The organism is Actinotalea caeni (assembly GCF_009733795.1).
Lineage (GTDB): Bacteria > Actinomycetota > Actinomycetes > Actinomycetales > Beutenbergiaceae > Pseudactinotalea > Pseudactinotalea caeni.
This window is the reverse complement of the sequence record NZ_WNXX01000003.1, coordinates 1-56,677: the sequence shown is the minus strand read 5'-3', so window position 1 is coordinate 56,677 and position 56,677 is coordinate 1. Positions and strand designations below refer to the sequence as shown.

The following is a 56,677-nucleotide window of genomic DNA, read 5'->3' as shown; positions in this document are numbered from 1 at the left end:
GCCTGCGGGCGGTGGCCTACAGCCTCGACGGCCAGCGCCGCCACGGCAGCCGGGTGGACGACAAGCTCGACGACCCCGCGGAGATCGGCGTGCGCGCGGCCCGCGCGCTCCTCGACGCCGGGATCCGGGACTGGTTGGCGTGACCGTCCTGCTCGTCCCGCGCGGCGGCACCTGGGGTGCCGCGGCCGCTGCCGCGGCGGCCGACCTGGGGCTGACGCCGTGGGTGCTGCCCCTCATCGAGACCGTGCCCGCGCCCTCGGCGGAGCTGGACGCCGCCCTCGCGCGGCTGACGGCGGGCGACTACCGCTGGCTCGCGGTGACGAGCGCGGCCGCGGTGCCGACCCTGCGCGACGTCGCGCTGCCGGCGTCGCTGCGGGTCGCCGCCGTGGGTGAGGGCACGGCCGCGGCGCTCACGCGGGCCGGGATCGAGGTGCACCTCGTGGGCGACGGCGGTGCGCTGGCGATGCTCCAGCGGTGGCCGCAGCAGGTCGACGGGCCGGTGCTCGCCGTCCGGTCCGACCTCGCCCGCCCGACCCTGGTCGACGGGTTGCGGCGCGCGGGCTGGGAGGTCGACGCCGTCGTCGCCTACCGCACCCTGCGGACCGAGCTGAGCACGACCGAGAAGCACGCGCTGCGGACCGGGCGGGCCGACGTCGCGCTGGTGACGAGCGGCAGCGTCGCCCGCCACCTCGCCGAGGTCGAGGTCGCGCCGAGCACCCGGCTGGTTGCGATGGGGGCCCAGACGGCCGAGGACGTGCGGGCCGCGGGGCTCGAGGTCGCCGCGGTCGCCTCCTCGCCGACGATCGCCGAGCTGCTGCGCGCCGCCCAGGAGCTTGGCGCGGAGCCGTCGTGACCGGACCGGCGCGGCGGGCGGCGGCAGCGCCCCCGTACCGTGCGTGCGTGGACGTCGTCGTGGCACGAGACCGAGGGACGTGGGAGGTCCGATGAGCGGAGCAGGCAGCGTGGCAGGTCGGGTCGGGCGGGTGCGCCCGCGGCGGCTGCGGCAGTCGACCGCGATGCGCCGCGTGGTCCGTGAGACCCGGGTGCACGCCGCGCAGCTGGTGCTGCCGATGTTCGTCCACGCCGGCCCGGAGCCGCGACCGATCGGGTCGATGCCCGGCGTGCAGCAGCACAGCATCGGCACGCTGCGGCGCGCCGCCGTCGAGGCCGCCGAGGCCGGCGTCGGCGGCGTCATGCTGTTCGGTGTACCCGCGCGCCGAGACGCCACCGGTACCGAGGCGACCGACCCGGACGGCATCCTCAACCGGGCGACGGCGGCCGTCGTCGCCGAGGTCGGGGACGCCGTCGTCGTCTCGACCGACCTGTGCCTGGACGAGTTCACCGACCACGGCCACTGCGGCGTCCTCGACGACGCCGGCCGCGTCGACAACGACGCGACCCTGGAGCGTTACGCCGAGATGGCGCTCGCGCAGGCGGAGGCGGGCTCGGTGCTGCTGGGGCTGTCGGGGATGATGGACGGCCAGGTGGCGGCGGTGCGGGACGCGCTCGACGCCGCCGGCCGCACCGACGTGGCCACGCTCGCCTACGCCGCCAAGTACGCCTCGGCGTACTACGGGCCGTTCCGCGAGGCCGTGGACTCCCAGCTGACCGGCGACCGGCGCACCTACCAGCTCGACCCCGCCAACGCGCGGGAGGGGCTGCGCGAGGCCGCGCTCGACGTCGAGGAGGGCGCCGACGTCGTCATGGTCAAGCCGGCGCTGCCCTACCTCGACGTGCTGCGGCAGGTCGCCGACTCCAGCCCGGTGCCGGTGTGGGCGTACCAGGTGTCGGGGGAGTACGCGATGCTCGAGGCGGCGGCCGCCCACGGCTGGATCGCGCGCGAGGCCGCGATCGCCGAGGCGCTGACGTCGATCGTGCGCGCCGGCGCCGACGCCGTCCTGACCTACTGGGCCACCGAGGTGGCCGCGACGCTGGAGGACCGATGACCGAGACCACCCCGCTGGACCGCGCGCGCGAGCTGCTGCCCGGTGGCGTCAGCTCGCCGGTGCGGGCGCACGGCTCGGTCGGCGGCGACCCGCTGATGCTGGTGTCGGCCGCCGGCCCGCGCGTGCACGACGCCGACGGCCGCACCTACGTCGACCTCGTCGGGTCCTGGGGCCCGGCGATCCTCGGCCACGCCCACCCCGACGTCGTCGAGGCCGTGCAGGCGGCCGCCGCCCGCGGGCTGTCCTTCGGCGCGTCGACCCCGGCGGAGGCCGAGCTCGCCGCGCTCGTGCGGGAGCGGGTGCCGCTCGCCGAGAAGACCCGGCTGGTCTCGACCGGCACCGAGGCGACGATGACCGCGATCCGGCTGGCGCGTGCCGCCACCGGGCGAGACCTCGTCATCAAGTTCGCCGGGCACTACCACGGCCACTCCGACGGCCTGCTCGCCGCGGCCGGCTCCGGCGTCGCCACGCTGGGGCTGCCGGGCTCCGCCGGCGTGCCCGAGGGCTTCGCGGCGCTGACGGTCGTGCTGCCGTACAACGACCTCGACGCCGTCCGGACCGCGCTCGAGGCGCACCCCGGACGTGTCGCGGCCGTCATCACCGAGGCCGCGGCGGCCAACATGGGCGTCGTGCCGCCGAACGACGGCTTCAACGCCGCGCTCACCGAGCTCGCGCACGCGCACGGCGCTCTCGTCATCGCCGACGAGGTGCTGACCGGGTTCCGTGTCGGCCCGTCGGGATGGTGGGGCCTCGAGCGTGCCGCGGGGAGCACATGGACGCCCGACCTGCTCACGTTCGGCAAGGTCATCGGCGGCGGGCTGCCGGTCGCTGCCCTGGCCGGCCGCGCCGAGCTCATGGACCTGCTCGCCCCCGCCGGCCCGGTCTACCAGGCGGGCACGCTCAGCGGGAACCCGGTCGCGGTCGCGGCCGGCGTCGCGACGCTGCGGCTCGCCGACGAGGCGGTCTACGCCCGGCTGGACGCCGTCGCCCACGAGATCAGCACCGCGGTCGGGCAGGCCCTCGCGGTCGTCGGCGTGCCGCACCACGTGCAGCGCGCCGGCAACCTGTTCTCGGTCGCGTTCGGCGTCGAGAGCCCGGTGCACGACTACGCGGCCATGCAGGCGACCGAGCACTGGCGCTACCCGGCCTTCTTCCACGCGATGCTCGACGCCGGGGTGAGCCTGCCGCCGTCGGCGTTCGAGGCGTGGTTCGTCTCCGCCGCGCACGACGACGACGCGGTCGCCCAGGTGCTCGCCGCGCTCCCCGGCGCCGCACGGGCCGCCGCGGAGGCGACCCCGGCCTGAGGACCGGCCCGCACCGGCCGGAGGCGCCCCGCGCACCCGGTCGGCGCGGCAGGATGAGACGCATGGAACGCATCGTCGTGGTCGGGGCGGGGCTGGCCGCCGCGCACGCCGTCGAGACCCTCCGGGAGGAGGGCTACTGGGGTCCGCTGACGGTCGTCGGCAACGAGCCGCTGCTGCCGTACGAGCGGCCGCAGCTGAGCAAGGACGTGCTGCAGGGCAAGGAGTTCCAGGTGCTGCACGACGCGGCCTGGTACGCCGAGCACGAGGTGCGGGTGCTCACCCACACCTCGGCCGAACGGCTCGACCTCGCCTCGCGCACGGTCGTCCTCGACGACGGCCAGAGCCTCGGGTACGACGCGCTGCTGCTCGCCACCGGGGCGCGGCCGCGCGTGCCGTCGATCCCGGGCGTCGAGCGCGCGCACGTGCTGCGCACGTGGCAGGACGAGCAGCGCCTGCAGGCCGCGATCCGGCCCGGTGCCCGGCTGGTGGTCGTCGGCGGCGGGTGGATCGGGCTCGAGGTCGCGGCCTCGGCGCGGCAGCAGGGCACCGAGGTCACGGTGCTCGAGCGCAGCGACGCCCCGCTCGCGCGCGTGCTCGGCCCGCGGCTCGCCGAGCACCTGCTCGCGCTGCACCGCGGTCACGGCGTCGACGTCCGCACCGGGGTCGACGTCACCGCGATCACGCCCGACGGCGTGGTCACGAGCGACGGCGAGATCAGCGCCGACGCGGTCCTGCTCGCGGTCGGCGTGACGCCGCGCACCGAGCTCGCCGAGGCGGCGGGGCTGTCGGTCACCGCCGACGGTGTCGTCGCCGACAGCCGGCTGCGGACCAGCGACCCCGACGTCTGGGTGGCGGGCGACGTCGCGCTCGCGACCCACTCCACCCTCGGCCCGCTGCGCGTCGAGCACTGGGACGACGCGATCCGGCAGGGCCGGGCCGCGGCGCGGTCGATGCTCGGCGACGAGGTCGCCTACGACTGGCAGCCGTACGTCTTCACCGACCAGTTCGAGTTCTCGATGGAGTACGTCGGGCACTCCTCCCCGACCGACCGCGTGGAGCTGCGCGGTGACGTCGAGCAGAACGCGTTCATCGCCTACTGGCTGGGCGGCGAGGACGGCCGCACCGTCACAGCCGGCATGAACGTCGGGATCTGGGACGTCAACGACACGCTGCGGGAGATGATCGGGACGACCGTCGACCCGGACCAGCTCACCGACCTGCGCTGAGCAGCCCCCTCAGGCCTGGGTGACCGCGTGCACCGGCACGTCGGCCGGGATGCGGTCGCGACCGCCGAGCTCGGTGAGCTCCAGCGCGACCACGACGCCCGTCACCGTGCCGCCCGCACGCCGTACCAGCTCGACGGCGGCGGCCGCGGTGCCGCCGGTCGCGAGCACGTCGTCGACGACGAGCACCCGCGCGCCCGGGGGGACGTCGGCGGGCTGCACCTCCAGCGCCGCCGTGCCGTACTCCAGCGCGTAGGTCTCGCGCATGACGGTGCCCGTCCCGGTGCCGGGCAGCTTGCCGGGCTTGCGCAGCGGGAGCACGCCGGCGTCGGCCGCGACCGCGGCGGCCGCGCCCAGCAGGAAGCCGCGCGCCTCCAGCGCCGCCATCAGGTCCGCCTGCCCGCCGAGCCGGGCCACGGCCTGCGCGACCAGCAGCAGCGAGGCCGGGTGCCCGAGCACGGGCGTGAGGTCGCGGAACAGCACCCCGGGCGCGGGGAAGTCGGGCGTGAGCCGGGTGCGCTCGACGATCGCCGCTGCCGCGCGCGCGACGACGTCACCGGTCGCGTCGGGGGCGCTCATGCGCGCACCGGCTCGTGCAGGCGGCCCAGCACCGCGGCCAGCCGCTCGCCCATGAGCCGGTACCCGGTCTCGTCGGGGTGCAGGTCGTCCGGCAGCAGGTGGGCGTCGTCCGGGCCGATGACCGAGGGGCCGTCGACGAGGTGCAGGCGGTCGTCGTCGGTGCCGGCGACGACGTCGGCGAGGATGTCGCGCATCGCCTGCAGGGTGAGCCCGACCTCGTTCGGGGTCTGCTCGCGGGGCGGCGACGTGATCGGGCTGACGACGACCACGGTGGCGTCCGGGTGGCTGTCGCGCACCCGGTCGAGCAGGTCGGCCACCAGCGGCGCGAACGTGCGGCCGGACAGCGTCGCGCCGCCCTGGACGTTGATGCCGAGGCACAGGCTGATGACGTCGGCCGGCAGCGCCTCGATCGTGTGCGCGGCGAGCGGGTCGAGGTGGCACTGGCCGCCGAACCCCAGGCACGTGAGGTCCCAGCCGAGCGTGCGGGCGACGATCGCCGGCCAGGTCTGTGACGGGCCGGCCGCGGCGCTGCACTGCGTGATCGACGAGCCGTAGGCCACCCACGAGGTCGAGGCGGCCGGAGCCGGCTCCGCGGCGCCGTCGAGAGCGACCGACCTCAGCCACGTGCGCCCGACCTGCGGCAGCCACACCTGCACCCGGTGCTCGCCGGCGGGCAGCGGGAGGTCGAGGCGCGAGCGGCCGATCTCGACGTCGACGCGGTGCGCGAGCTCGTCGTCGACGAGGACGTCGACGCGCGTGGGTCGGTCGATCTCGATGCCGAGCTCGAGGTCGAGGTGGAGGGTGTCGGCCGCGGTGACGACGTCGGCGCGCACACCGGCGGCCTCGCGCGCCTTCTCGACGAGGTCCGGGGCGAACGCGCGGTCGATGCGGTCGGGCAGCAGCCGCCAGACGCGTACCGCGTCGTCGCGCTGCTCCCAGCCGACGGCGCCGCGCCAGGCGGCAGGGGCCAGGTCCGGTCGGAGCTCGGTCGAGGTCACGAGCGCCCAACCTACCGGGCGCCGGACCTCACGCGGCGCTGTGCCGGCCGCGCCGCTGGGCGCGGCCGTCGTGCAGCTCGAGCACGCGGTCGGCGCGCCCCATGAGCAGCGGGTCGTGCGTCGACACGACGGCTGCGAGCCCGCGGTCGTGCACGAGCGTCTGCAGCAGGTCCATGATCGTCGCCGCAGTCGCGGAGTCCAGCTGCCCGGTCGGCTCGTCCGCGAGCAGGATCTCCGGCTCCGACACCAGCGCGCGGGCGATGCCGACGCGCTGCTGCTGGCCGCCGGAGAGCTCGTAGGGGCGCTGGTTGGCGTGCCCGGAGAGCCCGACGACGTCCAGCGCCTCGGCGACCCGTCGCTCCCGCTCGTCGGGGTCGGTGCGCAGCAGCCGCAGCGGCACCTCGACGTTCTCGGCCGCCGACAGCACGGGGATCAGGCCGAACGACTGGAACACGTAGGACAGCCGGCGCCTCCGCACGTCGAGCAGCTCCGGCTCGTCCATCGCTGTCAGCTCCTCCGTCCCGAGCCAGACCGTGCCCGACGTCGGCCGGTCGAGACCGCCGAGGAGGTTGAGCAGCGTGGTCTTGCCCGACCCGGAGGGGCCGCGCACGACGAGCAGCTCGCCGGGCTGCACCTCCAGCGACACCTCGCTGACGGCGTGCACGTCGCCCGACGGCGTCCTGAACACCCGGGACAGGTCCCGTCCGGCGAGGGCCGGGGTCGCGCTGGTCTCGGTCATGCCTGCTCCTCCTCGTCCGGGCGCGCGGGGGGCGGGTCCTGGCGCGTGTCGCGCCAGACGCCGGCGTGGTCGTCCTCGAGCGTGAGCCGCACCCGGTGCCGCAGGTCGAGCGCGCTCACGAACTCCTCGGGCAGCTGCAGCCGGCCCACGCGGTCGAGCACGGCGAACTCCTCCGCGACGTGCCGCTCCGCGCCGTGCTCGTCGGTCTCGCGGCGGCGCAGCACCTCGGTGGAGGTGCGGCCGTCGCGGATCTGCACGGTGCGGCGCACGTGCTCCGACACCGTCGGGTCGTGCGTGACGATCAGCACGGTCACGCCGGTCTCGGCGTTGACGGCGCGCATCATCTCCAGCACCTCGGCGCTGGTGGCCTCGTCGAGTTCGCCGGTGGGCTCGTCGGCCAGCAGCACCTGCGGCGAGTTCGCGACCGCGACGGCGATCGCGACACGCTGCTGCTCGCCTCCGGACATCGCGGCCGGCCGCTTGTCCCGGCAGTGCTCGACCCCGAGCATCTCGAGCAGGCCCTCGGCCCGCTCGGTGAGCTCGCGGCCCTTGAGGCGGCCGGCGAGCGTCATCGGCAGCGCGACGTTCTCCAGCGCGGTGAGGTAGGGCAGCAGGTTGCGGGAGGTCTGCTGCCAGACGAACCCGACCGTGCTGCGCTGGTAGGCGACCCGGCGCGCACCGCGCAGCGTCAGCAGGTCGACACCGGCCACCGAGGCCCGGCCGGCGGTCGGGGTGTCGAGCCCGGACAGGATCGTCAGCAGCGTCGACTTGCCCGACCCGGACGCGCCGACGATCGCGACGAGGTCACCGGCCTCGACGTGGAGGTTGAGGCCCTGCAGCGCCTGCACCTCGATGCCCTCCGCCGCGTAGATCCGGACGAGGTCCTCGCAGACGATCTCGCCGCCCGCGACCCGCTCGCGGGCCGTCGTGGGGGTGGTGGGTGTGCTCATGTCGCGTCTCCGATGCGCAGCACGGTCAGGGACAGCCGCCGGGCGACGGCGGTCGCGGCCAGCAGGGTCGTCGCGACGACGGCGACGACCCCCGCCAGGACGAGCCCGAGCCGCGCCCAGTCGTAGACGACCGGCGGCGAGGCGCGACCGGCGAAGGTCGACAGGTCGACCGTCGCGACCACGAGGTGGGGGAGCGCCAGGCCGAGCACGGTGCCGGCGACCAGCGCCGTCGCCGCGAGCGGCACGACCTCCCACGACACGAGCCGGCGGGCGTCGCGCGCGCTCGTGCCCAGCGTCCGCAGCACGGCGATCAGCCGCCCGCGGGCCGGCGCGGCGAGCACCAGCGTGAGGACGAGCGCCAGCACGCTCTGCAGCGTGCTGAGCGCGAGCGTCACGACGAACCCGCGCTGCATGGCGACCGCGGAGGGGGAGGCGAGGAAGTCCGACTGCACGGCCGCCGTCGTCGCGATCGTGCCGACGCCGCCGACGATCTCGGCGATCGCGTCGCCCGCCGCCTCGCTGTCGGCTCCCGGCCGCAGCGCGACCAGGGTCATCCGCGGCACGAGGTTCTGGCCCGTGACCTCGCGGAGCAGGTCGAGGTCGACGACGGCCCACAGGGCGCCGTCGACGAGGCCCGCCGCCGACGGCGCGGTCGCGACCGGCTCGAGGTCGACGACCGACCCGAGCTGGACGTTCATCGGTCCGGCGCCGACGCCCAGCGCCTCCGACACGACCACCGGCACACGCCCGTCGACGAGGGTGTCCATCGCCCCGGGCAGCTCGACGGCGCCGTCGACGTCCGCCTGCACGTCGCCGAGCACCGCGGTGTCGACCGCGAGCAGGGTCACCTGGCGCGTCGTGGTGCCCTCGGTGAGCCGGGTGGCCGGCAGCGTCAGCACGCGCGCCGTCGCGGCGACGTCCGGCAGCGCGGCGATCGCGGCGACGGTCTCGTCCTCGTACGGCGGCCCGACCAGCCGGACGTCGGCGCCGGTGCTCGCGCGGGTGCTCTCGGCGACGCCGGCCTGCAGCGTCGTGAGCATCGTCGTCGAGAAGACCGCGATCGAGGTCGCGACCAGGAGCGCGAGCATCGGCACGAGGCCGGCACCGGTCTCCCGGATCGCTCGTGCCGAGCCGAGGAACCCGGCGAGGTCGCGGCGTCGGCGCATCACGGCGTGCACCGCGCGCATCGGCACCGGGAACAGCCGGGTGGCGAGCACGGCAGCGGCGAGCGAGACCAGCAGCGGGGTCGCGGTGGCCAGCGGGTCGACGGTCGTGCTCGTCGTCGCCTGCAGGCCGCGGCTGAGGAGCAGGTAGACCGCGCCGGCGGCGACGGCGACGACCAGCACCTCCACGACCCAGCGCCACCCGCCGCGCGACGGCGCGCCCAGGTCGTGCCGCTGGGTGCGCAGGCTCGGCAGCGCCGCGCCGGCGAGGAACACCCCGGGTGCGACGCCGGCGAGCAGCGGCAGCAGCAGGTCACCGAGCGCGGCTGGGCCCGGCGTGAGCAGGCTCGCGACCGCGGCGCCCAGCGCGGCCGACGGCAGCCCGATCACCAGGCCCTCCAGGCCCAGCGCGCCGCGGATCTGCACCGGCGCACCCCCGCGGGCGCTCGCGAGCGCGAGCGTGTCGCGGCGGCGCACGACCGAGAGCCGGCAGGCGAGCGCGAGGAGCGCGAACATCACCCCGACCGGCCCGGCGGCCACCAGGGCGAGCACGGCCGCCGCGCCGCGCTGGGAGGTGATCGCCGACCGCAGCACGTCGACGAGCGCCGTCTCGAGCTCGACGCGGACACCGCCGAACTCCTGGTCGCCGAGCGGCACCTGCCGCGAGGTCACCTCGATCAGCTCGTCGAGCAGCGCGGCCGGGTCGTCGTCGCCGGCGGCCAGCGGGATCCAGACGTCGGTGCGGGGCCGCAGGTTGGTGCTGACCTGCAGCAGGCCGACCGACTCGGGGTTCGTGTATGCGGCGCCGATCGCGAAGTCGCCGGCCTGCGGGTCGGTGCGGACGAGCGGCTCCAGGCCGCTCAGCTGGTGCTGCCAGTAGGAGTCGGAGGGATCGGTCGCCTCGAACACACCGCTGACGACGGCGCTCAGCGGCAGCGTCCCGCCCTCGGGCGAGACCAGCCGTGCGTCCTCGAGCACGAGCACGTCGCCGACCACGACCCCGAGCCGCTCGGCCGTGGCGACCGAGAGCATCACCGGGACCGGCGGCACCTCCCGGCCACCGCCGGTGCCGAACCACGAGGGCCCCGGCCACGGCTCCGGTGCGGCGCCCTCCACGAGCCGGACGTGCTCCTCGAGCCCCGGGATCGCCCGGAACCGCAGCTCGCGCCCGGTGAGGCCGGGCGGGTCGACCGTGTCGCCCGTGACGGTGAGGGCGTCGGCGCTCGCGAGGTCGACCGACAGCAGCAGCTCCGGCCGCCCCAGCAGCGGCCGCAGCAACGGCCCGGCCGAGTCGACGACCGCGTCGAGGTCGTCGCGCGCCTCGGCGAGGGAGCCGTCGAGCGCGTGGACGGGCCAGCCACCGACCTGGCGGCCCGTGAGCGCCCGGGCGGTGTCCGACGTCTCGCCGCTGCGGTAGCCGATCTCGTCGGCGAACACCGCGCGCGACAGCTGCGGCCAGGCCGCGAACAGCGCCGCCGCGATCGCCACGACGACCGCGATCGCGACCGAGGCGCCGGGCGAGCTCGTGGCCTGCCGGACGAGCAGCCGCGCCCTCATCGCGGCACCGCCGGTGCGGGGACGGGTGGGACCGGGCGCGTCACCGGATCTCCTCCCGCCAGGTCGTGTCACGGGCCTGGGCGCGGACGCGCGCGCCGTACCAGAGCGCGACCGCGGCGACGGCGGCCAGCACGAGCGCGAGCAGCGCCGCGCCCGGGGCGACGTCGAACGTCAGCCGGACCGGCACGGCGCGCGAGACCTGCGGTGTCGTGGCGCGTACCAGGGTGACCATGAGCAGCGCGCACAGGCCCCAGCCGGCGAGCACACCGACCCCGACCGCGCCGATCTCCAGCCCGAGCAGCTCCCGTGCGCGCGACCTGCCCTGCTGCGCGGCGCCGACCCCGACCGCGCGCAGCACGACCACCTCGCCGCGTCGCGCCGCGGCCTGCGTGAGCGCGACGGCGGCCACGGCCGGCAGCGCGAGCAGCAGCGCGCACACGGCCGCCACCCAGTACACGACCCGGGCGGGGGCCGCGACCGCGTCGGTGACGCCCTCGCCGGTCGCGACCACCTGGGCGCGCGGCCCCAGGCCCACCCGCAGCGCCTCGGCGGTCTCCGCGGGGGAGCGGTCGCCGCCGTCGACCCACACCTGGGTGGCCGACGGGATCTCGGGGGAGGTGCGCAGCAGCGCGTTCTGCAGCGTCGGAAGGTCGGCGAGCGCCGCCACCGGGTCGGGGTTGCCCGGCACCACCGGGATCGTGCCCACCTGGGTGAGCCGCAGCGTCGTCGCGCCGAGCGTGACGTCGGTACCGGTCGGACGGATCTCGCCGCGCCAGCCCGGCGTCGTCACGACCGGCACCTCGGTGCCCGCGCCCGACGCCGGCATGAAGCGCTGCACCGTCGAGCCCACGAGGGTCTGGGCGGCGCCGACCAGGTCGCCCTGGAACGTGCCGGTGAACGACAGCGGCCCGTCGCCCCCGCTGTAGGCCTCGCCGCCCGGCATCGGCAGCACCGCGGGGTCCCAGTCGAGGTCGGCGACGGGGAGCGCGGCGCCGTCGGCCTCGACCGAGGAGACGCTCACGCGCCAGTCCGTGGGCTGGAAGGTCGCCGACATCACGGTGTCGATCGCGACCAGGCGCCACTGGCCGCCCGGCAGCGCCGCCGCCAGCCGCGCCGTGACCGGCTTCCCCTTGTCCGGGTCCGGGACCACGACCATCTCCTGGCTCTCCCGGTCGAACCTCGTCCGGTCGGACGCGACGAGGACCGTGCCGCCCATGTCGACACGGATGAGGTCGGCGCCCTGCGCGAGCCATGCCCGGAAGGAGACCTCGCGGTGCGCCCAGCCGTCGTCCAGCGATCCCTCGGCGGCGGCGGTGACGTCCAGCGCCAGCTCCTCGGCACCGGGCGGCAGGGCGACCCCGGGCAGCGGGTCGGCGGCCGGTGCGAGCAGCGGCAGCACCGGGCCGAGGACGGACTCCGGGGCCGAGGAGACGCCGGCGTCGGCGATCGGGAACGCCGTCAGCTGACCGACGCGCTCGCCGAGGCGCATGGCCGACTGGAGGACACCGGTGGCCGTGACGTCCTCGACCGCGGACGTGACGTCGAGGACGCGGTGCGTGCGCCCGGTGACGATGCCGCCGTCGGCGTCGACCCGGGCGTCCGCCCCCACCGAGACCTGCTCCGAGGTCGCGCGCAGCGTCTGCCACGTGCCGGCGTAGCCGCTGGCGACGGTCGCGATGGCCGCCGCGAGCACCACGAGCACGACCGGCACCGCGTTGACCGAGATCCGGCGCGAGGACTGGCGCAGCTCGGTGACGGGCGAGAACCCCGGGCGACGGGCCGCGACGGCGGCGAGCGCGCGGTTGACCGGTCCGGCCACGGCGACGGCGGCGAGCGCGACCGCCACGAGGCCCAGGGCGGGGGCTCCGACCGCGACGACGTCGACCCGCTGCGTCCCCGGGACCAGCGGGGTGCCGTTGCGCAGGAAGCGCCACAGGCTGAAGGCGGCCAGCCCCGCGACCAGCACCAGCGCGGCGCCCGTGACGGCGCTGCCCACCCGTCCGCTCTCGTCGCGCGGGTGCAGCCCGTTGGCGGCGGCGCGTGCGACCGCGGCGACCATGATCGCCACGACGGCGACGGCCGTCCCGGCCGTGACCAGCAGCGTGCTGCCGAGCGCGAAGCCGGGGCGGCCGGCGAACGCCACGGCGACGGCTGCACCGCCGAGCAGCGCGCCGCAGGCGACCACCGCCGCCTCGACCGCGCCGATCGCGACGAGCTGGCGCGGCGCAGCCCCGCGCGAGAGCAGCACGAGGGTCTCCCGCTCGCGGGTCGCCGCGAGCAGCCGGGTGATCTGCCAGAGCGCGACCAGCGACACGAGCGCGACGACGAGCAGCGGGATCGCGGAGGAGGCGCGCACCGAGGCGAGGCTCTCCTGCGCGTCGGCGAGCGTCGTCGGCAGCGAGCCCGCGGTGGTCACGCCCCGCAGCGTCAGGTCCGCCTCCTCGAGCGCGGGCGCCAGCCGTGGGAGCGCGGCGAGCCAGTCGCCGAGCGCGTCGGGGGAGAGCGCCGAGGGGGTGACGGTCCACCGCACGAACGGCGCGACGTCGAGCGGCGCGAGGGCCTCCTCGGCGACCAGCAGCGGGCCGTGCGCGTCGACCTCGTAGGGGTCGGTGCCGGCCGCGACGAGCAGGTCGCCCGCCCAGTGCGGGTCGTCGGCGTCGGCGGGCAGCCACAGACCGGTGACCGTCAGCTCGCCGGTGCCGTCCTCGACCGTGACGCCGACGGTGTCACCGACCGCGAGCCCGAGCGTCTCGGCGGCCAGCGCGTGCACGGCCGTCTCGTCCGGCCCGTCCGGCCACGCGCCCTCGGCGAGGGAGGCGTGCTCGGCGGCGGCATCGTCGACGAGGAGGATCGCGCGGCTCTCGGTGCCGTCGAGCGGCACCGGCGGCGTGCGCAGCGTCGACCACGTGTCGGCACCGGCGGGCAGCACCCCGGTGAGCACGCGGTCGGCACCCTCGCGCTGGGCGTCGGCGTCGGGGGCGAGCCGCGTCTGCACCTCCAGCACCTGCGCGGCGGCGGGGGCGGCGGCGACGGCGTCGCGCAGCCCCGCGGCCGAGGCCACACCGAGGTAGGCCAGCGTGCCCGCCAGCGTCGCGACGACGAGCGCCGCCATCGCGAGCAGCAGCCCGACCAGCCCCACGTGCGCGCGCGCCCGGCGCCACGTGTAGCCCCCTGTGCGCACCCAGGCCCTCCTCGTCGTCGGGTGCCCACGGTAGCCAAGACACCTGTCGTCGTGCCGCACCACCTCTGGTGTGTGGTGAGGACCGCGACGGACCGCCCGGGTGCGGGCTGCTCAGCGCGGCGGCGGCGAGGGCGGGTACGCCGGTGCCGGCGGGGTCTGCCGGGGCGGCGCGGCGGGGCCGGGCTGCTGGCCCGCGCCAGGCCAGCCGGGCGGCACCGGCTGCCCCGGCTGCGCGGGGGGAGACCCGACCGGGTGCTGCTGGACGGGGTACCCCGGGGTGGGCCGGTACGGCGTGCCCGAGGGCGGCTGCGGCCCCTGGTACCCGGGCTGCGCCGGCCAGGGCTGCGCGGGCGGCCAGGTCTGCTGGGCCGGCGGTGCCGGCGGTGCCGGCGGCCGGATCATCCGGTGGATCAGGCGCTCCATCGGACCCTGGCCCAGGGTGACCTGCCAGACCGTGGCGAGCACCATCGAGCCGACGACCAGCCAGATCAGCGGCTGGTTGGACACCGGGTTCCACACCGCGTCGGTGCCCAGGACCGCGATGTAGACGATGTGCGCGGAGTACACCGTCAGCGACATCGCGCCCATCGCCGAGACCGGCGTGAGCAGCACGCGCAGCGGCGCGACCGCCGTGGTCAGCAGCAGGCACAGACCCAGCACCGCGACGGCGAACCCGACGTTGCCGACCATCTCGAACGTCGTGTCGGCGTGCGGCTCGATCGTCACCACGTCCTGCACCAGCCCGGTGGTGCTGCGCTCGAGCGCCGCACCCGACAGGTACGCGACCGCGGCGACGGCGGCACCGCCGAGCAGCAGCGCGAGCTGGGTCTGCCAGCGCTGCATCGCCATCCGGCCGACGGCGAGACCGACGAGGACGTAGAGCAACCAGGACAGCGCCGGGTAGTAGCCCGACCACAGGTCCGCGATCACCGGCAGCACGATCGCCACCTGCCCCGCCGGCTCCCAGGCGTAGGCGTGCGGCGACGTCGCGCCGAGCAGGGCGTAGCGGCTGAGGAGCACGAGGCTCGGCATCACGAGCGCCACGACGCCCGCGGAGAGCAGCAGCGCCGCCGGCCGCATCCGCAGGAACGGCATCGCGAGCACGAACAGCACCGCATAGGCGCCCAGGATGACGGCGACCGGCGTGCCGAGCGCGGTGAGCACCCAGCCGAGGACCAGCAGGATCGCTGACCGCTTGAGCAGCCGGACGCGCTGCACCGCGAGCTCGGCGGCGTCGCCGGTCGCGTACGCCTTCTTCGTCATGAACGCGAGCCCGGTGCCCGCGAGCGTGGCGAACAGCGCCGAGGGGCGGCCGTCCGCGAGCCAGAACCAGCCGGTCGGGGTGAGGAAGCCGGTGTGCCGCTCCAGCCCGAGGTGGGCGACGAACATGCCGAGGATCGCGAGGCCGCGGGCGGTGTCGACGCCGACGACGCGGGGCGTGCGGGGTCGGGGGGCCGTGCCTGGGCCCGACGACGGTGCGGACGCGGCTGCGGACGGCGCCGCGGGCGGGGTGGCCATGGCGGACAGGCTAACGAGGCGAGGGCGCCCGGCCGAGCCCGAGGGATGGGCAGGAGGACCCCGTGCGGCGTAGCGTGGCCGTGTGGCCGGCTGGGACGACGTCGAGCGGGTGGCCACAGCGCTGCCCGGTGTCGAGGAGAGCACCACCTGGGGCAACCGCTGCTGGAAGGTGCGCGGGAAGACGTTCGCATGGGCGCGCCCGCTGCGCGCCACGGAGCGCGCCGAGCTGGGCGAGGACGCGCCCGAGGGCGAGGTCCTCGCCGTCAGCGTCGAGGACCTGGGGGAGAAGGAGGCGATCCTGGCGACCCCGGGACCGTGGTTCACGGTCTCCCACTTCGACGGGTACGCCTCCGTGCTCGTGCGGCTGGACGAGGCGAGAGTGCAGCAGGTCGAGGAGCTGGTGGTCGACGCCTGGCGGGCCCGGGCGCCCGCCGCGCTCGTGGCGCAGCACGAGCAGGGCGGCTGAGGCGCGCGAGCCCACCCCCGGCCGTCACCGAGCGGGCGCGCCGGGTCGCGCAGGGTCGCGCGGGAGAGGCCCCCGGAGGCCCCACGCGAACGACGTCTCGGCGCTACCGTGAGCAGATGAGCACGGCATCGGAGTACGTGCACGGGCACCACCAGAGCGTGCTGCGCAGCCACGCGTGGCGCACCGCCGAGAACTCCGCCGCCTACCTGCTGCCGCACCTGCGCCCCGAGATGGACGTGCTCGACGTCGGATGCGGGCCGGGCACGATCACGGTCGACCTCGCGAGCCGGGTGCCGGGCGGTCGCGTCATGGGCGTCGACACCTCGGCCGAGGTGCTGTCGCGCGCGGCGGACCTCGCGGTCGCGCAGGGCGTCGACAACGTCGAGCTCGAGCAGGCGGACGCGACGGCGCTCCCGTACTCGGCGGAGTCCTTCGACGTGGTGCACGCGCACCAGCTGCTGCAGCACCTGAGCGACCCGGTCGCCGCGCTGCGCGAGATGCGACGGGTGCTGCGACCCGGCGGCATCCTCGCGGTGCGCGACGCCGACTACGGCGGCATGCGCTGGTTCCCCGACGACGAGGGCCTCGAGCGGTGGCGCGACCTCTACCTCGCGCTCACCTCCCACCACCACCCGGACGCGGGCCGCAAGCTGCTCTCGTGGGGGCTGGAGGCCGGGTTCCGGACCGTCACGCCGTCGGCGAGCGTGTGGTGCTTCGCCGACGCCGAGTCGCGGTCCTGGTGGGCGGGCACCTGGGCCGAGCGCGTCGAGCACTCGAGCTTCGCGACCCACGCGGTCGACGGCGGTCACGCCACGCCCGACGAGCTCGCCGACGTCGCCCGCGCGTGGCGGGACTGGGCCAGCCTCGACGACGCCTGGTTCGTCGTCGTGCACGGCGAGCTGCTCGCCCGCCCCTGACCGGCTCCTGAGCGATCCGTCGGCGCCGCCGCCGATACGCTCACGACATGCGCATCGCTCGCTTCACCACCGGTGACGACCCTCGCTACGCCGTCGTCGAGGAGGGCAGCGACGATCTCGTCGTGCTCTCCGGCGACCCGCTCTACAGCCCGCTGGAGCCCACCGGGCAGCGGGTGCCGCTGGACTCCGCACGCCTGCTCGCGCCGGTGATCCCGCGCAGCAAGGTGATCGGCATCGGCCGCAACTACGCCGAGCACGCCGCGGAGCTGGGCAACGAGGTGCCCGCGGAGCCGATCGTGTTCCTCAAGCCGAACACCGCCGTCGTGGGCCCGGACGACCCGGTCGTGCCGCCGCCCTACACGAGCCACCTCGAGCACGAGGCCGAGCTCGCGGTCGTGATCTCCCGGATCTGCAAGGACGTGCCGGTCGAGCGCGCGAAGGACGTCATCCTCGGCTACACGGCCGCCAACGACATGACGGCGCGCGACGTGCAGCGTTCCGACGTCACCTGGACCCGCGGCAAGGCGTGGGACTCCTCGTGCCCGCTGGGCCCCTACCTCGTCATGGACCTCGACGTCTCCGACCTGCAGGTGCGCTGCTGGGTCGACGACGAGCTGCGCCAGGACGGCTCGACCGCCCAGATGATCGTCGGCGTGCCCGAGCTCGTGGCCTACGTCTCGCGGATCTTCACGCTGCTGCCCGGTGACGTCATCCTCACCGGCACGCCCGCCGGCGTCGGGCGGGTCGAGCCCGGACAGCGGGTCACGGTCGAGATCGAGGGGATCGGCGCCTTCTCCAACCCGGTGATGCGGCGCTGACCCGAGCTGCTCGGCCGCCGGCCGGCTCGGCACCGGCGGGCAGCGCCTAGGCTGGGTCACCGTGACCGCAGCCTCCTCCGCACCGACCGGGTCCGACGTCCGGGTCCGCTTCTGCCCCTCGCCGACCGGCACGCCGCACGTCGGCCTCATCCGCACCGCGCTGTTCAACTGGGCCTACGCCCGGCACGTCGGCGGCACGTTCGTCTTCCGCATCGAGGACACCGACCCGGCGCGCGACAGCGAGGAGTCCTACCAGCAGCTGCTGGAGGCGCTGCGCTGGCTGGGCCTGGACTGGGACGAGGGCGTCGAGGTCGGCGGCCCGCACGAGCCGTACCGGCAGAGCCAGCGCATGGACCTCTACGCCGACGTCGCGCGCCGCCTGCTGGAGGCCGGCCACGCCTACGAGTCGTTCTCGACGCCCGAGGAGATCGAGGCACGGCACCGGGCGGCCGGTCGCGACCCGAAGCTCGGCTACGACGGCTTCGACCGCGACCTCACCGAGGAGCAGAAGGCCGCGTTCCGCGCCGAGGGCCGCGAGCCGGTGCTGCGGATCCGGATGCCGGAGGAGGACGTCACCTTCACCGACCTCGTGCGCGGCGAGATCACGTTCAAGGCCGGCTCGGTGCCGGACTTCGTCATCGTGCGCGCCAACGGTGCGCCGCTGTACACCCTGGTGAACCCGGTCGACGACGCCCTCATGGGCATCACCCACGTGCTGCGCGGCGAGGACCTGCTGTCCTCGACACCGCGCCAGATCGTGCTCTACCGGGCGCTGCTCGACATCGGTGTCGCCGACGTCATGCCGGTGTTCGGCCACCTCCCGTACGTCATGGGCGAGGGCAACAAGAAGCTGTCCAAGCGCGACCCCGAGTCCAACCTGTTCCTGCACCGCGAGCGCGGCTTCGTGCCCGAGGGTCTGCTCAACTACCTCGGGCTGCTCGGCTGGTCGATCTCGCCCGACAACGACATCTTCAGCAAGGACGAGATGGTCGCGGCGTTCGACGTCGCCGACGTCAACCCGAACCCCGCCCGGTTCGACCTCGCCAAGGCCGAGGCGATCAACGCCGCCCACCTGCGGCTGCTGGCGCCCGAGGACTTCCGCGACCGGCTCGTGCCGTACCTGCACGCGGCCGGGCTGGTGCCGGTCGACACCTTCGCCGACCTGGCGCCCGAGCAGCAGCAGCTGCTCACGCAGGCGGCCCCGCTGGTGCAGGAGCGGATGACGCTGCTGGGCGAGGCGCCCGGCATGCTCGGGTTCCTGCTCGTGGCCGACGACGCCGTCGTCGTGGAGGAGGAGGCCCGCGCCGCGCTGCGCGAGGAGGCACCGCAGGTGCTCGACACCGCGATCGAGGTGCTGGAGGGTCTGGACGACTTCTCGCCGCAGGCGCAGCAGGACGCGCTGCGCGCCGCGCTGGTCGACGGCCTCGGCATCAAGGCGAGGTTCGCGTTCGCGCCGCTGCGCACCGCCGTCACGGGACGCCGGGTGTCGCCGCCGCTGTTCGAGTCGATGGAGATCCTCGGCAAGGACTCCTCGCTCGCGCGGCTGCGCGCCCTGCGCGCCACCCTCTGACGGCGTCGTGACAGGGTCCGACGGCGGCGGTCGCGTCGTGGCGGTCTCGCGCCTGTTCCAGGTGCGCGAGACCGACCGGCCCGGCTACCTCACAGGCATCGACAAGCGCCCCGTCGACGGCCCGGTCCCCGTCGGAGAGCTCGGCGTCGAGGGCGACCGGCAGGTCGACCGCGAGCACCACGGCGGTCCCGACAAGGCGGTCTACGCCTACGCGCAGGAGGACCTCGCGTGGTGGGCGGCCGAGCTCGGTCGTGACCTGGCGCCGGGTCTGTTCGGCGAGAACCTCACGACCACCGGCGTCGACGTCACGGGCGCGGTCATCGGCGAGCGGTGGGCCGTCGGCGAGCACCTGCTGCTGGAGGTGACGATGCCGCGCACGCCCTGCTACAAGTTCGCGCACCGGATGGGGGAGCCGCGCTGGATCAAGCGGTTCACGGCCGCGGGGCGGTCGGGCGCCTACCTGCGGGTGCTGCGGCCCGGCCCGGTCGCGGCGGGCGACACGGTGCGGGTGACCGACCGCCCGGCGCACGGCGTCACGATCGGCGCGACCTTCCTCGACCCGCAGCCCGAGGCGATGCTCGCGCTGCGGCGCGCCGGGGAGGCCGGCGAGGTGCGGCTCGCGCAGCCGGTGCTGGACCGGATCGGGTTCGTGCTGCGCGAGGAGCCGGGGTCGTGAGCGGGGTGACCGGCAGCAACGGCACCAGTACGACCGACGGGACCGTGCGCGGCGTGCTGTTCGACATCGACGACACCCTCGTCGACACCGCGCGCGCGTTCGCGGCGGGTCTGGCGGAGGCGTTCGGCACCCTCACCGAGCTCACCCCGCAGGCGCAGGCCGACGCCGTGCGGATCTGGCGCGCCGACGCCGGCGGGCACTACCGCCGCTACGTCGCGGGCGAGGTCGGCATCGTCGAGCAGCGGCGGGCGCGCGTCCTCGAGATCACGCGGCACCTCGGGCTGGACGACCTGGACGACGACGGCTTCGCCGCCTGGGACGAGGCCTACCGCGCCGCCTTCGCCGCCTCCTGGGCGCTGTTCGACGACGCCCACGCGTGCGTCGCGGCCGCGGTCGACGCCGGCCTGGCGGTCGGGGCGGTCACCAACGCACCGGGGGAGATGCAGCGCGCCAAGATCGCCGCCGTCGGGCTCGCCGACGTGCTGGGCTCGCTCGTGGCCGTCGACACCCTCGGCGTGGGCAAGCCCGACCCGCGGGTCTTCCACGAGGGCTGCCGCCTCATCGGTACCGAGCCCTCGGCCACGGTGTACGTCGGCGACGAGCTCGACGTCGACGCGCTGGCCGCCGTCGAGGCCGGGCTGCGCGGCGTGTGGCTCGACCGCCCCGGGCGGCGCCGCGGCGGTCCGCACGCGGTCAGCGACGAACGGCTCGCCGAGGCCCGTGCGGCGGGTGTGGCCGTGATCGCGTCGCTGCGCGAGCTGCCGGAGGTGTGGGGCTCGGCGCGGACGTGAGATGCGTCACCCGCCGCCGATTGGGCGCAGCGGCCCGGCTCGGGTATCGTGGCCTGCCGGTACGACCGCACGGGATCGGGCCCACGGGCTCGCCACCAGGGCGGTTATACCCCCATGGGGTATGGTGTAATTGGCAGCACGACTGATTCTGGTTCAGTTAGTCTAGGTTCGAGTCCTGGTACCCCAGCGGTCAGCAGAGCCTGATTCCTCAGGTATGCTGGTCCACCGTTGCCCGGCCCCGTCGTCTAGTGGCCTAGGACGCCGCCCTCTCAAGGCGGTAGCGCCGGTTCGAATCCGGTCGGGGCTACGGAAGAAGGCCCCCGCTCAGCGAGCGGGGGCCTTCGTCGTTCCTCGGGGCGATCAGCAGCGCGTCTCGACCCGCGCCTGCAGCGTCACCGAGGTGTCGGTGACGCTGACGCGGTAGGTGCTGGCGGTGGTCAGCCCGTACGGCTCGAGGGCGGTGTCCAGCGTGCGCCACGCGTCCGCCTCGCCCGTGAGAGCGCCGTCGACGCTGATCGAGGCCGCCCTCGGCTCGACGGGCAGCTCGACGAGGTCGAGGCCGACCGGGGGCGCGTCCGCGTCGATCTCGACGCCCACCGCGACCCGGATCGGGCCACCCTGCGGTGCGGCGTCGTAGGTGCGGACGACCGTGCCGTCCCACGGTCGGCCGTCGGCAGCGAGGTGCGCGCGGACCCGGGCGTCGAGCGCGACGACGGCGTGACCGATCTCGGTCTCGTCGCGCACCTCGGTGCCGAGCCCGGCGAGGCGCAGCGCGGGCAGCGGGTGGAGCTGGAGCGTCTGGGTGATCATCTGGAGTCCCTCCTCGATGGACCGGAGACGCCGCCGCACCTCACCGAGGCGGTGCCGGTCGGCCTCGATCTGGACGCTCAGCTCCCGCTCGCGGGTCCGCAGCACCTCGAGCAGCCGAGGCGTCGTGAGCGCGGGGTCGAGGAGGTCGCGGATCGCCGCCAGCCCGAAGCCGAGCGCGCGCAGCGCCGCGACGGCGTGCACGCGCCCGACCTGGCTGGAGGCGTAGCGCCGGTAGCCCGTCGCCGCGTCCACCTCCGCCGGCACCAGCAGGCCCTCCGCCTCCCAGTGCCGCAGCATGCGCCGCGACACCCCGGTGCGGTCGGCGACGTCTCCGATGGTCAGCATGGTGCGACCCAGCCCAGCCCCTCACACGGTGTCAGGGTCAAGCGAGGCTCGGCGACCCTCAGGACTCCTCGGCCTTCTTGAGGACGTCGGAGAGCCGGTTCGCCGCAGCCACGACCGACGCGGCGTGCAGCCGGCCCGGCTGCCGGCTCATGCGCTCGACGGGACCGGAGACCGACACGGCCGCGATGACGCGCCCGCTCGGACCGCGCACCGGTGCGCTGACCGAGGCCACGCCGACCTCGCGCTCGCTGACGCTCTGCGCCCAGCCGCGGCGCCGGACGCCGGAGAGGATCGTCGCGGTGAACTTGGCGCCCTGCAGGCCGCGGTGCAGCCGGTCGGGCTCCTCCCACGCGAGCAGGATCTGCGCGGCCGAGCCCGCGAGCATCGTCAGCGTGGCGCCGACCGGGATCGAGTCGCGCAGCCCCATCTGCTTCTCGGCGGCGGCGACGCAGATGCGCTGGTCGCCCTGGCGGCGGTAGAGCTGCGCGCTCTCGCCGGTGTGGTCGCGCAGCGCGCCCAGCACGGGCCCGGCCGCGGCCAGCAGGCGGTCCTCGCCCGCTGCGGCGGCGAGCTCGGCGAGCCGCGGGCCGAGCACGAACCGGCCCTGCATGTCGCGCGAGACCAGGCGGTGGTGCTCGAGCGCGACGGCGAGCCGGTGCGCCGTCGGACGAGCGAGGTGGGTGGCTGCGACGAGCTGTGCCAGCGTCGCCGGTCCGGCTTCCAGAGCACTGAGGACGACGGCGGCCTTGTCCAGCACGCCGACTCCGCTAGACTTGTCCATAGGACGATATTGCCGTCTCGGAGGATGAGACGCAAGTCCACACGCGGGAAGACCCCCGCAGACTGGACGGACGGAAAGGTGGTCGAGGAGCGTATGGGCAAGACCCTGGCGGAGAAGGTGTGGGCGGAGCACGTCGTGCGACGCGGTGACGACGGGGCCCCGGACCTCCTCTACATCGACCTCCACCTCGTGCACGAGGTGACGAGCCCGCAGGCCTTCGAGGGGCTGCGGCTGGCCGGTCGGAAGGTGCGCCGGCCCGACCTGACGATCGCGACCGAGGATCACAACACCCCGACGCTCGACATCGACCTGCCGATCGCCGACGTGACGTCGCGCACGCAGATCGAGACGCTGCGCCGCAACGCGGCCGAGTTCGGCGTGCGCATCCACTCCCTCGGCGACGCCGACCAGGGCATCGTGCACCAGGTCGGCCCGCAGCTCGGGCTCACGCAGCCCGGCATGACCGTGGTGTGCGGCGACTCCCACACCTCGACGCACGGAGCGTTCGGCGCGCTGGCGTTCGGCATCGGCACCTCGGAGGTCGAGCACGTGCTCGCCACCCAGACGCTGCCGCTCGCGCCGTTCAAGACGATGGCGATCAACGTCGAGGGCCAGCTGCCGCCCGGCACGACCAGCAAGGACATCATCCTGGCGATCATCGCCAAGATCGGCACCGGCGGCGGGCAGGGCTACGTGCTCGAGTACCGCGGCGAGGCGATCCGTGCGCTCTCGATGGAGGCGCGCATGACGATCTGCAACATGTCGATCGAGGCCGGCGCCCGCGCCGGCATGATCGCGCCCGACGAGACGACGTTCGCCTACCTCAAGGGCCGCCCGCACGCGCCCGAGGGCGCCGACTGGGACGCCGCCGTCGAGCACTGGCGCACGCTGCGCACCGACGACGACGCGGTCTTCGACGCCGAGGTGACGCTGCGCGCGAGCGACCTGGAGCCCTTCGTCACCTGGGGTACGAACCCGGGTCAGGGGCTGCCGATCTCGGCGTCGGTGCCGGTGCCGGAGGAGATCGCCGACGAGAACGAGCGGGTCGCCGCCGAGCGCGCCATCGAGTACATGGGCCTCGTGCCGGGCACCCCGCTCAAGGAGATCCCGGTCGACACCGTGTTCATCGGCTCCTGCACCAACGGCCGCATCGAGGACCTGCGCTCGGTCGCGAAGGTCTTCCAGGGCCGCCGCAAGGCCGACAACGTGAGGGTCCTGGTCGTGCCCGCCTCGGCGCGCGTGCGGCTGCAGGCCGAGGCCGAGGGGCTCGACCGGATCTTCCTCGAGTTCGGCGCGGAGTGGCGCAACGCCGGCTGCTCGATGTGCCTGGGCATGAACCCCGACCAGCTGGCGCCGGGGGAGCGGGCCGCCTCGACGTCGAACCGCAACTTCGAGGGTCGCCAGGGCAAGGGTGGCCGCACCCACCTGGTGTCCCCGCTCGTCGCCGCCGCGACCGCGATCCGGGGCACCCTGTCCTCGGTCGCCGACCTCGCCGCCGACGACCCCTCGTTCGCCGACCTCGACGTGGCGGAGCTCGACGGCTCCCCGCTGGTCCCGCTGGACCCGCGCGTCCCGATGCAGGTCTGAGCCCCCGAAGCCACGCAGGAGAACCACCATGGAGAAGTTCACCACCCACACCGGCGTCGGGGTCCCGCTGCGCCGCAGCAACGTCGACACCGACCAGATCATCCCCGCCGTCTACCTCAAGCGGGTCACCCGCACCGGGTTCGAGGACGCGCTGTTCGCCGCCTGGCGCGGCGACCCGGACTTCGTCCTCAACCAGGACGCCTACCGCTCCGGCTCGGTGCTGGTCGCCGGCCCGGACTTCGGCACCGGCTCCTCGCGCGAGCACGCGGTGTGGGCGCTCAAGGACTACGGCTTCCGCGCCGTGCTGTCCGCCCGGTTCGCCGACATCTTCCGCGGCAACTCCGGCAAGCAGGGTCTGCTCGCCGCCCAGCTCGCCCAGGAGGACATCGAGCTGATCTGGAAGGTGCTGGAGAGCGCGCCGGGCACCGAGGTGACCGTCGACCTCGAGAGCCGGACCGTCACCTGCGGTGACGTCGTCGCGCCGTTCCAGGTGGACGACTACACCCGCTGGCGCCTCATGGAGGGCCTCGACGACATCGGGCTCACCCTCGGCCACGAGGAGGACATCGCGGAGTTCGAGCGGTCCCGGCCGAGCTACAAGCCGACGACGCTGCCCGCCAAGCACCTGCCGACCGTGGAGGTGAGGGCGGCGCGCCCGATCGCGCTGCCCATCCAGCCCGTCTCGCGCTGACGTCCGACGACGTAGGCTGAGCCGACCCGTGCCGCGTGCAGGGTCGACCCGGACCACGGACGAACGGACGACTGCCCATGGCTGAGCTGGTGGTGCACGGCGGCACCCCGCTGACCGGTGAGATCACCGTGCGGGGCGCGAAGAACTTCGTCTCCAAGGCGATGGTCGCGGCGGTCCTGGGACACAGCCCGAGCCAGCTGCGCAACGTGCCGCAGATCAAGGACGTGCACGTCGTCTCCGAGCTGCTGCGGCTGCACGGCGTCAACGTGTCCTGGGACCCCGAGACCGGTGTGGTCGACATGGACCCCAGCAACGTCGAGACGGCGCACCGCGCCGACATCGACGCCCACGCCGGGTCCTCGCGCATCCCGATCCTGCTGTGCGGGCCGCTGCTGCACCGGCTCGGCGAGGCGTTCATCCCCGACCTGGGCGGCTGCCACATCGGCGACCGGCCGATCGACTACCACCTGACGATCCTGCGCGAGTTCGGCGCGAAGGTCGACAAGCTCGCCTCCGGCATCCGGATCACGGCGCCGCGCGGGCTGGTGGGCACCCAGGTGTCGCTGCCGTACCCCAGCGTCGGCGCGACCGAGCAGCTGCTCCTCACCGCGGTGCAGGCGCGCGGCAAGACCGAGCTGCGCAACGCGGCGATCGAGCCCGAGATCATGGACCTCGTCGCCGTGCTGCAGCGGATGGGCGCGATCATCTCGGTCGACACCGACCGCGTGATCCGCGTCGAGGGCGTCGATCGCCTCGAGGGCTACACGTTCACCGCGCTGCCGGACCGCATCGAGGCGGCGTCGTGGGCGTCGGCGGCGCTGGCGACCCGCGGCGACATCTACGTGCGCGGCGCGCGGCAGGCCGACATGGTCACGTTCCTCAACATCTACCGCAAGGTCGGCGGCGACTTCACGATCGACGACGCGGGCATCCGGTTCCGGCACCCCGGCACGCCGCTGCACGCGATCGCGCTGGAGACCGACGTCCACCCCGGCTTCATGACCGACTGGCAGCAGCCGCTCGTTGTCGCGCTGACGCAGGCGTCCGGGCTGTCGATCGTCCACGAGACCGTCTACGAGAACCGGTTCGGGTTCACCGAGGCGCTCACCGAGATGGGCGCGACGATCCAGGTCTACCGCGAGTGCCTCGGCGGGCTCACGTGCCGGTTCGGGCAGAAGAACTTCTTCCACTCGGCGATCATCTCCGGCCCGACGCCGCTGCGCGCCGCCGACATCGAGGTGCCGGACCTGCGGGGCGGCTTCAGCCACCTCATCGCCGCGCTGGCGGCCGAGGGCACCTCGCGGGTGCGCGGCATCGAGCTGATCAACCGCGGCTACGAGAGCTTCACCGCCAAGCTCGAGGCGCTCGGCGCCAAGGTCGAGCAGGCGTAGCAGGACGGCGCACCGGCGCCCCGTCGCCGGCCGACGGGGCAGTTCTGCCCTGCGCGCGACCCGCGGACCGGCGCGGCCGTCTGCCAGGATCGAGGCAGCCGCGAGTCCGCGTCCACGCAGAGGAGTGCCGGTGACCCAGCAGGTGATGAACGCCGCCCGAGCGGTGGCCAACGACCAAGGGGTGCGGGCCGCCGTCGGCCAGGCGCTCGGGCTCGGGGGCGACGAGGGCCCACGGACGGGCGGCGGCTTCGGCCTCGACCCCTCCGACTTCCCGGGCGCCCGCCCGGAGGGCAACGCCGCCGGCACCCGCATCGCCGCGGTGACGTGCGCGATCGACGAGGCCGCCGAGGTGCTCTCGCGCTCGCACTACGAGGCGGGGCCGACCGGGCCGGTGCACGTGATCACGCCGATGGTGATGCCGCGGTCGCGGCGACTGCGCGGGCTGCTGCCGGTCATCCTCGCGGTCGTCGTCGGGGTCGTCGGGTGGGTGACGCTGGCCTGGGTCGACGACGGCGCGGTCGCCCGGGCCGTCGTCGGCCCGCACTACTGGGCGCTCGTCGTGCTGCTGGCCGGGTACCGGTACTGGCGCCAGGGCATGGTGATGGTGCCCGAGGGCTGCCGGGCGCTCATCTCGCGCTTCGGCAAGGTCGAGGCCGAGGTCGGGCCGGGCCTGGTGACGCTGCTCAACCCGTGGAAGCGGGTCTCCTACATCATCAACACCACGCGCGAGTACCCGTACAACGCGCCGATCCGGCACGCACCCACCAAGTCGGGCGTGCAGGCCAGCGTCGACCTGTTCCTGCAGTTCAAGATCACCAACGCGCGCGAGTTCGTGTTCGTGCTCGGCGCGGTGCAGGGCTTCCAGGACAAGCTCAACAACGCGATCTCGGAGACCACCCGGTCGCTCATCTACGAGCAGGAGGCGGCCGGCATCTACGACCTGGTCGGCGAGAGCACCGGGCGGCTGCTCGAACAGCTCAACAGCCAGTTCCAGCCCGCGGTGCAGCTGACGACGGCGAACATCACCCACGCGGAGCCCGCGAGCCAGGAGTACCGGATGGACCTCGCGGCGCCCGAGATGGTGCGCGTCGCCAAGGAGGCCTACACCTACGAGTACGAGCTGAACCTCCGCAAGGAGCAGAACGAGGGCGACCTCAACAAGGACCTCGCCTCGCTCAACGAGACGCTCTCGGCGATCCAGGCCGACATCGCGCGCTACCAGGCGCAGATGGACACCGCCCTGGAGCGGGAGACCAACCGTGCCGAGGCGCTCGCGCGGCAGCGGTTCGTGGAGTCGGAGTCGACGGCGCGCGCCAACGCCGCGCTGCTGGAGGCGCAGGCGCTCGACATCCGCGCGACGAGTGCGGCGCTCGCGCCGGAGATCCTCGAGTACACCTACCAGCAGGACGTGCTCGACAAGCTGGAGTCGCTGGCCGGGTCGCTGCCGCAGATGGTGCGGGTCGGCGGGGACGGCGAGGGCGTCGACTTCCTCGCGGTCGCCCGCGAGCTGGTCGGCGGCGCCGACGGGCAGCTGTTCAGTGAGGAGGACATGGCGGCGATCACCGCGCGCCGCGAGGAGATCGCCGCGCGCGTCGCCGAGCGGGAGAGCCGCATCGAGCACCTGCTCGAGCCACCGGAGGAGACACAGGTGGAGATCGTGACCCCGCGCGAGAGCGACGACGTGCCGGGCGCGGACCGCGTCGAGGAGCTCCGTCGCTCGGTCGCCGTCGACACCCCGCCGGCCGTCGAGGTGGCGCGTGGCGCCGAGGACCAGGAGGTGGACCGTGGCTGAGCAGACGGTGCCGGTGCAGTCGACGCGCGGTGCGCGCACGAGCTCGATCAAGGAGGCGCTCGCAGGCTGGGGCGAGGTCGCGGCGCTGCTGCGCGGGGGCGACCAGGGCGCGCTCGTGCCCGTCGTCATCCCGCGCGACAGCCGCGGCACCCGCTGGCTGGTGCTGGTCTGGCTGGGGGTGTGGGCGCTCGCCAGCGCCGTCTTCCTCATGGGCGGCGGCTACGGCGGTCTCGGCTCCGCGGCGTTGTGGCTCGGCGTCGCGCTGGTGCTGCTGGCGGCGCTGTGGTGGTGGCGCTCCTCGATCGTCGAGATCGAGGAGGGCACGGTCGGCGTGCTGACGACGTTCGGCGCGATCACCGGGCCGGGGCTGTCACCCGGGCGGCACTACCTGTGGCACCCGTGGAAGCGGGTGGCCTACGTCGTCGACGTGACGACGGAGATCCCGTACTCGGCCCCGGTGCTCAGCTCGCCCACGCACGAGAACGTGCCGCTGAAGTCGATCGAGTTCTTCCTGCGGTTCCGGATCCTCGACGCGATCCGGTTCGTGCAGACGATCGGCGCGGGCAACTTCGACCTCGTGCTCTCGAACTCGGTGCAGGACGCGATCCGGCAGCGGTCCCGCCAGGTGCGCACCGAGCGCGCCTACGACCTGCGCGGCTCCGACGTCAAGGACATGCAGGACCTGCTCAACCGGCAGCTGACGCCCTACGGCGTGCAGATCATCGGCTGCAACATCCCGGACGTGCAGCTGCCCGAGGACTACCGCGAGCACCTGGCCACCCGGGAGCGGGTCGCCAAGGAGCTGGTGGCGTACGAGAAGGAGTGGGAGCTGGCCCGCAAGCGGCGCGTCGACACCCTGCTCATGGAGATCGAGCGAAGCAAGAAGGTCCGCGACGCCAAGATCGTCGAGGTCAACGCCGCGCTCAACAAGGCCCGCCAGGACGTCGCGCAGATGCTCGAGGAGCGCGAGACCGAGGCGCAGCGCATCCGCTACGAGATCGAGACGCAGGCGCGCACCAACCTCGTCGCCGCGCAGGGCGAGGCCAAGGCCCGCGAGCAGCTGGCCACCGCCTACCGGGACAACCGTGCGGTGCTCGGCTACGAGCTGGCCCGGCGCCGGCTCGACGTCGGCGCGATGCTCGCCGAGTCCGCGCCCCGGCCGGTCGTCGTGCGCACCGACGCCGCGTCCGGCGGCACCGACACCTCGGCGCTGTCGACGCTGCTGCTGGCGCGGCTGCTGCCGGGGCTGCAGGAGCGGCCCGACGTCGTCACGCGCGAGCAGGACTGACCGACCGGCGCCCCGAAGGGTGCGGGCAGGTCCGCCGCGGCCGCTCAGCGGCCGTAGTGGACCTGCCGCAGCGCCGTGATGTAGCCGAGCGCGAAGAGTCGGCCCAGGGTCGCGTACCCGGGTCGGTGGTTGACCTCGTCGGCCATCGTGGGGACGTGGTCGGGGCGCAGCGGCCCGTCGAAGCCGACCTCGGCGTAGGCCTCGACGCACGCGTCGAGGTCGGTCTGGCCGTCGTCGTGGAACGTCTCGACGAAGTCGTCGACCGTCCCTCGCACGTCCCGGAAGTGCACGAAGGCGATCGCGTCGCGGCGACCGAGCTCGCGGATGACGGCCGGCAGGTCGTCGGTCATCAGCGCGACGTTGCCCTGGCAGAGCGTGATCGCGTTCGCGGGCGAGGGGTGCAGGTCGAGCACCCGCCGGAAGGCGTCGACCGACCGGATGATCCGCGGTACGCCGCGGCTGCTGGTGCGCGGCGGGTCGTCGGGGTGCAGCGCCAGGCGCACCCCTGCCTGCTCGGCCTCCGGCACGACGGCGTCGAGGAAGTAGGCGAGGCCGTCCCAGAGCTGCTCCTCGGTGACGCTGCCCGGCTCGACGAGCGGCGGCAACGCCTCGTCGCCCTCGTGGGAGTACGCCGTCGACAGCGCACCGCCGCGGATGCGCACCGCGACGTCGGTGCGCGCCCAGGACGTGACGGCCATCCAGTTGTAGCAGAGCACCGGCACGCCCAGCCGACCCATCGCGCGCACCTGCTCGATGACGTGGGAGATCTGCTCGTCGCGGCCGGGCAGTCCCAGCCGGACGGCGTCCAGGGGCGGGGTGTCCTCGATCGCCGCCATCCGCAGGCCGTGGTCGGCGAGCCGGTCCTGGAGCGCGCGGATCGCCGGCTCGCCCCACGGGCGCTCGTCGGTGAACGTCGGCGGCGGGGCGCCCGCGGCGCGCAGCCACCGGGTCTCCTGCTCGGCGCCGTCGAGGAGCGCGACGGCGTCGTCGACACCGCACTGCTTCATCAGGGTCCACAACGGGTCGGGCCTGCTCTGGACGAGCTCGGTCAGCTTCATCGGTGTCCTCGGTCGGTGGGCTGGGTCGGTCGGGGTGGGGCGGTGCCTACCCGTAGCGTGCCGTGCCACGACCCGGGCGCTGCGGCGACCCGCCATGACATCCGTCATGCGGCACCCGTGCGCGGCCCACGCGGACCGGTGAGCCGACGCACTGGTCGCGGCCGTGCCCGCGGGGGACGCTGGAGGCATGAACGCACCAGTGATCACCACGACCGGTGTCCGCCGCACCTACCGGGGCTCCGGCGCCCCCTACGAGGCGGTGCGCGGGGTCGACCTGTCGATCGGCCAGGGCGAGCTGTTCGCGCTGCTCGGGACCAATGGCGCCGGCAAGACGTCGCTGCTCGAGGTCGTCGAGGGTCTCGCGCCCGCGTCCGCGGGTGAGGTGCGCGTGTTCGGCAAGGACCCCTACGCCGACCGCGCCGCGGTCCGTGCGCGCACCGGGATCATGCTGCAGGAGGCCGGCTTCCCGGCCGACGTCCGGGCCGGGGAGATGGTCCGGATGTGGGCGGCCACGCTCAGCCGGCGCAGCGATGAGGACGTGCTGGCCGCCGTCGGGCTCGAGCACCGGGCCGGTGTCGCGGTGTCGAGCCTGTCCGGCGGCGAGCGCCGCCGTCTGGACCTCGCGCTCGCGCTGCTCGGCCGCCCCGACGTGCTCTTCCTCGACGAGCCGACGACCGGCCTCGACCCCGAGTCCCGCCGCGACGCGTGGAGCATCGTGCGCTCCCGGCTCGCCGAGGGCGTCACGGTCGTGCTCACCACGCACTACCTCGAGGAGGCCGAGGAGCTCTCGGACCGGCTGGCGATCATGCACGAGGGCCGCGTGGTGCGCGAGGGCACCGTGGCCGACATCGTGGCGGGGGAGCCCGCCCGGATCACCTTCACGCTGCCGGCCGACGCACCCGCGCCGCCGCCGCTGCTCGGCAGCGCCGAGCGCGAGCGCGGCGTGGCCGGGACGCGCTACGTCGTCACGACCCCGCAGCTGCAGGAGGACCTGTTCGCGCTGCTCGCCTGGGCGCGCGACGCCGGCGTCGTCCTCGGAGACCTCGACGCCCGCGCCGCCTCGCTCGAGCAGGCGTTCCTCAGCATCGCCGCCGACGGCGCCGCCGCCCTGGATCCCGCCGCCTGACCCGCCTCCTCGTACCCGGCCCCTCGTACCCGTCCGCACCCCGACCACCGACACGGAGGTCCCCATGTCCGCCACCACCGCCCCCGCTCGGCCCGACCTGGTCGAGCAGCGCCCCTCACCCGCCCGACGCGTCTGGGCGCTCGCGCGCCTGGAGCTCACCCTGCTGGTCCGCAACCGGACCGCGCTGTTCAACGCGCTCGCGCTCGCGCCGCTCACGGTGCTGGCCGTCAGCTCCTTCCTGCTGCCGGACGCGGCCGAGGGGCGCGGCGCCGTCGCGGCCACGCTCCTCGGGACGCTGCTGGTGTTCGCGCTCGTGTTCGCCGGCTACTACAACCTCTGCACGACGGCGGTCGCGCGCCGCGAGGAGCTCATGCTCAAGCGGCTGACCACCGGCGAGCTCACCCGCGGCGAGGTGCTTGTCGCGATGTCGGTCCCCGCCTTCGCGGTGATCCTCGCCCAGGTCGTGCTCGGCGCGGTCGCGGTCGCGGTGCTCGTCGAGGCACCGCCGCTGCGCAACCCCGTGCTCGTCGTGCTCGCGCTCGTGCTCGGTTTCACCGCGCTCGCCGGCCTCGGCATGGCGACCGCGATCGTCACCCGCACGGTGGAGTCCGCCCAGATCACCACGCTGCTGCCGCTCGGCGCGCTGATGCTGCTGTCGGGCTCGACGTTCCCGCTCGACCTCATGCCCGACGCGATGTGCGCGGTCGCGGAGCGCACCCCGCTCGCAGCGGTCAACCAGCTGATGACGCTCGGGCTCTCCGGTATCGCGCCCGACGGCGACGCCGTCGGGCTGCGCGAGTCGTTCGCCGCGGGGGCGCAGCCGGCGCTGGTGCTCTTCGCGTGGACGGTGCTCGCCGCCTACCTGGTGCAGAAGCGCATGTCCTGGGAGCCGCGCCGCTGATGGCGACCTCGACCACGGGCCGCCGTGCCGTCGGGGCGGGCCGGGGCCGGCCTCGGACGACCCTCCCCGGCGGTGCCCGACCGGCGTCGATAGGTTGAGGCCGTGACGACCACGCCCGCGGCTGCCCGGTGGCTCGGTCGCAGCGACCCCGAGCGGTTCGAGGTGATGACCCGCTGGACGATCTACACGGTCTTCGCGCTCCTGCCGTTCGCGGCGCTGTCGCTCGTCGCCAACGCCACGTCCTGGGACGGGCCCGGGCCGGCCGCCTACCTGGTGCTGGTGCTGGTGCACACGGTGCTGGCGGCCCGGGTGTTCGTCCCGTCGATGCGGGTGTACAGCGGCGGGGCGGCGTGGCCGACGACCCGGCTGCGGTGGCTCGCGGTCACGACGGTCGCCACCGTCGCCGTCGCGGTGCTGGGCTTCCCGGGGCCGACCGAGGGGCTCGGCATCGGGATCCTGGTGCCGCTCGGCGGGGCTGTGATGGCGGTGACGCCGCTGCCCGCGCGGCTGTGGACGCTGGTGGGCCTCGCGCTCGCCAGCGGTGCGGTCGCGGCGGGGCTGCAGCTCGCGGTGGGGCAGCCCGCCGGCGCGGTGGTCCCGACCCTCGTCGTCGCGACGTTCAGCATCAGCGGCATCGCGATCTCGTGCCGGCTCAGCGTCTGGATGCTCGCGGTCGTGTGGGAGCTCGACGACGCACGGCGGACGGCGGCCAGGCTCGCGGTGGCGGAGGAGCGGCTGCGGTTCTCGCGGGACCTGCACGACACCTTCGGTCGCGCGCTGTCGACCGTCGCGGTCAAGAGCGAGCTGGCCGCGGCCCTCGCCGAGCGGGGTGACGCGCGGGGTCCGGAGGAGATGCTCGAGGTGAGGCGCATCGCGCACGAGACCCTGCGGGAGGTGCGCGAGCTCGTGCAGGGCTACCGCTCCGCCGACCTCGACACCGAGATCGCCGGTGCGCGAGCGCTGCTGCGCTCGGCGGCGATCGAGTGCCGCGTCGCCGGGGAGGGGCTGCAGCTGCCCGCACCGGTCGCCGAGGCCGTCGCCTGGGTGGTGCGCGAGGCCGTCACCAACGTCGTCCGGCACGCCCACGCCACGCGCTGCGACATCGACGTGCGGGTCGCCGGCGACGTCTGCCGGGTGCGGGTCGTGAACGACGGCGCCCCCGACGAGCCGACCGTGCCCGCCGGTGGCAGCGGGCTGCGCGGCCTGCGCGAGCGGCTCGGTGCGCGCGGCGGCGCGCTGACCGCCACCTCCGACGACGGGACGTTCGTCGTCGAGGCGACCGTGCCGATGACCGCCCTGGGAGGCGACCCCGCATGACGATCAGGGTGCTGCTCGCCGACGACGAGACGCTGATCCGCGACGCCGTCGCGGCGCTGCTCGCGCTGCAGGACGACCTCGAGGTGGTCGCGGTCGCCGGCTCCGGGGACGAGGCGCTCGCGGCCGCGCTGCGCCACCAGCCCGACGTCGCGCTGCTCGACCTGCAGATGCCCGGGCTGGACGGGCTCGAGGTCGCCGAGCGGCTCGCGGCCGAGCTGCCCTCGTGCGGCAGCGTCATCGTCACCAGCCACGGTAGGCCGGGGTACCTGCGGCGTGCGCTGGAGACCGGTGTGCGCGGCTTCCTGCCGAAGACGTCGTCGGCGCAGGTGCTCGCCGAGGCGGTGCGCACGGTGCACCGCGGCGGCCGCTACGTCGACCCCGAGCTGGCCGCCGAGGCGATCGCGGCCGGGGCCAGCCCGCTGACCGCGCGCGAGAGCGACGTGCTCGAGCTCGCCGCCGACGGCGCCCCGGTCGAGGAGATCGCGGCACGGGCCCACCTCTCGCCCGGGACGGTGCGCAACTACCTCTCGGCCGCCGTCGCCAAGCTCGGCGTGGCCAACCGGCACGAGGCGGTCCGGGTGGCGCGCGAGCGCGGGTGGCTCTAGGAGGCGCCCCCGCGGCCCTAGCATGGCGCCGGTGAGCCGTCCGAGACCGCCGTGGGTCTACCGCACCGTCGTGGCGCTGCTGCGGCCGCTGGTGTCGCTGATCACGCGACCACGGCGCTGGCGCGGGGCGGAGCACCTGCCCGACGGCCCGTTCGTCGTCGTCGCGAACCACCTGTCGGTGTTCGACCCGTTCACGCTCGTGCACTTCCTCGTCGACAACGGCGTCTACCCGCGTGTGCTCGCCAAGGAGTCGCTGTGGCGGTTCCCTGTGGTCGGCTGGGTGGTGCGACAGGTGCGGGCGGTCCCGGTGCACCGCGAGACCGCAGGTGCGGCCGCCGCGCTGGAGGCGGCCGAGCAGGCGCTCGCCGAGGGCGACGCCGTCCTGCTCTACCCGGAGGGCACCACGACGCAGGACCCCGACCTGTGGCCGATGACCGCCAAGACCGGCGCCGCCCGGCTCGCGCTGCGCACCGGCGCGACGGTGGTGCCGGTCGCGCAGTGGGGCGCCCACCGCGTCATCCCGCCGATCGGCACCGGCTTCCGCCCGTTCCCGCCGACACCCTCCGACGTCGTCGCCGGCCCGCCGGTCGACCTCGGCGACCTGCTCGACCGCGCCGACGACCCCGCCGCCTGGCAGGAGGCGACCGACCGCATCATGCGCCGCATCACCGAGCAGCTCGCGCAGATCCGGGGCGAGCAGCCGCCCGCGACGCCCTTCGTCCGGCGGCCGCACCGGGGCTGAGCCCGAGCCTCAGCCCAGGGTGTAGCGGAACCGCCCGGCGAGACCGTGCGGCACCCGCAGCACGTGGCAACGACGGGACCCGTCGGCGAAGAGCACGCGCGGTGTGGGCTCCACCGTCGCCTCGACGGCGTCGTCCCACGTGATCGTCAGGGTCACGCCGCGACGGTGCACGGAGATGCCCGACGCCACCGCTGTCGCCGTCGTGCCGCGTCCGGCCGTGGTGCCGTCCGACCAGGAGACGACGTCGTCGTCGAGCAGCACGAGCGGGACCTGCTCGACGCCGTCCATCGTCGTGGCGACCTCCCGGTCGAGACCGTCGTCGCGCAGCAGCACCGAGGTCGTGACGTTGCCGCCGCCGGTGGTCCACCGCAGCCCGAGGTCGCCGCGTACCCCGCCGACGTCCTCCGGCTCGACGACGGAGCCGTCGTCGGCGGGGCCGTCGTAGTAGGTCACCGCGAGGTCCGCCGCACCGTCGGTGCCGCCGTTGGGGAGCACGGTCGCCCAGCACCACTCGTTCGAGCTCTGCGCGCCGTGCACGAACGTCCCGACCTCCGGGTGCCACAGGAGCCCCAGACCTGCCCGCACCACCTGGTTCGGACGCGTGCCGAGGAACGCCGGCAGGTAGTACCCAGGACGTCGCACGAACAGGTAGTGCTGGCCCTGCGGGTCGGTCCGCAGCTCCGTGAACCGGGAGCGGCGCACCGCTGGGAGCCGTCGTAGCGCCGCGTCGCGCTGTCGTCGTGCCGGGTACCGCTCGCCGTACGGGATGTTCGCGGGTATCCGCGGGTTGGTGTCGCCGGGTGCCAGCGGCGGCACGGGTGCCGGGTCCGACGCCCAGGCGGACCGCTGTGCTGCACGGTCCTCGGCCGCCGGGTAGAAGACGGCGAGGTCCGGCACCTGGCGCGAGAACACCGAGCCCAGGTCACGCTGCTGGCGGTCCAGCGTGACGGCGTCGAGGACGTCCATCGGCGTCCGAGCAGCGCCGGAGGCGAAGCAGATCAGCCCGGCGCCGTCGGGCTCGGGCGCCACCGTGTACCGCAGCCACTCGGCGAGCCGCCGCACGGTCGGGAGCATCACCGGTCGACCGAGCTCGACGTGCAGCTCGTGCAGCTCGGTGAGGGTGACGTTGAGGTTGTACGCGATGTCCATGCCGCGGGGCTCGTAGAGGAACCCGGCCGGGCTCTGGGCGTGCGCGACGAAGTACTGCACCCGGTCCTCGAGGAGCGCCTGCAGACCCGGGTCCGGGTCGAGCGCGAGCGCCTTGGCCGCGCCGGCCAGCCCGGCCGCCGGCTGGTTGGCGAACTCGAGCACGTCTCCGGTCCAGACGCCCTCGTTGGCGGGGTCGAGGAACCACGTGGCCGCCCGACGGAGCGCGGCCGAGATCTCCGGACGGCGCTCAGGCAGCAGGTCGGCGTCTCGCAGCCGTGCGAGGGTCTTCGACAGGTAGCCGAGCGCGAAGGCGGTGGCGGCGCGGGAGTGCTCGTCGGGCGCGTACTCGGGCCACGAGCCGTCGTCGTGCTGGAGCCGCACGTAGTAGTCGATCGCCGCGTCCAGCCGCGCCGCGAGCGCGTCGTCGCCGCGATAGGGGTTCCATGTTCGCTCGGCCGTGAGGAACCACGCGTAGGTCGCGACGTGCTCGCTGATGCGGGCGTTGAAGGGTTCGCTCGGGGTGCGCCACCAGCCGCCCACCTGGTAGCCGCGGAGCTCGGTGTCGGAGTCGTCGATGTCGTTCGCCATCGCCGCGAGCGTCACGAGGTAGGCCGCGAACCGCTGCTCGTGCGGCTCGAACGCGGTGCGGTCGGGCGGGTGGGGGAGCGCGGCGACGCGTGGCAACGGTCCGGTCGCCGCCGGGCCGCGCCCGGGCCGCAGCGGCGCCGCCAGGGCGGGTGGTCGGCCGACGAGCGCGCCAGCCGCCGCGCTCAGGCCGCCGATCAGCAGGGTGCGTCGAGTCGTGCGCGGTGACATGGGGTCCTCCCTCGGGTTGCGGCTCAGCCCTTGATGCCGCTGGCGAAGCCCTTGATGACGTACTTCTGGAGCAGGAAGTAGACGAGCAGGATCGGGGCGATCGCGATGCCCATGCCAGCGAAGATGATCTGCCACTGGCTGGCGAACTCGCCGCGGAAGGCGAAGATCGCGACGGGCAGCGTCTGCTGCGCGCTGCCGCCGACGTAGAGCAGCGGGGTCAGGAAGTCGTTCCAGATGTTGATCGACGATAGGATCACCACGGTGCCGGTGATCGGCCGCAGCAGCGGCAGCACGATCCGCCGGAACGTCGTCAGCGGGCCCGCGCCGTCGACCCGAGCCGCCTCCTCGTACTCGCGGGGGAGCGCGCGCAGGAAGCCCGTGTAGAGGAACACGACCAGCGGCAGCTGGTGCCCGACCTCGAAGATGATCAGCGAGGTGTAGGTCTGCAGCAGGTTCGCGTCGCGCATCAGCTGGTAGAGCGGCACCATCCCGAGCTGCAGAGGGATCATGAGCCCGAGCAGGAACAGCAGGTAGAGAGCGAGCGAGAGCCGCTGAGCGCGCCGCGCCAGCAGGTAGGCGGCGGTCGACCCGAGGAGCACGAGCCCCGCGACGCTCAGACCGGTCACCACCGCCGAGCTGGTCAGCGCCTGACCCAGGTCGCCGCGGCTCCACGCGTCGGCGACGTTCTGCAGCGCCGGGTCGGTCGGGAAGGCCAGGGGCGAGGCCGCCAGGTCCGCCGGCGTCTTCAGCGCGACCGCGAGGAACACGTAGAACGGGAACAGGAACACCAGCGCGACGGCGATCATCCCCAGCTCGGCGGCGAGCCGCCGGAGCGGAGAGCCCCGCCGCCGTCGCGGTGCGTCGCGGACGGTGCCACGACCCACGGCGGCCCCGGTCGCGGCGGTCACGCGTCCACCTGGAAGCGCCGCAGGCCGCGCAGCTGCAGCAGCGCGAACGCGAACACGATCATCGTCAGCACCAGGGCGATCGCGGCGGCGTAGCCGTAGCGCCCGGAGACGAACGCCTCCTTGTACATGACGACCGAGAGCGTCTCGGTCGCGTAGCCCGGGCCGCCGCCGGTCATCACGTAGACCTGGTCGAACAGCTTGAGGCTGCCGATGAGGGTCAGCGACATCGCGATCGTGGTGGCCGGGATCAGCAGCGGGACGGTGACGCGGCGCAGCCGCTGCCACCGGTTCGCGCCGTCGATCTCGGCGGCCTCGAGCAGCTCGACCGGGACGCCCTGCAGACCGGCGAGGTAGATCACCATCGTGAGTCCGGCGTTCTGCCACACGATGACGCCGATGACGCTCGCCAGCGCGATCGAGGCGTCGCCCAGCCAGTTCTGCTGGAGCGAGGAGAGCCCGACGGCTGCGAGCGCCCCGTTGAGCGGGCCACCCGGCGTCAGGATGTACTGCCACAGGAACCCAACGATCACCGGCGGCAGCAGTGCGGGCGCGAAGAACAGCGTGCGCAGCAGGTGCCGCGAGCGAAGGCTGGAGTGCAGCGCGAGGGCCAGTGCGAGCCCGACGACGGTCTGCACCACCGTCGTCGAGGCCGCGATGACCAGCGTGTTGCGCAGGGCGGCGCGGGCGGCGGGCGCGCCGAGCAGCTCGACGAAGTTGTCGAGCCCGACGACGCTGGGCGCGACGCGCCGCCCCGCCCAGTCGGTGAACGCGTAGTAGCCGCCGGCCACGGTGGGGTAGAGCACCACCGCTCCGTAGGCCAGCAGCGCCGGCACCACGAAGAGGTAGGGCACGCGCATCCCGCGGCCGGGGCCACGGCTGCGCGCGGCCCGGGATCGGCCGACCTGCGGCCGAGCCGGGTCAAGGGTCACGGCGTGCCCTTGGCGTACTCGGCGTCCATCTGGCCGAGGAGCTCCTCGGTCGTGATCGACCCGTCGAGCCACTCCTGGCCCGACTGCAGCATCGTCTGCTGCACGTCGCCGTTGGGCCACAGGTAGTTCGCGTAGCCGGTCGTGCGGCCCTCGTCGAGCAGCGGCATGATCGGGTCGAGGACGGTCGACTCCAGCGTCACCTCCACCCCGAGGCCGGGCAGGACACCCATCGCGTTGGCGTAGGCCTCGACGTTCTCTGGCTGGGCGAGGTGGTCCAGCAGCTGCCGTGCACCGTCGGGGTTGCTCGCGGCGGCGTTGACGGCGAGGAAGTCGGGTGCGAGGGGTACGTGCGTCGCACCGGCGTCGTCCGAGGCAGGCACGGCGAACACGCCGAACCCCTCCTCGCCCGCGTCGGAGTAGCCGTACAGCTGCGGCAGGCCGGCCGAGACCATGAGCACCATCGCGGCGTCACCGGTCGCGACGGCCTGCAGGCCCTGGTCGGGCGGGATGCCGAGCATGCCGTCGGAGAAGTGGCCCGCGTCGTTCAGCTCCGCGATGCGTGCGAACGCGGCGTTCCACTCCGCGCTGTCGACGAAGGTCGTCTCGCCCGCGCGCATCCGCTCGTCGATCTCGGGGTCGACCGGGTAGACCAACGTCGAGGCCATCGCGTACACCCAGAACTGGAAGTAGATGCCGCCCTGGAACGGCGCGGCGATCGGGGTCACGCCCGCGGCGGCGAGCGTCTCGCACGCGGCGAGGAGCTCCGACCACGTCGTCGGCACCTCGACGCCGGCCTGCTCGAAGACCTCACGGTTGTAGGCCATGACGATCGCGTTGCGGCTCACCGGGAACGCCATGACCGAGCCGTCGACGTCCGCCAGCGAGGCCGTGTCCGGCGTCAGGTCGTCGGCCCAGGCGGCGTCGGAGAGGTCGGCGAGCTCGCCCTCCTGGCCGAGCACGCCGACGGCAACCGGGCTCGAGTAGCCCGGCGAGACCCGGATGAGGTCCGCCGCCGTGCCCGAGGTCAGCTGCACCCGCAGCTGCTGGTTGAGCTCGTCGGTGTTGGCCGAGGAGACGTCGAGCGTCAGCCCGGTCTCGGACTCGAATCCCTCCAGCAGCGGTGCCAGCCCGGCGCTCTGCTCGGTGTTGACGTACGCCGAGACGGTGCCGCTCCCCGTGCCGTCACCCTCCTCGCCGTCGTCGGAGTTCACGAAGCCGCTGCACGCGGCGAGCGCGACGGCCGCTGTCGCGGCGATCACGGCGGCGACGCCTCGTCGCCGGAGGTGCGTCCCTGTGGTGGTCATGCCGTTCTCCTTCGCCTCGTCGCGGGATCGGTCGTGTCGGTCTGCTCGGCCCGGGGCGGCACGACGACGTCGCCCGGCACGATCGCGCCGTGGGCGCGCAGCGCCTCGTGGACCTCCGGCACCGGGACGTCGAGCACGTCCCGGCCGGTCGTCGCCCCGAGCGCCGCGACGGCGCCGGCCGCCTGGCCCATCGCCATCGAGGACGCCTGCACGCGGTAGGCGGACGCGGCCTCCTGGTCACCGCTGATCGCTCGCCCGGCGACGATGATGCGGCGTCCGGCGCGCGGCACCATGGCACCGCGGGGGATCGTCGGCAGCGTGCCGTACGGCAGCGGCCGGATGTCGATGCCGTCGCCGTCCGGCCGGTGCACGTCGATCGGGTAGAACGAGTAGCACAGGGCGTCGGGCCAGGCGCGAGCGCTGGCGTAGTCGTCGAGGGTGATCGTCTCGTGGCCCTCGATCGACCAGCTCTCGCGGACCCCGGTCTCCATCGCCGTCCAGGCGAGCCGGATGTTCTCGAGCCCGGGCTGCGAGCGCAGGAACCGCAGCACGCGGCGCAGCAGCGCCCGCCCGGCGAGCTCGGCGGCCGTGCGGTCTGCGCTGGTGCCGCCCTGCACGCCGACGACGTGCGTGGCGTTCTCGCCGTGCGCGCGGAGGAAGGAGCGCACGCTCTTGTGCGCGAGGTCCGCCGGCTGGAGGTCGCCCCGCTCGACGGCGGCCGCGTGGGCGCGCTGCAGCGCATCGGCGTCGAGGGCGTCGAGGTCGTAGCCCTCCAGCCGCATCATGATCGTCCCCGGCTGCCGCCTCGCGTTGGTGCGGCGGGGGAGCCCGGCGAGCGCGACGACGTCGGCCTCGCCCGTGCAGTCGACGAGCGTGTCGGCCGTGACGGCGTGCAGCCCTTCCTTGGTCGCGACCGTCAGGTGCCAGCGGTCGTCGACGCGGCGGACCTCTCCGACCATGCTGTGCAGCAGCAGGTCCGCGCCGGAGCCGATGACGGCCTCGTCGATGAGCGCCGCGAGGATGCCCGGGGCGACCCGGATCTGCAGCCGCCAGTGCGGCTCCTCCCACTGCGTGAAGTCCGGCAGCGTGTCGCCGACCTCGGTGACCGCGCGCGACACGACGTCCCACCCGATGCCCGCGATCACCTGCTGCCCCCAAGCGTGGAAGAGCCCAGGCAGCGCGACGCCGGCCACGGTCGTCGTGCCGCCGAGGGCGCCGTTCTTCTCCAGCAGCAGGGTGCGGGCGCCGAGCCGCGCGGCCTGGGTGGCCGCCGGCCACCCGGCCGGCCCGCCGCCCACGACGACGACGTCGTAGGAGTCCCTCACGGTGCCCCCGTCCCGGTGCCGCCGAGCAGTCGGGACACCTGGGCCGCAGCGGCGACGACCTCCGCGCGCAGCCAGGACGCGTGGTCGACCGTGTGGCGGACCGCTGGGTAGCCCAGGCAGACCGCGGCGGCCGTGCGTCCGGACTGGTCGCGCACGGGTGCCGCGACGCCGCAGACGCCGACGGCCTCCTCCTCGAGGTTGGTCGCGTACCCCGCTGCCTCGACGGCGTCCATGCGGGTCATCAGGTCGTCGGGGTCCGGCGCGTCGTCGTCGCGCCAGGCGGCCGTGCGCAGCATCGCGAGGCGGTCGGACCGTGACATCCCGGCGAAGAGCACCTTGCCCGCGGCGGTCTTGTACAGCGGCGACGCGGAGGCGTCGAGGTGCCCCGCCGAGGTGGGGTCCACGCGCAGCAGCTGCGGGCTCACCAGCACCGCGAGGTCGACCCGTCGGGTGCCCTGCAGCACCGCGAGGTGCACGGTCTCGCTCGTGCGCTCCCAGAGGTCTCGGAGCACCGGCGCGGCGACCGAGGAGAGATCGGCGTGCATGACGAAGCGCCGGTTGATCTCGAAGAAGCGCGACCCGAGCAGGTAGCGGCCGCCGCTGCCGTGCTGGGCCACCAGGCCGTGCGCGACCAGGGAGGACAGGATCGTCCGGGCCGTCGACGGCGCGAGTCCCGTGAGCTCGGCGAGGTCACCGAGCGAGATCCCGTGCGGTCCGCCCTCGGCCACGCCGTCCAGCAGCGCGATCGCACGATCGATCGCCTGGATCGCGGTGCGGGGGGAAGGCGCGCGCTCGGGTGCGCCTGTGCCGGTCTCTGCCATCGATGCCTCGTCGCGATCGGGATGAATTCGACAATGTCGAATCGTCTTCGAGAACATCGAGCCTAGGGCAGGGTCGCCGGCACGTCAACGGGTCGGGTTCTCCCAGCAGAGGGGTGCCGGAGCTCGTGCGTCGCCGGCCGGAGACGGCGCCGGCGGGACGGCCGTGCCAGTACGCGCGTCCGGTCGGTCGGCCGGACGCGGTGCGAGGGTGTCGAGGTAGCCCGGTGCCCGGGCTCAGTCCTCCGGGTCCTGCACGTCGACGACGAGGCGGGTGGGGTCGGTCAGCGTGAACACGCGGAACGGCTGCTCGCCGTCGTCGATGCCGAGCACCACGACCGTCTCGCCCTCGAAGGTGCCGTCGACGAAGACCTCCTCGACGACCTCGGTGTCGGGGTCGATCTCGCGTGGACCGTCGTAGTAGCCCGTCATGTCGTCGGGCATCGTGTGCAGCGCGGTCACCGCCAGCAGCGCGTCGCCCTCGACCTGGATCGGGTCGCCCTGGCCCTGGGTGCTGGCCTCCTCGACGTAGCCGACGCGCCAGCCCGGCTCGCCCTCGCCCTCGAACTCCAGCACCAGCCGGTCGTAGCCGGGGTGCGCGGCCACCCGGACGTCGACGAGCAGCAGCGCGGCGGCGGTCTGGTCGGAGGTCTGCTCCGCGGTGGAGTCGGGGAACGCCGGACCGTCCACCGCCTCGTCGGACGGCGTCTCCGCGGTGGGCTCCTCGGTGCTCGGCTCCTCCGTCGGCTCCTCGGTGGCGGGCTCCGTGGTCGGTGCCTCGCTCGTCGGCTCCTCCGACGTGGGGTCGTCACCGGCCCCGTCGGCGCAGCCCGCGAGCAGCGCAGCCGCCGCGGCCAGCGAGATCAGGGCGGTCGTGCGTCGCATGACTCCTCCTGGGGTCGGTCCACCCAGGGTAGGTCGCCGGGTGCGCTCAGGCCCGGCGCAACACGACGAGACGGTCGTCGACCAGGTCGTGCGGCATCGCGTCCCAGGTCACCGGCACCGAGGCGACCGGCTCCAGCACCCGGGCCGCCGCCGCGGTGACGTCGTCGACGAGCCGGGTGCGGTGGCCGTCGTGCTCGATGTCGGCCACCGACAGCGCCAGGTGGCCTCCCGGGCGCAGCAGCGCGCGGACCTGGGCGACGACGAGCGCGAGCTCGCGCAGGTAGGTGCGGTAGTCGCCGTCGTCGGTCTCGTAGGCCGTCAGCGGGTTCGCAGGGTGGTCGTTCGCGGTCATGTACGGCGGCGAGGTGAGCACCAGCGCGACCGTGCCGGGGGCGGCGAGGGGCTCGCCGTCGGCGGTCGTCAGCGAGCCCAGGCCGCGCGCGTCGCCCTCGACGACGACGGCGTCAGGCACCCGGTCGCGGATCGCCGCGACCCGCTCGGGCAGCAGCTCGACGCCGACCGCGCGTCGCCCGAGGCGGGACGCGACCGCCAGCGTGGTGCCGTAGCCGGCGAACGGGTCCAGCACCACCTCGCCGGGCTCGGTGAGCGCCTCGATCGCGGTGCGCGCGAGACCCTCGGTGAAGTGGACGTCCTCGTCGGCGTCCGGGTGCCGCTCGCGCGCCAGCTCGGCGAGCGTCGCCTCGATGCGGTCCGGCAGCGTCACGCCGTCGCCCGGGCCGCGGCCTCGAGCGCGGCGAGCAGGTCCGCCGCCAGGTCCTCGACGTCCTCGATGCCGACCGACAGGCGCAGCAGGTCCTCGGGGACGGTCGCCGGCTCGGCGGGCAGCCGGCGACGGCGCTCGATCAGCGACTCGACGCCGCCGAGGCTGGTGCCGGGGACCCACAGCCGCACGTTCGCCGCGACGGCCGCGGCTGCCGCCGGCCCGCCGTGCGGACGCAGCGTGAGGATCGACCCGAACCCGCTCATCTGGTCACGTGCGCGCTCGTGCTGCGGGTGGCTGGGCAGTCCCGGGTGGCGCACCTCGAGCACGTGCTCGTGGCCCTCCAGCCGGCGTGCGAGCTCGAGCGCGCTGGCCTGCGAGCGCTGCACCCGCAGCGCGAGGGTGCGCAGCCCGCGCAGCGCGAGCCAGGACTCCCACGGGCCCGGGATGCCGCCGTGCACATCGCGCTGGGTCTTGATCGTCGTCCAGAGCCGCTCGTCGTCGGCCACGACGGCGCCGAGCACGACGTCAGAGTGCCCGGCGAGGTACTTGGTGACCGAGTGCACGACGACGTCCGCGCCCAGCGCCAGCGGTCGCTGCGCCAGCGGCGTGGCGAAGGTGTTGTCGGCGACGACCAGTCCGCCGCGCTCGTGCGCGGCCGCCACCAGCGCGGGGATGTCCGCGATCTCGAGCATGGGGTTGGTGGGGGACTCCAGCCACAGCACCGGGGTCTGCCCGGCGTCGGCGAGCGCTGCCAGCACCGCGTCGGTGTCGGCGATGTCCACCTCGACGAGCCGCAGCCCGCGCTGCTCGGCGTGCGCCCGGGCGGCGACGAGGGTCACGTTGTAGGAGTGGCGCGGCAGCACGAGCGTGCCGCCCTGCGGCACGACGGCGAGCGTCGCGCTGATCGCGGCCATGCCCGAGGCGAACGCCAGGGCGCGCCGGTGGGACCCCTCGAGCGCGCCGATCGCGTCCTCCAGCGGCCGCCACGTCTCGGTGTCGTAGCGCGCGTACAGGAGGTCGTCCGGGCCGGGGGTGTCGACCCCGACGTAGGTCGACGACAGCACGACGGGCGGGTTGACCGGTGCACCGGGCACGCGCGGCGGACGCCCCGCGGCGACGACGAGGGAGTCCGGCCTGAGGTGCGTCGCGTCGGTCACGCAGACGAGGGTACGACCGCGGTACGCCTGCCACGGCCACCGGAGCGGGTCGGCGGCGGACCTGAGACGGCGCGGTGCCCGGGGCCCTGACGGGCCTCGGTCCCGCGCGGCACGATGGCGGGATGGCGATGCCGAGCGACAGCCACGTGCACAGCGAGTGGTCCTGGGACACCGGCGGCCCGCGGTCGGCGGCCGCGGGCACGATGGCGCGCACCTGCGCCCGTGCCGTCGAGATCGGCCTGCCCGCGCTCGCCGTCACCGACCACCTCGACGTCGAGGGGCTGGCTCGCGGGCTCGGAGGACGCGCGACGGTTCCCCGCGCTCGTGCACGACGGGCGGCTGCGGCCACCGCCGCTCGAGATCGACGGCTATCTCGCCGCCGTCGACCGGTGCCGGGCGGCGTACCCGCAGCTGCGGGTCCTCACCGGTGTCGAGCTCGGGCAGCCGCACCTCGTCGGCGACGTCGCCGGCACCGTCGACCTCCGCACCCTCGACCGCGTGGTCGGGTCGCTGCACACGCTCCCGGTCGGCGAGGAGCGCGCCGAGCCGCGGGGGCTGTACGAGGACCACGACCCCGCCGACGTCGTCCACGCCTATCTCGAGGAGATGGTCGTGATGGCGGGCAGCGGCACGCGCTTCGACGTCGTCGCCCACCTCGACTACGCGGTGCGCAGCTGGCCCACGGCGCGTGCCGGGGCGTTCGACGTGACACGGTTCGAGGACGGCTTCCGGCAGGCGATGCGCGCGATCGCGCGCAGCGGTCGCGCGCTGGAGATGAGCGCCGCGCTCCTGCAGCCGTGGATGCCGCGCTGGTGGGCCGAGGAGGGTGGCCGCGCGGTGTCGTTCGCGAGCGACGCCCACGTGCCCGACGCCCTCGGCGTGCGCTCCGGCGAGGCGGTCGCCATGGTCGAGGCCGCCGGTTTCCGTCCCGGCGCCCGTCCCGAGGACCTCTGGCGGCGCTAGCCGGCGCACGTCCCGGGAGGAACCGGTCGCCGCGGGTACCCTGACCGACGATGACCAGGACCAGGGTTGCCGTCGTGTTCGGCGGGAAGAGCTCCGAGCACGCCATCAGCTGCGCGACCGCCGCGGGCGTGCTGGCCGCGATCGACCGCGACCGTTACGACGTGGTGCCGGTCGGGGTCACGCAGGAGGGGCGCTGGGTGGTCGCCGCCGACGACCCCGACCGCTGGTCGATCACGCCCGGCCGGCTGCCCGAGGTGACCGCCGCCGACGGCCAGGAGGTCGTGCTGCCGATGGGCGCCGCGGGTGCGCTCGCCGTCACCGACCCCGCGCAGCCGCCCACCGAGCTGGGCGACGTCGACGTCGTGCTGCCGCTGCTGCACGGGCCGTTCGGCGAGGACGGCACGATCCAGGGCCTGCTCGAGCTCGCCGGCGTCACCTACGTCGGCTCGGGCGTGCTCGCCTCGGCGGTGGGCATGGACAAGCACTTCATGAAGGTCGTGCTCGCAGAGGCCGGCATCCCCGTCGGGCCGTACGTGCCGATCACCCCGCGCCGCTGGCGCACCGACCGCGACGGCGCGATCGCGGCCGTCGCCGAGCTCGGCCTGCCGGTCTTCGTCAAGCCGGCACGGGCCGGGTCGTCGATCGGGATCGTCCGCGTGGACGACCTCGCGGACCTGCCGGCCGCAGTCGAGGAGGCGCAGCGCCACGACCCCAAGGTGCTCGTCGAGGCCGGCATCGCCGGCCGGGAGATCGAGTGCGCCGTGCTCGCAGGTCGCGGCGACGAGCCGCCCCGCACCAGCGGCCTCGGCGAGATCGTCGTCGGCAGCGAGCACCCGTTCTACGACTACGAGGCCAAGTACTTCGACGCCGAGCACCTCGACATCCGGATCCCCGCCGACGTGCCGCCGGAGGTCGCGCGTCGCATGCGGCACCTGGCAGCGGCGACGTTCGAGGCGCTCGGGTGCGAGGGCCTCGGCCGCGTCGACTTCTTCTACACGACCGACGGCGACGTCGTCGTCAACGAGATCAACACGATGCCCGGCTTCACGCCGTACTCGATGTACCCGATGCTCTGGCAGGCCGAGGGGCTCAGCTACACCGACCTCCTCACCGAGCTGATCGAGCTCGCGCGCGAGCGTCCCGTGGGGCTGCGCTAGAGGCACTCCCCGTCCTGCGGGAGCGGTGCGACGGCGCCGGCCAGCTCGGCGAGCACCGCGTCGCCCGGGTAGCGGGCCGGCACCACGACCTCGACGGCCGGGGTGCGCCCGTAGCTGGTGAAGACCCGCAGCCCGTTGCTCGTGTCGGGGTTCGCCACCCAGTCGACGGGGTTCTCGCCGGAGGTGTCCGGGATCGTCACGCAGGGGTCGGTGGTCGGGCCGGGCGGCGTCACCCCGCAGCGCAGCACGATCGGCTCCTCGCCGCCCCAGGCGCGCGAGGACTGGCTCGTCGTCGACCGGCGCGGCTCGTCGACCAGCTCCTCGGGCAGCCGCTGCAGCAGCTCCGCGCACACCGGGTCGCTCGCGCTCGGCGCCGGCTCCACGCCGACCGGCCGCGCGCAGGAGGCGAGCCCCAGCGCCAGGGCACCGACGATCGTCGCGGCCAGCGGCCGCACCCATGCCTCGGACACGACGTCGAGGCTAGCGCCGCGCCCGCAGGGTCAGCGGCAGCACCCACAGCGCGAGCACGGCGACCAGGGTGAGCACGGCGGCGACGACGCCGGCGCCGCGGCCGACGACGAAGTCGAAGATGAGGTGGCTGACGCCGACGGCGAGGACCGCCACGAGGATCGCGGTCGCCGTCAGGTAGCGGTTGCCGAGCCGCACCACCCGCTCCTTCTCGAGCTTGCGGAACAGCGCGCGGTGCAGCACGACCGGGGCCAGGCCGACCGCGGTCGCGAGCGCGGCGAGCGCCACGAGCGACAGGTAGACGACCAGCTCGTAGCGGTCGAGCTCGCCGAAGCGCTGCTGGAAGGCGACGGCCAGCAGGAAGCCGCTGACGAGCTGCGTGCCCGTCAGCGCCACCCGCAGCTCCTGCAGGATCTCGGCCCAGTTCCGGTCGAGTCGCTGGTTCTCGGTCTCGGGCCGGCCGCGGTACAGCCCGTCGTCGTCGGAGCTCAGGACGACTCCAGCATCTCGATCAGCTCCGCCTTCGTCCTGCGCGAGTAGCCGGTGAGCCCGCGTGCCCTGGCCCGCTGCCGGAGCTCCGCGACCGTCAGTGCCGCGAGGTCCTCCGACGAGCTCTGCGGGGTCGACGGCGACCCGTGCCGAGGCTCGCGCTCCTCCTCGCGGTGCTCCGCGACCTTCTCGGCCGCGGGAGCGGCCCCCGGCGGGGTGGTCGGGTGCCCCGGGTAGATCGAACCACCCGAGGAGCCCCCGCGCAGGGCGACCTCGAGCGCCGCGCGCAGGTCGGGCAGCCGGAACCGGTAGCCGGACCTGAGCAGCGCGGCGGGCTCGACGTCCTGGCTGAGCAGCAGCAGCTCGTCGGCGGCCGGGCCGAGCGGCACCCGCAGCAGCGGGCCCGGCAGCACGAGCCGGTGCGGCCGGTGCATCACCTCGGCCAGGGCCCGCGTGACGTCCTCGCTGGTGGCGTGCGCCGGTGCGACCAGGTTGACCGGGCCCGACACCGAGGAGGCGACGACGTGCAGGATCCCTCCCGCGACGTCGTCGAGCGCGACCCACGGCCACACCTGCGTGCCCTGGCCGACCCGCGCCCCGAGGCCGAACCGCGTCGCCAGCACCAGCGGCGCGAGGGCTCCGCCGTCGCCGAGCACCAGCCCGGTGCGCACCGTGGCGACGCGCGTGATGTCCTGCGCCTCCTGCGCCTCGGCCTCCCAGCGACGGCAGACGTAGGCAAGGAAACCGCGCCCGGGGCCGCTGTGCTCGTCGAGCCGCTCGCCCGGTCGGTCGCCGTAGAAGCCCACGCCCGACGCGTTGACGAGCACCGCGGGCGGCTCGACCGCGCGGTGGATCGCCTCGACGAGCGTCCGGGTCGCCGTCACGCGGCTGAGCACGAGCTCGCGCCGGTACGAGCGCGTCCACGGCAGCCGCCCGATCGAGGCCCCGGAGAGGTTGACGACGGCGTCCGCCCAGGCGATCGCGGCGTCCGGCACCTGGCCGTCGGCGGGTGCCCACCGCCACTGCCGCGGCCCCTCGGGCTCGCCGCGCACGAGCAGGCCGGTCTCGTGCCCGGCGCGCTCCGCCGCCTCCCGCAGCGCCGTGCCGATCATCCCCGTACCACCGCTGACCAGGATCCGCACCGGCCCCCCTCGCCTTCTTCGTCTCGGGTCCGCGTCGCCTACAGTGTGGCAGTTCGTGTGCACGGCAAACCCGAAAGAGTCGTGGTGGACGCTCTCCTCCAGATCCATGGCCTCCGCACGTCGCGAGGCCCCCGGCAAGTGCTCAAGGGCCTCGACCTGACCCTCGGCAGCGGTGAGGTGCTCGGGCTGCTCGGCCGCAACGGCGCGGGCAAGTCGACGCTCGTCGACGTCGTGACCGGTCGGCTGCGCCCGGACGCCGGGGTCATGGTGCTCGGCGAGCACGACTACCGGCCGCAGTCCCCGGAGGCGGCGCGCGCCGCGGGCGTCAGCGTCATCGAGCAGGAGTTCGAGCCGCCGGTCGACCTGACGGTCGAGCAGGCCGTGCTGCGTCGCCTCGACGGCGAGCGCGGCGAGGAGGAGCGCCGCGCACTCGTGCGGGAGGCGCTCGAGGCGGTCGGCGTCGAGCTCGACCTCGGCACGCTCGTCGGGTCGCTGGACCCGGCGGAGCAGGCGCTGGTCGAGGTCGCCCGCGTCGTCGCCGAGCAGCCTCGCCTCGTCGTCGTCGACGAGGCGAGCGTCTCGCTCGACGACCGCGAGATCGCCCACGTCCACGCAGGTGTGCGGGTGCTGCGCGAGCGCGGTTGCGGCGTCGTCTACATCGCGCACCGGCTCGACGAGCTGCACGCGATCGCCGACCGGGTGGCGGTGGTGCGCGACGGCGTCGCCGCCGACTCGATCCCCACGCGCGGCAGCACCCCGGCCGACCTCGCGTTCGCGCTGCTGCGGCACGAGGTGGAGGAGCGCCCGCCGCGGCCCGCGCGCGAGCGCGGTGAGGCGACGCTGCGGGTGCGCGGGCTACGCACCGAGAACGTCGTGGACCTCGACCTCGACATCGACGCCGGCGAGGTCGTGGGGCTGGTCGGGACGCGCGCCTCGGGCGCCACCGAGGTGGCGCAGGCGATCGCGGGGGAGCGGACCAGCGAGGTCGACCTCTTCGCCGTCCGTCACGAGCGGTTCGACTCGCCCACGCAGGCGCGCGAGCGGGTCGCGGCGCTCGGCGGGCGGTTCGAGTACGACACCCAGACGATCGCGGAGACCCTCGGCCAGGCCTCGACGGCCCAGACGGCGGCCGGGCGGCTGCGGGACGCGGCGTCGCTCGTGCGGCACCTGAGCATCGCGACCGAAGACGTGCACGGACCGGTCGCGACGCTGTCCGGCGGCGACCGGCAGAAGGTGACGGTCGCGTCGGCCAGCCGCGTCGAGCAGCCGGTCATCGTGCTCAGCCAGCCGACGCGCAGCGTCGACGTCGGCGCCCGCCGACGCGTGCACGAGATCGTGGACACCTTCGTCGACGGCGGCAAGGCGGTGCTGCTCGTCACCAACGACCTCACCGAGCTGCTCGAGCTGTCGCACCGTGTGGTCGTGGTCCACGACGGCCGGGCCGTCGCCGACCTGGTGGCGGCACGGACCGACCCCGACGAGGTCATGAGCTACGTCGAGACCGGTGCCGCGCCCGCGCCCGCACCCGTGCGGCGTCGCCGGCGACGGGCCGCGGTCGGGTCGTGAGCGAGCGGGTCGGCGATCTCGACGAGACCGAGCTGATCGCACGCTTCGCACCGTTGCTGCCGGTCGGCGCCGCGACCGTGCTCGGCCCCGGCGACGACGCCGCGGTGGTGGCCGCACCGGACGCGCGCGTGGTCGTGACGACCGACGTGCTCGTCGAGGACCGGCACTTCCGGCACGTCTGGGGGACCGCCGTCGACCTCGGTCACCGCGCGGCCGCGCAGAACCTCGCCGACGTCGCCGCGATGGGCGCGAGGCCGACCGGGCTGGTGGTGGCGCTCGTGCTGCCGCCCGCGACCGAGGTGTCCTGGGTGCTCGGCCTCGCCGAGGGCCTGGCCGCCGCGTGCGGGCCCGACGTCGGCGTGGTCGGGGGCGACCTGTCCTCCGGTGACCGGGTGGTGGTGGCCGTGACGGCGTTCGGCAGCCTCGACGGTGCCGACCCGGTGCGCCGCGACGGCGCCCGCCCCGGCGACGTCCTCGCGCACGCGGGTCGCATCGGGTGGGCCGCGGCGGGGTACGCGGCGCTCGAGGCCGGACGCGCGGAGGACGCGGGCCTCGCCGCCGTGGTGCAGGGCTTCCTGCGGCCCGAGCCGCCGCTCGCCGACGGCCCCGGGGCGGCGACCGGGGGTGCGACGTCGCTCATCGACGTCTCCGACGGCCTGCTGCGCGACGCCGGTCGCGTCGCGCGCGCGTCGGGCGTCGGCGTGGACCTGGAGGGCGGCGTGCTGGTCGACCCGGTGCTGCGCCGGGCCGCCGACACGCTCGGCCTCGACCCGCTCGCGCTCGCCCTCACCGGCGGCGAGGACCACGGTCTGCTCGCGACGTTCCCGCCCGGCGCGCCGCTGCCGGGCGGCTTCCGGGCCGTCGGCCGCGTCCTCGACGCCCCTGGCGTCACCGTCGATGGCGCCCCACCGCCCGTCTCCGGCGTGGGCTGGGACCACTTCCGCCCCTGACCTCGGGCAGCGCTGAGCGGCGAGAACCCGTCGCTCGTCGTCCGTCCCGGCGGGGCAACCGGTTGCGGCGGCGTCGGGCGCCCGGTTTCCGCCACGGAGCGGCGCGGTCCGGCCTAGCCTGAGGCATGCGTATCGCCGAAGTGATCCGACGCAAGGGTGCGGACGTGGTCACGGTGGCTCCGGAGGCCACCGTGGCCGAGCTGGTCGCACTGCTGGCCGAGCACAAGATCGGAGCCCTCGTCGTCTCCGCCGACGGCGGCAGGACGGTCGAGGGCATCGCCTCCGAGCGGGACGTCGTGCGGCGCCTCCACACCGACGGTGCGGACGTGCTGCAGCGCACGGTCCGGGAGATCATGACCGCCGAGGTCGAGACCTGCGTGCCGGAGGACGAGCTGGAGTCGCTCGCCCGCCGCATGACCGACCTGCGGGTGCGGCACCTGCCGGTCGTCGTCGACGGGCGGCTGCACGCGATCGTCTCGATCGGGGACGTCGTCAAGAACCGCCTGGACGAGCTGCAGGACGAGCGCGACCAGCTCGTCACCTACGTCCAGGGCTGAGACTCAGCGCATCAGCACGTAGCGGACCTCGGGCACCGCGAGACCACCGACGCCGAAGCTCGCGGCGGCGCCGTCGGGCCGGAAGCCGTGCCGCTCGTAGAACCCGCGCGCGGGCGTGTTGCCCTCGAGCACCCACAGCGCGACCGGGCGCGGCGCGAGCGCCGCCAGCGCCGCCGTCATGAGCGCCGACCCGGCGCCCGCGCGGTGCCGCCTCGGGTCGACGTACATCGCGTACACCTCGGCCCACCCGGGGCCGTCGGGGGAGGCGACGTCGTCGTCGGGCCGGTAGTCGCCGAACCAGCAGTAGCCGGCCACCTCGCCGTCGTCGTCCACGGCGACCAGGCCCTCGGTCGAGGAGCCGGTGCGCAGCCGCTCGCGCAGCCGGGCGGCGCGCGGCCCGGGCTCCAGGCCGGCGAGCACCTCGGCCGGCATCAGGTCGGCGTAGGCGTGCCGCCAGGCGCGGATGTTGATCGCCACGATCGCGTCGACGTCGTCGACGGTCGGGGACCTGAGGGACCAGCGCACGATCGCCTCCGGATGTGCGACGAGCCGCCCACCTGCACGGTGAGCGGCTCGATGCGGGTGCTTCGGCTGTGTCAGAGAGCCCGCTGGACCTTGCCGGCCTTGAGGCAGCTGGTGCAGACGTTGAGCTTCTTCTTGGTGCCGCCGACCATCGCGCGGACGGTCTGGATGTTGGGGTTCCAACGCCGCTTCGTGCGGCGGTGGGAGTGCGAGATGCTGTGGCCGAAGCTCGGCGACTTGGCGCACACGTCACACGTAGAGGCCACGGGTGTCTCCTCGGTCGTTCGCGCCGCGGGCGCGGCGGGATCTGGCTGGAAGTCGGGTCGCCGGGCAGCAGCAAGAGGTGCAACCGCATCGGGCAACCACAGCAGTCTACACGCCGCACGGACCCGCTCGGTCACCCGGATGCCTGCGCACCCGTGATCTGCGCTACCAGCACACTGCGCCCCGACCCGTTCGCCGGGCGTCGCGCGCGTCCACCGGGACCGCCGGGCAGGCGATGTGGGGTCACGCGGATAGCATCGCAGCCGTGGCACGGGTGAGCGGGCAGGCGGCCGAGGCTGCCGGTGCACGCACGCCGCTGGGGCGCCGGTTCGGCAAGAAGGCCGGCGTCGCCATGCTCAAGCTCGGTCTGGAGACCGAGGAGGACCTGCTGCGGCACTACCCGCGCCGCTACGTCGAGCGCGGCGCGTTCACACCGCTGGACGCCGGCCGGCCGGGGGAGAGCGCCACCTACGTCGCCGAGGTCGTGCAGCTGAGCAAGCGGTTCTCGCGCGACCGCAAGATGCAGATCATCTCGGTGACGATCTCCGACGGCCGCGCGAGCCTCGACCTCACCTTCTTCGCGCGGCAGAGCTACCTCGCGCAGCACATCGAGCGCCAGCTCGCGGTCGGCACCGTCGCGATGTTCGCCGGCACCCTCAAGCAGGGCTACCAGGGTCGGCTCGAGCTCACCCACCCCGAGTACGAGCCCCTGGAGAGCTGGGACGACGAGGAGACGGCGATCCGCGAGGCGGCCAAGCCGGTGCCGATCTACCCCGCCGGGGCGGGCATCCAGAGCTGGCAGCTGCGCACCTCGATCCGCACGCTGCTGGACCCGCTGACCGAGGACGACGTCGTCGACCCGGTCCCCGCCGACGTCGTCCGGCGCCGCGGCCTGCTCACCGAGCTCGAGGCGCTGCGTGCCATCCACGCGCCCGACGACGCCGCGGCCTGGAAGCGGGCGCGGCAGCGGCTGCGCTACGACGAGGCGTTCGTGCTGCAGGCGGCCCTCGCGCGCCGTCGTGCGGACGTCGCGGCCACCGACGCGCGGCCGCGGCCCGCGCGCAGCGGTGGTCTCGTCGACGCCTTCGACGCCCAGCTCCCGTTCACGCTCACCGACGGCCAGCGCGCCGTCGCCGAGGAGATCTCCGCCGACCTCGCGGCCGGCAGCCCGATGCAACGGCTGCTGCAGGGCGAGGTCGGCTCCGGCAAGACCGTCGTCGCGCTCCGCGCGATGCTGCAGGTCGTCGACGCCGGTGGGCAGGCCGCCCTGCTCGCGCCCACCGAGGTGCTCGCGCAGCAGCACGCCCGCACGATCACGCGGCTGCTCGGCCCGCTGGGGGAGGCGGGCATGCTCGGGGGCGCGGCCGAGGGGACCCGGGTCACGCTGCTCACCGGCTCGCTGCCGGCGGCCGCACGCAAGAAGGCGCTGCTCGAGGCGGCGTCGGGCGAGGCGGGCATCGTCATCGGCACCCACGCGCTGCTCGGCGAGCAGGTGAGCTTCGCCGACCTCGGTCTCGTCGTCGTCGACGAGCAGCACCGATTCGGCGTCGAGCAGCGCGACGCGCTGCGCGCCAAGGGTGCGGTCATGCCCCACCAGCTGTTCATGACGGCGACCCCGATCCCGCGGTCGGTCGCGATGACGTTCTTCGGCGACGTCGAGGTCTCGACGCTGCGCGAGGTCCCCGCCGGCCGCTCGCCGATCGCCACCCACGTCGTGCCGGCCGGCAACCCGCGCTGGATGGAGCGGGTCTGGGCCAAGATCGCCGAGGAGGTCGACGGCGGCGGGCGGGCCTACGTCGTCGCCCCCCGGATCTCCTCCTCCCAGGAGGAGGAGGGCGCCGACGTCTACGACTTGTTCGCCGAGCCCGGTGAGCGCAAGCGGCCGCCCGGCACCCCCGAGATGGTCGACGGCGGCCCCGACGGCACCGCGAACGTCGAGGACGTCGCCGCCTGGCTGCGGCGGCACTCCGGGCTCCCCGAGGGTGCGATCGGGGTCATGCACGGCCGGCTGAGCACCGAGGAGAAGGACGCCGCGATGGCGGCGTTCGCCTCGGGCGAGGTGCCTGTGCTCGTCACGACGACGGTCATCGAGGTCGGCGTCGACGTCCCGGAGGCGACGGTCATGGTCGTCCTCGACGCCGACCGGTTCGGGCTGTCGCAGCTGCACCAGCTGCGTGGGCGGGTCGGCCGCGGCAGCAAGCCCGGCACCTGCCTCGTCGTCACGTGGGCCGAGCCCGGCTCGGGCTCGCACGAGCGGCTCAGCGTGCTCGCCGACACCCTCGACGGCTTCGCGCTCGCCGAGGCCGACCTGGAGCAGCGGCGCGAGGGCGACATCCTCGGCGCCGCGCAGTCGGGGCGGTCCAGCTCGCTGCGGCTGCTGCGCGTCATCGCCGACGCCGACCTCATCGCGCAGGCTCGCGAGGACGCCCGCGCCGTCGTCGCCGAGGACCCCACCCTCGAGCAGCACCCCGAGCTGCTCGGCGCCATCACCCAGCTCGTCGACCCCGACCACGAGGAGTTCCTCGACCGTGCCTGACCGCAAGCGCACCGCCCGCAAGCGGCCGACGCTCGTCCGCGCCACCGACGTCCTCGTCGGCTACGGCAGCACGGTCGAGTCCGCCGTCTGCCCACCGATCTCCGTGCAGGTCGCACCGGGCCAGGCGCTCGCCGTCGTCGGGGCCAACGGCACCGGCAAGTCGACGTTCCTGCGCGCGGTCGCCGGGCTGCTGGAGCCGCTCGCCGGCTCGATCGAGGTGCTCGGTGCCCCGGTCGACGAGCGCGCCCGGCGGTTCCGCGCGGAGGTGGCGACCGTCCTCGACGAGGACTCCTACCTGCCCGCGCTGACGCTGCGGGAGCACCTGCTGCTGACGGCGCGCGGCCACGGCGCCACCGCGGTCAGCGACCTCGTCACCGAGGTCGTCGAGGAGTTCGGACTCGCGGCGCGCCAGCACGCGCTGCCGACCGCGCTGTCGTCCGGGCAGCGCCGCCGGCTGCTGCTGGCCTCGGCGTTCGTGCGTCCCCGCACGCTGCTCGTGCTCGACGAGCCCGAGCAGCGCCTCGACGCGGGCATGCGGGACCGGCTGGCGCAGCGCCTCGTCGCGGAGCGGGCAGGCGGGGGCGGCGTCGTGCTCGCGACGCACGACCCGGTCCTCGTGCGCACCGTCGCGACGTCCGCGCTCGTCATCGCCGAGGACGCGGTGCGCGTGGTCGGCCCCGAGCAGGCGGCATCGGCGATCGAGGCGCTGTGAGCACCCTCGAGGTCGACGAGAGCGCCTGGCCGAGCGGTCGCGAGCTGCGCCGGCTGACGAAGCTGGCGACCGAGGCCCACGGCGGCGGGTCGTTCGGCGACCTCCTCGAGGAGGTCTACACGGTCGTGTTCAGCGTCGCGGTCGCGGTCGCGGTGGCGTTCGGGGCGACCGCGACCCTCAACACCAAGCTGCGGCCGAGCACGGCCGCGACGACGCTGGACCCGGCGTGGCTCGCGCTCGCCGCCGGTGTGGTCGCGCTCGGGGTCGGGATCGGCCTCGCGGGCAGGCTCGGACCGCTCGGGGTCGGGGGCGGGCAGGCCGCCTGGTGGCTGCCGACGCCGGCGGACCGACGCGGTCTGCTGCGGCCGCGGCTGCTGCTGCTCGTGGTCGTGTCGGTCGCCGTCGGGGCAGGCCTCGGTGCGCTGGTCGCCACGCTCGGCGGCGGCAGCGCCGCGGCGCCCGCGGCCGCGGCGGGCGCCGCGCTGGGCCCGGTGGCCGTCCTCGCC

53 protein-coding genes and 2 tRNA genes (1 of these 55 cut by a window edge) are annotated in these 56,677 nt (G+C 74.7%); 31 read left to right on the top strand and 24 right to left on the bottom strand.

Annotated elements, in window-relative coordinates; all coding sequences use genetic code 11:
• The 5 genes from hemC to GPA02_RS03540 form a co-directional block, all read left to right on the top strand.
• Window positions 1-143: the 3' end of a hydroxymethylbilane synthase gene (gene hemC, locus GPA02_RS03560; protein ID WP_156198482.1), read on the top strand. 742 nt of this gene lie to the left of the window's left edge; the window shows 143 of its 885 coding nt (coding positions 743-885); its start codon lies off the left edge, out of view; its stop codon occupies window positions 141-143.
• Window positions 140-853, top strand: coding sequence for a uroporphyrinogen-III synthase (locus GPA02_RS03555; RefSeq protein ID WP_162457692.1), 714 nt, complete (start codon window positions 140-142; stop codon window positions 851-853). The genes hemC and GPA02_RS03555 overlap by 4 nt, the downstream gene beginning before the upstream one ends.
• A gap of 163 nt (window positions 854-1,016) precedes the next feature.
• The gene (hemB, locus tag GPA02_RS03550; protein ID WP_240133874.1) at window positions 1,017-1,946 is read left to right on the top strand and encodes a porphobilinogen synthase; all 930 of its coding nucleotides are present in this window, start codon (window positions 1,017-1,019) and stop codon (window positions 1,944-1,946) included.
• On the top strand, window positions 1,943-3,250 hold the full coding sequence (locus GPA02_RS03545; RefSeq protein WP_156198479.1) for a glutamate-1-semialdehyde 2,1-aminomutase: 1,308 nt from the start codon (window positions 1,943-1,945) through the stop codon (window positions 3,248-3,250). Before hemB ends, GPA02_RS03545 begins: the two co-directional genes overlap by 4 nt.
• Before the next feature lie 62 nt (window positions 3,251-3,312).
• Entirely contained in the window at window positions 3,313-4,476 is a 1,164-nt protein-coding gene (locus GPA02_RS03540) for an NAD(P)/FAD-dependent oxidoreductase (RefSeq protein WP_156198478.1), read from the top strand.
• A gap of 9 nt (window positions 4,477-4,485) precedes the next feature.
• Here GPA02_RS03540 and GPA02_RS03535 read toward each other — a convergent pair whose 3' ends face one another.
• The 7 genes from GPA02_RS03535 to GPA02_RS03505 all read right to left on the bottom strand — a co-directional run bounded on the left by GPA02_RS03535 (window position 4,486) and on the right by GPA02_RS03505 (window position 15,158).
• Window positions 4,486-5,052, bottom strand: coding sequence for an adenine phosphoribosyltransferase (locus GPA02_RS03535; protein ID WP_156198477.1), 567 nt, complete (start codon window positions 5,050-5,052; stop codon window positions 4,486-4,488).
• Window positions 5,049-6,050, bottom strand: a complete 1,002-nt coding sequence (locus GPA02_RS03530) for a GDSL-type esterase/lipase family protein (protein WP_156198476.1) — start codon at window positions 6,048-6,050, stop codon at window positions 5,049-5,051. The genes GPA02_RS03535 and GPA02_RS03530 overlap by 4 nt, the downstream gene beginning before the upstream one ends.
• A gap of 28 nt (window positions 6,051-6,078) precedes the next feature.
• Window positions 6,079-6,789 (bottom strand): ABC transporter ATP-binding protein, encoded by a 711-nt coding sequence (locus GPA02_RS03525; protein ID WP_156198475.1) that lies wholly within the window; start codon window positions 6,787-6,789, stop codon window positions 6,079-6,081.
• Window positions 6,786-7,739: an ABC transporter ATP-binding protein gene (locus GPA02_RS03520; protein WP_156198474.1), complete on the bottom strand. Its 954-nt coding sequence runs from the start codon at window positions 7,737-7,739 to the stop codon at window positions 6,786-6,788. The genes GPA02_RS03525 and GPA02_RS03520 overlap by 4 nt, the downstream gene beginning before the upstream one ends.
• Window positions 7,736-10,459 carry an FtsX-like permease family protein gene (locus GPA02_RS03515; RefSeq protein ID WP_156198473.1) on the bottom strand — a complete coding sequence of 908 codons (2,724 nt, stop codon included), beginning with the start codon at window positions 10,457-10,459 and terminating at the stop codon, window positions 7,736-7,738. The genes GPA02_RS03520 and GPA02_RS03515 overlap by 4 nt, the downstream gene beginning before the upstream one ends.
• Window positions 10,460-10,499: 40 nt before the next feature.
• Window positions 10,500-13,640: a hypothetical protein gene (locus tag GPA02_RS03510; RefSeq protein ID WP_156198472.1), complete on the bottom strand. Its 3,141-nt coding sequence runs from the start codon at window positions 13,638-13,640 to the stop codon at window positions 10,500-10,502.
• Window positions 13,641-13,751: 111 nt separating this feature from the next.
• A complete protein-coding gene (locus GPA02_RS03505; protein ID WP_156198471.1) occupies window positions 13,752-15,158 on the bottom strand; it encodes a heparan-alpha-glucosaminide N-acetyltransferase domain-containing protein in 1,407 nt (468 codons plus the stop codon).
• Between the two features lie 82 nt (window positions 15,159-15,240).
• Between GPA02_RS03505 and GPA02_RS03500 the strand changes: the two genes are divergently transcribed.
• The 8 genes from GPA02_RS03500 to GPA02_RS03465 all read left to right on the top strand — a co-directional run bounded on the left by GPA02_RS03500 (window position 15,241) and on the right by GPA02_RS03465 (window position 20,703).
• Window positions 15,241-15,624: an MmcQ/YjbR family DNA-binding protein gene (locus GPA02_RS03500; RefSeq protein WP_156198470.1), complete on the top strand. Its 384-nt coding sequence runs from the start codon at window positions 15,241-15,243 to the stop codon at window positions 15,622-15,624.
• A gap of 116 nt (window positions 15,625-15,740) precedes the next feature.
• Entirely contained in the window at window positions 15,741-16,541 is an 801-nt protein-coding gene (locus GPA02_RS03495; protein WP_156198469.1) for a class I SAM-dependent methyltransferase, read from the top strand.
• Window positions 16,542-16,588: 47 nt separating this feature from the next.
• The gene (locus GPA02_RS03490; RefSeq protein ID WP_156198468.1) at window positions 16,589-17,359 is read left to right on the top strand and encodes a fumarylacetoacetate hydrolase family protein; all 771 of its coding nucleotides are present in this window, start codon (window positions 16,589-16,591) and stop codon (window positions 17,357-17,359) included.
• Window positions 17,360-17,420: 61 nt separating this feature from the next.
• On the top strand, window positions 17,421-18,929 hold the full coding sequence (gene gltX / locus GPA02_RS03485; protein ID WP_156198467.1) for a glutamate--tRNA ligase: 1,509 nt from the start codon (window positions 17,421-17,423) through the stop codon (window positions 18,927-18,929).
• Window positions 18,930-18,966: 37 nt separating this feature from the next.
• Complete coding sequence (locus GPA02_RS03480) at window positions 18,967-19,605, top strand: MOSC domain-containing protein (RefSeq protein WP_156198654.1); 639 nt, start codon at window positions 18,967-18,969, stop codon at window positions 19,603-19,605.
• Entirely contained in the window at window positions 19,602-20,396 is a 795-nt protein-coding gene (locus tag GPA02_RS03475; RefSeq protein ID WP_240133862.1) for an HAD family hydrolase, read from the top strand. The genes GPA02_RS03480 and GPA02_RS03475 overlap by 4 nt, the downstream gene beginning before the upstream one ends.
• Window positions 20,397-20,511: 115 nt before the next feature.
• Window positions 20,512-20,583: transfer RNA gene (locus GPA02_RS03470), tRNA-Gln, on the top strand.
• Window positions 20,584-20,630: 47 nt separating this feature from the next.
• Window positions 20,631-20,703, top strand: a tRNA-Glu gene (locus GPA02_RS03465).
• A 53-nt stretch (window positions 20,704-20,756) separates the two neighbouring features.
• Here the strand turns inward: GPA02_RS03465 and GPA02_RS03460 are convergent.
• Together GPA02_RS03460 and GPA02_RS03455 are read right to left on the bottom strand one after the other, a co-directional pair.
• Complete coding sequence (locus GPA02_RS03460) at window positions 20,757-21,551, bottom strand: MerR family transcriptional regulator (protein WP_156198466.1); 795 nt, start codon at window positions 21,549-21,551, stop codon at window positions 20,757-20,759.
• Between the two features lie 58 nt (window positions 21,552-21,609).
• A complete protein-coding gene (locus GPA02_RS03455; protein WP_156198465.1) occupies window positions 21,610-22,332 on the bottom strand; it encodes an IclR family transcriptional regulator in 723 nt (240 codons plus the stop codon).
• Window positions 22,333-22,425: 93 nt separating this feature from the next.
• Between GPA02_RS03455 and leuC the strand changes: the two genes are divergently transcribed.
• The 5 genes from leuC to GPA02_RS03430 all read left to right on the top strand — a co-directional run bounded on the left by leuC (window position 22,426) and on the right by GPA02_RS03430 (window position 29,081).
• Window positions 22,426-23,919 (top strand): 3-isopropylmalate dehydratase large subunit, encoded by a 1,494-nt coding sequence (leuC, locus tag GPA02_RS03450; RefSeq protein ID WP_156198652.1) that lies wholly within the window; start codon window positions 22,426-22,428, stop codon window positions 23,917-23,919.
• A 28-nt stretch (window positions 23,920-23,947) separates the two neighbouring features.
• Window positions 23,948-24,610 (top strand): 3-isopropylmalate dehydratase small subunit, encoded by a 663-nt coding sequence (leuD, locus tag GPA02_RS03445; RefSeq protein WP_156198464.1) that lies wholly within the window; start codon window positions 23,948-23,950, stop codon window positions 24,608-24,610.
• A gap of 77 nt (window positions 24,611-24,687) precedes the next feature.
• Entirely contained in the window at window positions 24,688-26,001 is a 1,314-nt protein-coding gene (gene murA / locus GPA02_RS03440) for a UDP-N-acetylglucosamine 1-carboxyvinyltransferase (RefSeq protein ID WP_156198463.1), read from the top strand.
• A 130-nt stretch (window positions 26,002-26,131) separates the two neighbouring features.
• Window positions 26,132-27,793 (top strand): SPFH domain-containing protein, encoded by a 1,662-nt coding sequence (locus tag GPA02_RS03435; RefSeq protein ID WP_240133861.1) that lies wholly within the window; start codon window positions 26,132-26,134, stop codon window positions 27,791-27,793.
• Window positions 27,786-29,081, top strand: coding sequence for an SPFH domain-containing protein (locus GPA02_RS03430; RefSeq protein ID WP_156198462.1), 1,296 nt, complete (start codon window positions 27,786-27,788; stop codon window positions 29,079-29,081). Before GPA02_RS03435 ends, GPA02_RS03430 begins: the two co-directional genes overlap by 8 nt.
• Before the next feature lie 44 nt (window positions 29,082-29,125).
• Here GPA02_RS03430 and GPA02_RS03425 read toward each other — a convergent pair whose 3' ends face one another.
• Window positions 29,126-30,139, bottom strand: a complete 1,014-nt coding sequence (locus GPA02_RS03425; RefSeq protein WP_156198461.1) for a mannonate dehydratase — start codon at window positions 30,137-30,139, stop codon at window positions 29,126-29,128.
• Between the two features lie 187 nt (window positions 30,140-30,326).
• Between GPA02_RS03425 and GPA02_RS03420 the strand changes: the two genes are divergently transcribed.
• The 5 genes from GPA02_RS03420 (at window position 30,327) to GPA02_RS03400 (ending at window position 34,830) form a co-directional block, all read left to right on the top strand.
• A complete protein-coding gene (locus GPA02_RS03420; protein ID WP_156198460.1) occupies window positions 30,327-31,265 on the top strand; it encodes an ABC transporter ATP-binding protein in 939 nt (312 codons plus the stop codon).
• 64 nt (window positions 31,266-31,329) lie between these two features.
• Window positions 31,330-32,166, top strand: coding sequence for an ABC transporter permease (locus GPA02_RS03415; protein WP_156198459.1), 837 nt, complete (start codon window positions 31,330-31,332; stop codon window positions 32,164-32,166).
• A 102-nt stretch (window positions 32,167-32,268) separates the two neighbouring features.
• Window positions 32,269-33,483 (top strand): sensor histidine kinase, encoded by a 1,215-nt coding sequence (locus tag GPA02_RS19420; protein WP_156198458.1) that lies wholly within the window; start codon window positions 32,269-32,271, stop codon window positions 33,481-33,483.
• The gene (locus GPA02_RS03405; protein WP_156198457.1) at window positions 33,480-34,088 is read left to right on the top strand and encodes a response regulator transcription factor; all 609 of its coding nucleotides are present in this window, start codon (window positions 33,480-33,482) and stop codon (window positions 34,086-34,088) included. The genes GPA02_RS19420 and GPA02_RS03405 overlap by 4 nt, the downstream gene beginning before the upstream one ends.
• A 31-nt stretch (window positions 34,089-34,119) precedes the next feature.
• The gene (locus GPA02_RS03400; RefSeq protein WP_240133860.1) at window positions 34,120-34,830 is read left to right on the top strand and encodes a lysophospholipid acyltransferase family protein; all 711 of its coding nucleotides are present in this window, start codon (window positions 34,120-34,122) and stop codon (window positions 34,828-34,830) included.
• A gap of 9 nt (window positions 34,831-34,839) precedes the next feature.
• Here GPA02_RS03400 and GPA02_RS03395 read toward each other — a convergent pair whose 3' ends face one another.
• The 9 genes from GPA02_RS03395 to GPA02_RS03355 all read right to left on the bottom strand — a co-directional run bounded on the left by GPA02_RS03395 (window position 34,840) and on the right by GPA02_RS03355 (window position 44,845).
• The gene (locus GPA02_RS03395) at window positions 34,840-36,795 is read right to left on the bottom strand and encodes a hypothetical protein (protein ID WP_156198455.1); all 1,956 of its coding nucleotides are present in this window, start codon (window positions 36,793-36,795) and stop codon (window positions 34,840-34,842) included.
• A gap of 23 nt (window positions 36,796-36,818) precedes the next feature.
• Window positions 36,819-37,703, bottom strand: a complete 885-nt coding sequence (locus tag GPA02_RS03390; RefSeq protein WP_240133859.1) for a carbohydrate ABC transporter permease — start codon at window positions 37,701-37,703, stop codon at window positions 36,819-36,821.
• Window positions 37,700-38,554, bottom strand: a complete 855-nt coding sequence (locus tag GPA02_RS03385) for a carbohydrate ABC transporter permease (RefSeq protein ID WP_460361394.1) — start codon at window positions 38,552-38,554, stop codon at window positions 37,700-37,702. The genes GPA02_RS03390 and GPA02_RS03385 overlap by 4 nt, the downstream gene beginning before the upstream one ends.
• A gap of 74 nt (window positions 38,555-38,628) precedes the next feature.
• Window positions 38,629-39,936 (bottom strand): ABC transporter substrate-binding protein, encoded by a 1,308-nt coding sequence (locus tag GPA02_RS03380; RefSeq protein WP_156198454.1) that lies wholly within the window; start codon window positions 39,934-39,936, stop codon window positions 38,629-38,631.
• Window positions 39,933-41,261 carry an FAD-dependent oxidoreductase gene (locus GPA02_RS03375; protein WP_156198453.1) on the bottom strand — a complete coding sequence of 443 codons (1,329 nt, stop codon included), beginning with the start codon at window positions 41,259-41,261 and terminating at the stop codon, window positions 39,933-39,935. Before GPA02_RS03375 ends, GPA02_RS03380 begins: the two co-directional genes overlap by 4 nt.
• Window positions 41,258-42,082, bottom strand: a complete 825-nt coding sequence (locus GPA02_RS03370; protein WP_162457691.1) for an IclR family transcriptional regulator — start codon at window positions 42,080-42,082, stop codon at window positions 41,258-41,260. The genes GPA02_RS03375 and GPA02_RS03370 overlap by 4 nt, the downstream gene beginning before the upstream one ends.
• 234 nt (window positions 42,083-42,316) lie before the next feature.
• Complete coding sequence (locus tag GPA02_RS03365; RefSeq protein ID WP_156198451.1) at window positions 42,317-42,964, bottom strand: AMIN-like domain-containing (lipo)protein; 648 nt, start codon at window positions 42,962-42,964, stop codon at window positions 42,317-42,319.
• A 46-nt stretch (window positions 42,965-43,010) separates the two neighbouring features.
• Window positions 43,011-43,688 carry a DNA methyltransferase gene (locus GPA02_RS18985; protein ID WP_193567831.1) on the bottom strand — a complete coding sequence of 226 codons (678 nt, stop codon included), beginning with the start codon at window positions 43,686-43,688 and terminating at the stop codon, window positions 43,011-43,013.
• Entirely contained in the window at window positions 43,685-44,845 is a 1,161-nt protein-coding gene (locus GPA02_RS03355) for a trans-sulfuration enzyme family protein (RefSeq protein ID WP_156198450.1), read from the bottom strand. Before GPA02_RS03355 ends, GPA02_RS18985 begins: the two co-directional genes overlap by 4 nt.
• Before the next feature lie 222 nt (window positions 44,846-45,067).
• Between GPA02_RS03355 and GPA02_RS03350 the strand changes: the two genes are divergently transcribed.
• Window positions 45,068-45,808, top strand: coding sequence for a PHP domain-containing protein (locus GPA02_RS03350; RefSeq protein ID WP_240133858.1), 741 nt, complete (start codon window positions 45,068-45,070; stop codon window positions 45,806-45,808).
• Window positions 45,809-45,858: 50 nt separating this feature from the next.
• Window positions 45,859-46,965 (top strand): D-alanine--D-alanine ligase family protein, encoded by a 1,107-nt coding sequence (locus tag GPA02_RS03345; RefSeq protein ID WP_156198449.1) that lies wholly within the window; start codon window positions 45,859-45,861, stop codon window positions 46,963-46,965.
• On the opposite strand, the gene GPA02_RS03340 is transcribed toward GPA02_RS03345, so the two are convergent.
• Genes GPA02_RS03340 through GPA02_RS03330 form a run of 3 tightly spaced genes read right to left on the bottom strand, consistent with a single transcriptional unit; the run spans window position 46,962 to window position 49,172 of the window.
• A complete protein-coding gene (locus GPA02_RS03340; protein ID WP_240133857.1) occupies window positions 46,962-47,435 on the bottom strand; it encodes a DUF3515 domain-containing protein in 474 nt (157 codons plus the stop codon). The genes GPA02_RS03345 and GPA02_RS03340 overlap by 4 nt on opposite strands.
• Before the next feature lie 10 nt (window positions 47,436-47,445).
• Window positions 47,446-47,904 (bottom strand): DUF6328 family protein, encoded by a 459-nt coding sequence (locus GPA02_RS03335; RefSeq protein ID WP_275689713.1) that lies wholly within the window; start codon window positions 47,902-47,904, stop codon window positions 47,446-47,448.
• A gap of 17 nt (window positions 47,905-47,921) precedes the next feature.
• Window positions 47,922-49,172, bottom strand: coding sequence for a TIGR01777 family oxidoreductase (locus GPA02_RS03330; RefSeq protein WP_156198448.1), 1,251 nt, complete (start codon window positions 49,170-49,172; stop codon window positions 47,922-47,924).
• Between GPA02_RS03330 and GPA02_RS03325 the strand changes: the two genes are divergently transcribed.
• From GPA02_RS03325 to GPA02_RS03315, 3 genes are all read left to right on the top strand, one after another.
• Window positions 49,149-50,630, top strand: a complete 1,482-nt coding sequence (locus tag GPA02_RS03325) for an ATP-binding cassette domain-containing protein (protein WP_162457690.1) — start codon at window positions 49,149-49,151, stop codon at window positions 50,628-50,630. The two genes, GPA02_RS03330 and GPA02_RS03325, sit on opposite strands and share 24 nt — an antisense overlap.
• Window positions 50,627-51,580 (top strand): thiamine-phosphate kinase, encoded by a 954-nt coding sequence (locus GPA02_RS03320; protein WP_156198446.1) that lies wholly within the window; start codon window positions 50,627-50,629, stop codon window positions 51,578-51,580. The genes GPA02_RS03325 and GPA02_RS03320 overlap by 4 nt, the downstream gene beginning before the upstream one ends.
• A gap of 125 nt (window positions 51,581-51,705) precedes the next feature.
• Complete coding sequence (locus GPA02_RS03315; RefSeq protein WP_156198445.1) at window positions 51,706-52,137, top strand: CBS domain-containing protein; 432 nt, start codon at window positions 51,706-51,708, stop codon at window positions 52,135-52,137.
• A 3-nt stretch (window positions 52,138-52,140) separates the two neighbouring features.
• On the opposite strand, the gene GPA02_RS03310 is transcribed toward GPA02_RS03315, so the two are convergent.
• Both GPA02_RS03310 and rpmB read right to left on the bottom strand, forming a co-directional pair.
• Entirely contained in the window at window positions 52,141-52,662 is a 522-nt protein-coding gene (locus tag GPA02_RS03310; protein ID WP_156198444.1) for a GNAT family N-acetyltransferase, read from the bottom strand.
• Window positions 52,663-52,733: 71 nt separating this feature from the next.
• On the bottom strand, window positions 52,734-52,925 hold the full coding sequence (gene rpmB / locus GPA02_RS03305) for a 50S ribosomal protein L28 (RefSeq protein WP_156198443.1): 192 nt from the start codon (window positions 52,923-52,925) through the stop codon (window positions 52,734-52,736).
• A gap of 233 nt (window positions 52,926-53,158) precedes the next feature.
• Between rpmB and GPA02_RS03300 the strand changes: the two genes are divergently transcribed.
• The 3 genes from GPA02_RS03300 to GPA02_RS03290 all read left to right on the top strand — a co-directional run.
• On the top strand, window positions 53,159-55,459 hold the full coding sequence (locus GPA02_RS03300) for an ATP-dependent DNA helicase RecG (protein WP_156198442.1): 2,301 nt from the start codon (window positions 53,159-53,161) through the stop codon (window positions 55,457-55,459).
• On the top strand, window positions 55,452-56,171 hold the full coding sequence (locus GPA02_RS03295) for an ABC transporter ATP-binding protein (protein ID WP_156198441.1): 720 nt from the start codon (window positions 55,452-55,454) through the stop codon (window positions 56,169-56,171). The genes GPA02_RS03300 and GPA02_RS03295 overlap by 8 nt, the downstream gene beginning before the upstream one ends.
• Window positions 56,168-56,677: DUF6297 family protein (locus GPA02_RS03290; RefSeq protein ID WP_240133854.1), on the top strand; the 510-nt coding region annotated here is incomplete at its 3' end. The genes GPA02_RS03295 and GPA02_RS03290, both read left to right, overlap by 4 nt.

Bases quoted from the DNA above. Each gene is read 5' to 3' on its own strand.
- hemB (WP_240133874.1), top strand. From the start codon at position 1,017: ATGCGCCGCGTGGTCCGTGAGACCCGGGTGCACGCCGCGCAGCTGGTG.
- GPA02_RS03545 (WP_156198479.1), top strand. From the start codon at position 1,943: ATGACCGAGACCACCCCGCTGGACCGCGCGCGCGAGCTGCTGCCCGGT.
- GPA02_RS03540 (WP_156198478.1), top strand. From the start codon at position 3,313: ATGGAACGCATCGTCGTGGTCGGGGCGGGGCTGGCCGCCGCGCACGCC.
- GPA02_RS03535 (WP_156198477.1), bottom strand. From the start codon at position 5,052: ATGAGCGCCCCCGACGCGACCGGTGACGTCGTCGCGCGCGCGGCAGCG.
- GPA02_RS03525 (WP_156198475.1), bottom strand. From the start codon at position 6,789: ATGACCGAGACCAGCGCGACCCCGGCCCTCGCCGGACGGGACCTGTCC.
- GPA02_RS03520 (WP_156198474.1), bottom strand. From the start codon at position 7,739: ATGAGCACACCCACCACCCCCACGACGGCCCGCGAGCGGGTCGCGGGC.
- GPA02_RS03515 (WP_156198473.1), bottom strand. From the start codon at position 10,459: ATGAGGGCGCGGCTGCTCGTCCGGCAGGCCACGAGCTCGCCCGGCGCC.
- GPA02_RS03505 (WP_156198471.1), bottom strand. From the start codon at position 15,158: ATGGCCACCCCGCCCGCGGCGCCGTCCGCAGCCGCGTCCGCACCGTCG.
- GPA02_RS03495 (WP_156198469.1), top strand. From the start codon at position 15,741: ATGAGCACGGCATCGGAGTACGTGCACGGGCACCACCAGAGCGTGCTG.
- GPA02_RS03490 (WP_156198468.1), top strand. From the start codon at position 16,589: ATGCGCATCGCTCGCTTCACCACCGGTGACGACCCTCGCTACGCCGTC.
- GPA02_RS03460 (WP_156198466.1), bottom strand. From the start codon at position 21,551: ATGCTGACCATCGGAGACGTCGCCGACCGCACCGGGGTGTCGCGGCGC.
- GPA02_RS03455 (WP_156198465.1), bottom strand. From the start codon at position 22,332: ATGGACAAGTCTAGCGGAGTCGGCGTGCTGGACAAGGCCGCCGTCGTC.
- leuC (WP_156198652.1), top strand. From the start codon at position 22,426: ATGGGCAAGACCCTGGCGGAGAAGGTGTGGGCGGAGCACGTCGTGCGA.
- leuD (WP_156198464.1), top strand. From the start codon at position 23,948: ATGGAGAAGTTCACCACCCACACCGGCGTCGGGGTCCCGCTGCGCCGC.
- murA (WP_156198463.1), top strand. From the start codon at position 24,688: ATGGCTGAGCTGGTGGTGCACGGCGGCACCCCGCTGACCGGTGAGATC.
- GPA02_RS03425 (WP_156198461.1), bottom strand. From the start codon at position 30,139: ATGAAGCTGACCGAGCTCGTCCAGAGCAGGCCCGACCCGTTGTGGACC.
- GPA02_RS03420 (WP_156198460.1), top strand. From the start codon at position 30,327: ATGAACGCACCAGTGATCACCACGACCGGTGTCCGCCGCACCTACCGG.
- GPA02_RS03415 (WP_156198459.1), top strand. From the start codon at position 31,330: ATGTCCGCCACCACCGCCCCCGCTCGGCCCGACCTGGTCGAGCAGCGC.
- GPA02_RS03405 (WP_156198457.1), top strand. From the start codon at position 33,480: ATGACGATCAGGGTGCTGCTCGCCGACGACGAGACGCTGATCCGCGAC.
- GPA02_RS03395 (WP_156198455.1), bottom strand. From the start codon at position 36,795: ATGTCACCGCGCACGACTCGACGCACCCTGCTGATCGGCGGCCTGAGC.
- GPA02_RS03380 (WP_156198454.1), bottom strand. From the start codon at position 39,936: ATGACCACCACAGGGACGCACCTCCGGCGACGAGGCGTCGCCGCCGTG.
- GPA02_RS03370 (WP_162457691.1), bottom strand. From the start codon at position 42,082: ATGGCAGAGACCGGCACAGGCGCACCCGAGCGCGCGCCTTCCCCCCGC.
- GPA02_RS03365 (WP_156198451.1), bottom strand. From the start codon at position 42,964: ATGCGACGCACGACCGCCCTGATCTCGCTGGCCGCGGCGGCTGCGCTG.
- GPA02_RS03345 (WP_156198449.1), top strand. From the start codon at position 45,859: ATGACCAGGACCAGGGTTGCCGTCGTGTTCGGCGGGAAGAGCTCCGAG.
- GPA02_RS03330 (WP_156198448.1), bottom strand. From the start codon at position 49,172: ATGGATCTGGAGGAGAGCGTCCACCACGACTCTTTCGGGTTTGCCGTG.
- GPA02_RS03315 (WP_156198445.1), top strand. From the start codon at position 51,706: ATGCGTATCGCCGAAGTGATCCGACGCAAGGGTGCGGACGTGGTCACG.
- GPA02_RS03300 (WP_156198442.1), top strand. From the start codon at position 53,159: ATGTGGGGTCACGCGGATAGCATCGCAGCCGTGGCACGGGTGAGCGGG.